Annotated in this window: 47 protein-coding genes and 2 pseudogenes (1 of these 49 running past the window's edge); 21 read left to right on the top strand and 28 right to left on the bottom strand. The window is 40.7% G+C overall.

Annotated elements, in window-relative coordinates; all coding sequences use genetic code 11:
• The 9 genes from FTT85_RS03490 to FTT85_RS03450 all read right to left on the bottom strand — a co-directional run.
• Positions 1 to 1,114, bottom strand: the 5' portion of a protein-coding gene (locus tag FTT85_RS03490; RefSeq protein ID WP_180182867.1) for a phosphomannomutase CpsG. Its footprint begins 257 nt before the window's first position; the window shows 1,114 of its 1,371 coding nt (coding positions 1-1,114); its start codon is at positions 1,112 to 1,114; its stop codon lies beyond the left edge, outside the window.
• Between the two features lie 56 nt (positions 1,115 to 1,170).
• The gene (glmS, locus tag FTT85_RS03485; protein ID WP_180182866.1) at positions 1,171 to 3,009 is read right to left on the bottom strand and encodes a glutamine--fructose-6-phosphate transaminase (isomerizing); all 1,839 of its coding nucleotides are present in this window, start codon (positions 3,007 to 3,009) and stop codon (positions 1,171 to 1,173) included.
• Between the two features lie 12 nt (positions 3,010 to 3,021).
• Complete coding sequence (gene glmU, locus FTT85_RS03480; RefSeq protein WP_180182865.1) at positions 3,022 to 4,386, bottom strand: bifunctional UDP-N-acetylglucosamine diphosphorylase/glucosamine-1-phosphate N-acetyltransferase GlmU; 1,365 nt, start codon at positions 4,384 to 4,386, stop codon at positions 3,022 to 3,024.
• Between the two features lie 21 nt (positions 4,387 to 4,407).
• A complete protein-coding gene (locus FTT85_RS03475; RefSeq protein WP_180055734.1) occupies positions 4,408 to 4,884 on the bottom strand; it encodes a phosphatidylglycerophosphatase A in 477 nt (158 codons plus the stop codon).
• 22 nt (positions 4,885 to 4,906) lie between these two features.
• Entirely contained in the window at positions 4,907 to 5,824 is a 918-nt protein-coding gene (thiL, locus tag FTT85_RS03470) for a thiamine-phosphate kinase (RefSeq protein ID WP_180182864.1), read from the bottom strand.
• A 20-nt stretch (positions 5,825 to 5,844) separates the two neighbouring features.
• The gene (gene nusB, locus FTT85_RS03465; protein ID WP_078191534.1) at positions 5,845 to 6,294 is read right to left on the bottom strand and encodes a transcription antitermination factor NusB; all 450 of its coding nucleotides are present in this window, start codon (positions 6,292 to 6,294) and stop codon (positions 5,845 to 5,847) included.
• 4 nt (positions 6,295 to 6,298) lie between these two features.
• Positions 6,299 to 6,769, bottom strand: a complete 471-nt coding sequence (gene ribE / locus FTT85_RS03460; protein WP_180073534.1) for a 6,7-dimethyl-8-ribityllumazine synthase — start codon at positions 6,767 to 6,769, stop codon at positions 6,299 to 6,301.
• A gap of 11 nt (positions 6,770 to 6,780) precedes the next feature.
• Positions 6,781 to 7,902, bottom strand: a complete 1,122-nt coding sequence (ribBA, locus tag FTT85_RS03455; protein ID WP_180182863.1) for a bifunctional 3,4-dihydroxy-2-butanone-4-phosphate synthase/GTP cyclohydrolase II — start codon at positions 7,900 to 7,902, stop codon at positions 6,781 to 6,783.
• Positions 7,903 to 8,216: 314 nt separating this feature from the next.
• Positions 8,217 to 8,789 (bottom strand): TetR/AcrR family transcriptional regulator, encoded by a 573-nt coding sequence (locus tag FTT85_RS03450; RefSeq protein WP_180173815.1) that lies wholly within the window; start codon positions 8,787 to 8,789, stop codon positions 8,217 to 8,219.
• Between the two features lie 131 nt (positions 8,790 to 8,920).
• Here FTT85_RS03450 and FTT85_RS03445 point away from each other — a divergent pair, with 131 nt between their 5' ends.
• Positions 8,921 to 9,670, top strand: coding sequence for an SDR family oxidoreductase (locus FTT85_RS03445; RefSeq protein ID WP_180173816.1), 750 nt, complete (start codon positions 8,921 to 8,923; stop codon positions 9,668 to 9,670).
• Positions 9,671 to 9,720: 50 nt separating this feature from the next.
• Positions 9,721 to 10,326: a 2-hydroxychromene-2-carboxylate isomerase gene (locus FTT85_RS03440; protein ID WP_180182862.1), complete on the top strand. Its 606-nt coding sequence runs from the start codon at positions 9,721 to 9,723 to the stop codon at positions 10,324 to 10,326.
• 191 nt (positions 10,327 to 10,517) lie between these two features.
• Here the strand turns inward: FTT85_RS03440 and FTT85_RS03435 are convergent, their stop codons facing one another.
• Positions 10,518 to 11,093 (bottom strand): hypothetical protein, encoded by a 576-nt coding sequence (locus FTT85_RS03435; protein WP_180022197.1) that lies wholly within the window; start codon positions 11,091 to 11,093, stop codon positions 10,518 to 10,520.
• Positions 11,094 to 11,246: 153 nt separating this feature from the next.
• The gene (locus FTT85_RS03430; protein WP_078194071.1) at positions 11,247 to 12,758 is read right to left on the bottom strand and encodes an aldehyde dehydrogenase family protein; all 1,512 of its coding nucleotides are present in this window, start codon (positions 12,756 to 12,758) and stop codon (positions 11,247 to 11,249) included.
• Between the two features lie 221 nt (positions 12,759 to 12,979).
• On the opposite strand from FTT85_RS03430, the gene FTT85_RS03425 reads away from it, so the two are divergent.
• Complete coding sequence (locus FTT85_RS03425) at positions 12,980 to 14,161, top strand: transcriptional regulator (protein WP_180041639.1); 1,182 nt, start codon at positions 12,980 to 12,982, stop codon at positions 14,159 to 14,161.
• A 21-nt stretch (positions 14,162 to 14,182) separates the two neighbouring features.
• Here FTT85_RS03425 and FTT85_RS03420 read toward each other — a convergent pair whose 3' ends face one another.
• Positions 14,183 to 15,145, bottom strand: a complete 963-nt coding sequence (locus FTT85_RS03420; protein ID WP_180182861.1) for an alpha/beta hydrolase — start codon at positions 15,143 to 15,145, stop codon at positions 14,183 to 14,185.
• A gap of 246 nt (positions 15,146 to 15,391) precedes the next feature.
• Positions 15,392 to 16,603, bottom strand: coding sequence for an iron-containing alcohol dehydrogenase (locus tag FTT85_RS03415; protein ID WP_078191526.1), 1,212 nt, complete (start codon positions 16,601 to 16,603; stop codon positions 15,392 to 15,394).
• Positions 16,604 to 17,003: 400 nt separating this feature from the next.
• On the opposite strand from FTT85_RS03415, the gene FTT85_RS03410 reads away from it, so the two are divergent.
• On the top strand, positions 17,004 to 18,704 hold the full coding sequence (locus FTT85_RS03410) for an NAD-dependent malic enzyme (protein WP_180182860.1): 1,701 nt from the start codon (positions 17,004 to 17,006) through the stop codon (positions 18,702 to 18,704).
• A 140-nt stretch (positions 18,705 to 18,844) separates the two neighbouring features.
• Here the strand turns inward: FTT85_RS03410 and FTT85_RS03405 are convergent, their stop codons facing one another.
• The 6 genes from FTT85_RS03405 to FTT85_RS03380 form a co-directional block, all read right to left on the bottom strand.
• Positions 18,845 to 19,504, bottom strand: a complete 660-nt coding sequence (locus tag FTT85_RS03405) for a methionine ABC transporter permease (RefSeq protein ID WP_078191524.1) — start codon at positions 19,502 to 19,504, stop codon at positions 18,845 to 18,847.
• Positions 19,485 to 20,555: a methionine ABC transporter ATP-binding protein gene (locus tag FTT85_RS03400; protein WP_180182859.1), complete on the bottom strand. Its 1,071-nt coding sequence runs from the start codon at positions 20,553 to 20,555 to the stop codon at positions 19,485 to 19,487. Before FTT85_RS03400 ends, FTT85_RS03405 begins: the two co-directional genes overlap by 20 nt.
• A gap of 10 nt (positions 20,556 to 20,565) precedes the next feature.
• Entirely contained in the window at positions 20,566 to 21,396 is an 831-nt protein-coding gene (locus tag FTT85_RS03395; RefSeq protein WP_180123837.1) for a MetQ/NlpA family ABC transporter substrate-binding protein, read from the bottom strand.
• A gap of 64 nt (positions 21,397 to 21,460) precedes the next feature.
• Positions 21,461 to 22,897: an LLM class flavin-dependent oxidoreductase gene (locus tag FTT85_RS03390; protein ID WP_180123838.1), complete on the bottom strand. Its 1,437-nt coding sequence runs from the start codon at positions 22,895 to 22,897 to the stop codon at positions 21,461 to 21,463.
• Positions 22,897 to 24,120: an SfnB family sulfur acquisition oxidoreductase gene (locus FTT85_RS03385; RefSeq protein ID WP_180182858.1), complete on the bottom strand. Its 1,224-nt coding sequence runs from the start codon at positions 24,118 to 24,120 to the stop codon at positions 22,897 to 22,899. Before FTT85_RS03385 ends, FTT85_RS03390 begins: the two co-directional genes overlap by 1 nt.
• An 11-nt stretch (positions 24,121 to 24,131) precedes the next feature.
• Complete coding sequence (locus FTT85_RS03380) at positions 24,132 to 25,358, bottom strand: SfnB family sulfur acquisition oxidoreductase (protein ID WP_218955421.1); 1,227 nt, start codon at positions 25,356 to 25,358, stop codon at positions 24,132 to 24,134.
• An 868-nt stretch (positions 25,359 to 26,226) separates the two neighbouring features.
• Here FTT85_RS03380 and FTT85_RS03375 point away from each other — a divergent pair.
• From FTT85_RS03375 to FTT85_RS03335, 9 genes are all read left to right on the top strand, one after another.
• Complete coding sequence (locus FTT85_RS03375) at positions 26,227 to 27,450, top strand: efflux RND transporter periplasmic adaptor subunit (protein ID WP_004974297.1); 1,224 nt, start codon at positions 26,227 to 26,229, stop codon at positions 27,448 to 27,450.
• A gap of 10 nt (positions 27,451 to 27,460) precedes the next feature.
• Positions 27,461 to 30,544 (top strand): efflux RND transporter permease subunit, encoded by a 3,084-nt coding sequence (locus FTT85_RS03370; RefSeq protein WP_004974298.1) that lies wholly within the window; start codon positions 27,461 to 27,463, stop codon positions 30,542 to 30,544.
• Complete coding sequence (locus FTT85_RS03365) at positions 30,537 to 30,860, top strand: DUF3240 family protein (protein WP_004974301.1); 324 nt, start codon at positions 30,537 to 30,539, stop codon at positions 30,858 to 30,860. The genes FTT85_RS03370 and FTT85_RS03365 overlap by 8 nt, the downstream gene beginning before the upstream one ends.
• Entirely contained in the window at positions 30,860 to 32,167 is a 1,308-nt protein-coding gene (locus tag FTT85_RS03360) for a TolC family protein (RefSeq protein WP_004974304.1), read from the top strand. The genes FTT85_RS03365 and FTT85_RS03360 overlap by 1 nt, the downstream gene beginning before the upstream one ends.
• Positions 32,168 to 32,239: 72 nt before the next feature.
• Positions 32,240 to 32,902 carry a response regulator gene (locus FTT85_RS03355; protein WP_154320134.1) on the top strand — a complete coding sequence of 221 codons (663 nt, stop codon included), beginning with the start codon at positions 32,240 to 32,242 and terminating at the stop codon, positions 32,900 to 32,902.
• Positions 32,903 to 34,267 carry an ATP-binding protein gene (locus tag FTT85_RS03350; protein WP_004974307.1) on the top strand — a complete coding sequence of 455 codons (1,365 nt, stop codon included), beginning with the start codon at positions 32,903 to 32,905 and terminating at the stop codon, positions 34,265 to 34,267.
• A gap of 368 nt (positions 34,268 to 34,635) precedes the next feature.
• Positions 34,636 to 36,312, top strand: a complete 1,677-nt coding sequence (locus tag FTT85_RS03345; RefSeq protein WP_180006176.1) for a phosphoethanolamine transferase — start codon at positions 34,636 to 34,638, stop codon at positions 36,310 to 36,312.
• Position 36,313: 1 nt separating this feature from the next.
• Complete coding sequence (locus tag FTT85_RS03340) at positions 36,314 to 36,985, top strand: response regulator transcription factor (protein ID WP_151203559.1); 672 nt, start codon at positions 36,314 to 36,316, stop codon at positions 36,983 to 36,985.
• A 3-nt stretch (positions 36,986 to 36,988) separates the two neighbouring features.
• Positions 36,989 to 38,305 carry an ATP-binding protein gene (locus FTT85_RS03335; RefSeq protein ID WP_151203561.1) on the top strand — a complete coding sequence of 439 codons (1,317 nt, stop codon included), beginning with the start codon at positions 36,989 to 36,991 and terminating at the stop codon, positions 38,303 to 38,305.
• A gap of 50 nt (positions 38,306 to 38,355) precedes the next feature.
• Here FTT85_RS03335 and FTT85_RS03330 read toward each other — a convergent pair whose 3' ends face one another.
• The 7 genes and pseudogenes from FTT85_RS03330 to FTT85_RS03300 form a co-directional block, all read right to left on the bottom strand.
• Entirely contained in the window at positions 38,356 to 39,042 is a 687-nt protein-coding gene (locus tag FTT85_RS03330) for a phosphatase PAP2 family protein (RefSeq protein WP_151203563.1), read from the bottom strand.
• 39 nt (positions 39,043 to 39,081) lie between these two features.
• On the bottom strand, positions 39,082 to 39,468 hold the full coding sequence (locus FTT85_RS03325) for a diacylglycerol kinase (RefSeq protein WP_151203565.1): 387 nt from the start codon (positions 39,466 to 39,468) through the stop codon (positions 39,082 to 39,084).
• Between the two features lie 206 nt (positions 39,469 to 39,674).
• Positions 39,675 to 39,936, bottom strand: a pseudogene (locus tag FTT85_RS03320) (helix-turn-helix domain-containing protein).
• Positions 39,937 to 40,215: 279 nt separating this feature from the next.
• The gene (locus tag FTT85_RS03315) at positions 40,216 to 40,584 is read right to left on the bottom strand and encodes an MbcA/ParS/Xre antitoxin family protein (protein ID WP_004974310.1); all 369 of its coding nucleotides are present in this window, start codon (positions 40,582 to 40,584) and stop codon (positions 40,216 to 40,218) included.
• 90 nt (positions 40,585 to 40,674) lie between these two features.
• Complete coding sequence (locus tag FTT85_RS03310) at positions 40,675 to 43,638, bottom strand: site-specific integrase (RefSeq protein WP_180182856.1); 2,964 nt, start codon at positions 43,636 to 43,638, stop codon at positions 40,675 to 40,677.
• Entirely contained in the window at positions 43,635 to 45,815 is a 2,181-nt protein-coding gene (locus FTT85_RS03305) for a hypothetical protein (RefSeq protein WP_180073541.1), read from the bottom strand. The genes FTT85_RS03310 and FTT85_RS03305 overlap by 4 nt, the downstream gene beginning before the upstream one ends.
• Positions 45,812 to 46,309: a hypothetical protein gene (locus tag FTT85_RS03300; protein ID WP_180073562.1), complete on the bottom strand. Its 498-nt coding sequence runs from the start codon at positions 46,307 to 46,309 to the stop codon at positions 45,812 to 45,814. Before FTT85_RS03300 ends, FTT85_RS03305 begins: the two co-directional genes overlap by 4 nt.
• A 309-nt stretch (positions 46,310 to 46,618) precedes the next feature.
• Between FTT85_RS03300 and FTT85_RS03295 the strand changes: the two genes are divergently transcribed.
• On the top strand, positions 46,619 to 46,882 hold the full coding sequence (locus tag FTT85_RS03295; RefSeq protein WP_168369839.1) for a hypothetical protein: 264 nt from the start codon (positions 46,619 to 46,621) through the stop codon (positions 46,880 to 46,882).
• Positions 46,883 to 46,951: 69 nt separating this feature from the next.
• Here FTT85_RS03295 and FTT85_RS03290 read toward each other — a convergent pair whose 3' ends face one another.
• Positions 46,952 to 47,266: a hypothetical protein gene (locus tag FTT85_RS03290; protein WP_180073542.1), complete on the bottom strand. Its 315-nt coding sequence runs from the start codon at positions 47,264 to 47,266 to the stop codon at positions 46,952 to 46,954.
• 100 nt (positions 47,267 to 47,366) lie between these two features.
• Complete coding sequence (locus tag FTT85_RS03285) at positions 47,367 to 47,696, bottom strand: DUF4236 domain-containing protein (protein ID WP_180073543.1); 330 nt, start codon at positions 47,694 to 47,696, stop codon at positions 47,367 to 47,369.
• 151 nt (positions 47,697 to 47,847) lie between these two features.
• On the opposite strand from FTT85_RS03285, the gene FTT85_RS03280 reads away from it, so the two are divergent.
• The 7 genes and pseudogenes from FTT85_RS03280 to FTT85_RS03250 form a co-directional block, all read left to right on the top strand.
• A complete protein-coding gene (locus FTT85_RS03280) occupies positions 47,848 to 48,438 on the top strand; it encodes a bifunctional 2-polyprenyl-6-hydroxyphenol methylase/3-demethylubiquinol 3-O-methyltransferase UbiG (RefSeq protein WP_004895771.1) in 591 nt (196 codons plus the stop codon).
• Positions 48,439 to 48,440: 2 nt separating this feature from the next.
• On the top strand, positions 48,441 to 49,502 hold the full coding sequence (locus FTT85_RS03275) for an HNH endonuclease (protein WP_180073544.1): 1,062 nt from the start codon (positions 48,441 to 48,443) through the stop codon (positions 49,500 to 49,502).
• Between the two features lie 317 nt (positions 49,503 to 49,819).
• The gene (locus FTT85_RS03270; protein WP_180073545.1) at positions 49,820 to 51,388 is read left to right on the top strand and encodes a type I restriction-modification system subunit M; all 1,569 of its coding nucleotides are present in this window, start codon (positions 49,820 to 49,822) and stop codon (positions 51,386 to 51,388) included.
• The gene (locus FTT85_RS03265; protein ID WP_180073546.1) at positions 51,388 to 52,650 is read left to right on the top strand and encodes a restriction endonuclease subunit S; all 1,263 of its coding nucleotides are present in this window, start codon (positions 51,388 to 51,390) and stop codon (positions 52,648 to 52,650) included. The genes FTT85_RS03270 and FTT85_RS03265 overlap by 1 nt, the downstream gene beginning before the upstream one ends.
• 9 nt (positions 52,651 to 52,659) lie before the next feature.
• Positions 52,660 to 54,312 carry an RNA-binding domain-containing protein gene (locus tag FTT85_RS03260; RefSeq protein WP_180073547.1) on the top strand — a complete coding sequence of 551 codons (1,653 nt, stop codon included), beginning with the start codon at positions 52,660 to 52,662 and terminating at the stop codon, positions 54,310 to 54,312.
• A gap of 93 nt (positions 54,313 to 54,405) precedes the next feature.
• The gene (locus FTT85_RS03255; RefSeq protein ID WP_180073548.1) at positions 54,406 to 57,282 is read left to right on the top strand and encodes a type I restriction endonuclease subunit R; all 2,877 of its coding nucleotides are present in this window, start codon (positions 54,406 to 54,408) and stop codon (positions 57,280 to 57,282) included.
• Positions 57,283 to 57,516: 234 nt separating this feature from the next.
• Positions 57,517 to 57,671, top strand: a pseudogene (locus tag FTT85_RS03250) (IS5/IS1182 family transposase); the annotation flags it as partial.

Here is a 57,671-nt window from a genome sequence, read left to right as displayed (position 1 = left end):
GGAACTTTTCAATCATACCTTCAACCAGTGAAGACAATGTTTGCTGGGTTTCTGAGAGTACAGAAATTGCCAATAACCAAGGAATCATACCACTGTCACAGTAAGCAAAATCACGGAAGTAATGATGTGCTGACATTTCACCGCCATACACTGCATTGTGCTCACGCATTTTTTCTTTAATGTATGAATGCCCTGATTTAGACTGAATCGCTTCACCTTGATATTGTTCAATCACATCAAAGGTATTCCAAACCAGACGAGGGTCATGCACAATTTTCTCACCAGATTGTTTCAGTAAGAACGCTTGTGCCAATAGACCGACAATATAATAGCCTTCAATGAATTGACCTTTTTCATCAAATAAGAAGCAGCGGTCAAAGTCACCATCCCACGCGATACCCATATCTGCATGATGGTCAATCACCGCATTACGGGTGCTGTCACGGTTTTCAACTAAAATCGGGTTGGGAATACCATTCGGGAAAGTACCATCAGCATCATTGTGAATTTTCACAAATTCAACAGGAATGTTAAGTTGTTTGAACTTTACTTCAATGGCATCGACCACATGACCAGCCGCGCCATTGCCCGCATTCATGACCAATTTAAGTGGGCGAATTTTGGCAGGATCAATATAAGACATTAAATGATCAATATATTCAGGAAGAATATTGTATTTTTCAGTTTTGCCTTTAGTGATAACTTCATTAAAGTTGCCTGATTCAGCCAATAAGCGAATTTCTTTTAACCCTGAATCGGCTCCAATCGGACGTGCATTTTCGCGGACCAATTTCATGCCGTTATAGTCCATCGGGTTGTGGCTTGCCGTGATTTCGATCCCACCTTGAACATCTAGATGAAAGGCACCGAAATAGACTTCTTCAGTCCCCGTCATACCTAAATCTAATACATCAACACCCGCATCATTCAGACCTTTGATGGTGGCTTGTTTTAAATCTTCACTGCTGAGACGGATGTCGCAGCCCACAACCACTGTTTTAGGTTGATAAATTTGCCCATAGGCACGGCCAATTTTATAGGCAATCTCTTCATTGAGTTCTGTACCAAGTTTGCCGCGAATGTCATAGGCTTTAAAACAAGTAAGCATTGTCATGTTATTTCCAAATATAGAAAAAAAGGCTGGAAATTCCAGCCCTTGATCAAAAATTATTATTCCACCGTCACAGACTTCGCCAAGTTACGTGGCTGATCGACATCTGTTCCACGCAGCACTGCAACATGATAAGAGAGTAATTGCACGGGTACGCTGTATACGATTGGTGACAAGATTTCATTCACACTTGGCACATAAACCACGTGTTGACGATCTTTGGCTTTAATACCGCTATTCTCATCTGCAAAGACAAACAACTCACCACCACGCGCTTGCACTTCTTCCATATTCGATTTGAGTTTATCCAACATGTCATCTTGTGGAGCAAGAATCACCACAGGCATATCATTGTCAACCAGTGCCAATGGACCATGTTTTAACTCACCAGCCGCATAGCCTTCAGCATGGATGTATGAAATCTCTTTGAGTTTCAAAGCACCTTCAAGAGCGATAGGGAACTCAGTTCCACGACCCAAGAATAGGCAGTGATTTTTTTCAACAAATAATTCTGATAGACGTAGAATCTCAGCATTATTTTGTAAAGTATCTAAAATCACCTTAGGCGTATGCCACAAGTCTGCAATAATTTCAGCAATTTGAGTTTCAGAAATGGTCTGCTTAATTTGCCCCATTTTTAGAACTAAAAGCATGAGTGCTGCAAGCTGCGTAGTAAATGCTTTGGTCGAAGCTACACCAATTTCAGGGCCTGCAAGAGTCAACAAGCTGTAGTTGGTTTCACGGACCATTGAAGACGTCGCAACGTTACAAATAGTCATGGTGGTAATGTCTAAGCCTTTAGCAGCAGCACGCTTTTGTGTATCACGCAGTGCAGCTAAAGTATCGGCTGTTTCACCTGATTGAGAAATACACACATAGAGGGTGTTATTCACAATCACAGGCGAACGATAACGGAATTCACTGGCAATTTCGACTTGGCAAGGCACATCAATCAGTTGTTCAAACCAATATTTGGCAATCATGCCGGCATGGTAGCTAGTACCACAAGCGATGATTTGCACTTGTTGAATTTGGCTGAAATCTTGAGCTGCATTGGCAAGGAAATCATCACGAAGCGCATTACCATTTAATGCTTGTGAAATCGTTTGCTTAATCGCTTCAGGCTGCTCATAAATTTCTTTGAGCATATAGTGTTTATATTCACCTTTTGAAGCATTGCTTACAGTCGCATCAAGCTCTTTGATTGGACGATTCACCAATTTACCATCGACGAATACTTCAATAGTATTACGTGTCAAACGTGCAATATCACCTTCTTCAAGGTAGATAAAACGGTTGGTAATTGGTAAAAGTGCCAATTGATCCGAGCTAATAAAGTTCTCGCCAATACCGACACCAATCACGAGAGGTGAACCTTCACGCACCGTGATTAATTCATCAGGATGGTCGGTATGTACGATACCCAGTGCATAAGCACCTTTGAGTTGAGGTACGACACTTTTAACCGCTTCTAAAAGACTCGGGGTGCTTTTTAAAGCGTCATTGACTAAATGTGCAACAACTTCTGTATCTGTTTGTGATGTAAAGACATAACCAAGCGCTTCAAGATCATCTTTAAGCTCTTGATAGTTTTCAATAATACCATTGTGAACAACAGCAACATTACCTGAAATATGCGGATGGGCATTATTTTCAGTCGGTTTACCATGGGTTGCCCAGCGCGTATGTGCAATACCGACCGAACCTGCGATATCTGCTTCTTCAACGGCTTGTTCAAGATTTGCAACTTTACCTACGCGACGTTCACGTAGAACATGGCCTTTATTAATCAGCGCTAAACCCGCAGAGTCATAGCCACGATATTCAAGACGCTTTAAGCCTTCAATTAAAATATTGGTAATACTACGTTCTGCAACGCCACCGACAATACCGCACATAATTTAATCCTCTTATTTCTTCAATTTTTGGGGACGTTGATAGTTTTCTTTGGCAAATTGCTTCGAACGTTCTACCGCAAGGCTATTGTCTGCCACGTCACGTGTAATGGTTGAGCCAGCACCCACTGTTGCACCATGACCAATGGTGACAGGAGCGACTAATGAGCTATTTGAGCCGATGAAGGCTGAGTCACCGATAATGGTTTTAAATTTGTTTGCGCCATCATAGTTGCAGGTAATGGTACCTGCGCCAATGTTTGAACCTGCGCCGACTTCTGCATCACCTAAATAGGTAAAGTGGTTGGCTTTTGAGCCTAACCCGACAGTGGTATTTTTAACTTCAACAAAGTTACCAATATGTACTTCTGCAGCTAATTTTGCGCCAGGGCGTAAACGTGCAAATGGACCGATTTGAGCGTCTTCACCAACAATGGCACTGTCAAAAACGCTATATGGTTGAACTTTAGTGCCTGCCGCAATCTTGGAGTTTTTAATGATACAACCTGCACCAATTTCAACGTTATCACCGAGTTCAACATCACCTTCAATAATCACGTTGATATCGATACGGACATCTTGACCAACAGTCAGTGTGCCACGTAAGTCGAAACGTGCAGGATCAATCAGGTGAACGCCTTGTTGCATCAGTTGTTTAGCTTGGAATGCTTGAAATTCACGCTCAAGGGCTGCCAATTGTACGCGGTCATTGACACCTTCCACTTCGAATGCACGCTCTGGTTCAACAGATGCAACTTCGAGACCGTCGGCAATCGCCATGGCAACGATATCGGTCAGGTAATATTCACCTTGCGCATTATTATTGCTTAATTTTGGTAACCATTCATGCAATTTGGCATTGCTTACTGCATAAATACCGGTATTAAATTCTTTGATTTTACGTTGTTCTTCAGAGGCATCTTTGTGTTCAACAATGGCTTGAATTTTGCCATTTTCACGAACAATACGCCCGTAACCTGTCGCATCATTAACCGTTAAGGTTACTAAACCTATACCTGTTTGAGCAGATGCATCTAATAGTTTTTGTAATGTTGCTTCAGTGATGCAAGGCACATCACCCGAGAGAATCAAAGAAATCCCAGTTTTTGCTAGGACAGGCAGAGTCACTTTGACTGCATGGCCTGTACCCAATTGTTCTGCTTGTTCAACCCATTTGACATTTTCATGTGCAAACGCGTTTTGTACCAATTCACCGCCATGCCCATAGATGGTAATTATTTCTTCTGCATTTAGTTTTTTCGCCGTGTTGATGACATGACCGAGCAGCGGTTGTCCTGCGAGGGATTGTAAAACTTTGGGTAAACGTGAACGCATACGTGTTCCTTTACCTGCAGCAAGAATAATAACGCTAGTAGACATGTTTAATCCTAGGTGTTTCTATTACATAGACACAATATAAAAATAAATACAGATGCAAAGTGCGGCCCAAAGACCCGCAATGATGTCGTCGAACATGATGCCAAAGCCACCACCGACTTGACGGTCAATGACACGAATAGGCCACGGTTTCCAGACATCAAATAAACGGAATAACGCAAAACCAATCAATGCCCAAGTCCAGCTCATTTGCCCAAGATATAAAATTGGGAGGAAGGTAATGGACTGACCGGCAAATTCATCCCATACGATGCGACCATCGTCATGAACACCCATGACTTTGGCGGTTTGACCACAAATATAGATCCCAATAATCGACATGATGATCATGACTATAATGGAGTTGAAAAAGCCGATTGCAAGCCAACCTGGAATAAACAACAAAGCAAAAGCAGAGCCAAAGGTGCCCGGTGCTTTGGGTGCAAGACCCGAACCAAATCCCACGCCACAAAAGGCGATGACTCGGTTAAACCAAGACATGGATTTAAAGTTAATGGCTGGCTTATGCAAAATGCTGGTATCCCTTAAATTTTATGACTTGGTCAACACCGTGGTTGTTATAACGGATTCCCAAATTAGGGGTGATTTGACCGATTTTACTAATGTTTGCATCTAATTCTAGTTGCAGAAGTTTTTTATAATTCTGCGGACTTATTGTAAAGCATAACTCGTAGTCATCTCCACCCGCGAGGGCGTATTGCCACTGCTTTTCTTGTTGTAATTGTTTTACATCGTGATCGATAGGAAGTTGATCTAATTCAATTTCTGCACCGACGTTTGAAGCGGCGAGGATATGTCCTAAATCTTGTGCGAGCCCATCAGAGACATCAATCATACTGTTGGCTAAGCCTTTGAGCTGTTGGCCCAGTAAGCAACGGGGTGTGGGATAATCTAAACGGTGCTGTAAGCGATGACCTAAATGGTTTAAGCCAAATGCTGCGTCACCGACTTGTCCGCTGACGCAGATATAATCACCGATTTGGGCACCTGAACGCGGGACGGCTTGTCCCGATTCAACCCAGCCGAGGGCTGTGACTGAAATCGTCAGATGAGGACTTTGTGTGGTATCACCACCAATTAAACTCACACCAAATTGATCGCAACAATCATATAAACCCTGACTAAAGCCTTTGAGCCAGTCATGATCAATTTGGGGTAGGCTCAATGCCAATAAAATACTGTGTGGTTTGGCACCCATTGCAGCAATGTCAGAGAGGTTGACAGCAACAGATTTCCAGCCGATGGCATGTGGTTTTGTGTCGAGAGGGAAGTGACGTCCAGCAACCAGTGTATCAGCACAGATGACCAATTGTTGCTGTGGAGGAGGGGTGAGCAAGGCTGAGTCATCACCGACCCCTAAATCGACAGAATTAATATTCTGACGATTAAAATAGGTATCAATGATCGAGAACTCAGCCATACAACGTACTACTTAAAAAATTAATTAGCTTGTTGTTTTTCTGCTGCACGCAATGTAGTCGCTAAACGATCCAATACACCATTGATGTATTTATGGCTGTCTGCACCGCCAAAATGTTTAGCTAACTCGATCGCTTCATCTAACACGACGCGATATGGAATCTCAAGATGTTCTTTGAGTTCATATGCACCAAGACGAAGTGTTGCAAGTTCAACACCATCTAAAGCGTCTACTTCACGATCGAGTACAGGGATTAAAAGCGCATCCAATGCTTCATGATTGGCAACAACCTCGGTCAATAACTCGTGGTAATAGCCGAGGTCGACCTTGTGCATGGCATTATCCACACGTGTACGTGCTTCAATCTCATGGACAGGATTGCGGCTCATTTGCCATTCATAAATTCCTTGTACAGCAAAGCGACGTGCTTTACGTTTTGCTGCATAAGTTGCTTGAAGTGTTTGCGACATAGCGTTAAATAGCCTTTAACAAGTTAACCATTTCAATAGCAGTCAAGGCAGCTTCACTACCTTTATTGCCTGCTTTTGTACCTGAGCGTTCAATCGCTTGTTCAATACTATCCGTAGTCAATACACCATTAATTACTGGTAAGCCAGTGTCTAGACCAACAACGCCTAAACCTTTGGCACATTCGCCAGCAACAAAATCGAAGTGAGGCGTGCTACCACGAATCACTGCGCCAAGCGCGATGATGGCATCGAAACGACCTGAAGCTGCAAGTTTCTTCGCAACCACAGGAAGTTCCCAAGCACCCGGTGCATGAACAACAGTGATATTATCCTCTGATACGCCATGACGTTTCAATGTATCAACGGCACCTTCTAGCAAATGTTCAACAACAAAGCTATTAAAACGACCAACTAAAATCGCATAACGGTCTTCGTTCGCGAGATGTAACATACCTTCAATACGGCGAACTGCCATAGCAACCTCGATTATTTCTCTGATGTTTGATTTGCGGTGATGTATTCCACCACTTCTAAGTTAAAACCTGATAATGCATTAAAGCGTAATGGCGAGCTAAGAAGCTTCATTTTTTCCACGCCTAAATCACGTAAAATTTGTGCACCCACACCAATGGTTTGATACTGCTGAGACAGTGCCGCATTGGATTTAACATTTTTCGGTGCAGTTAAATTTTCTAAAGCAGGGCCTAAGTCCTGTAAATGACGCTGACCAATCCATACTAAAACACCACGATCGCTGGATGCGATTTCTTTGAGTGCTTTATCGAGATTCCACGCCGGAGCACCATCTTGTTTATTGAGTTTTAATAAGTCACGAACTGGGCTGAAACCATGTACACGGACTGTGGTTACGCCATCTTTAGGCTGGCCTTTCACCAGTGCCAAATGAATGTCCGGGTTGCCGATTTCACGATAACGATAGAGATCAAACACACCGTATTCAGTATCTATAGTTTGCTGGTCAATACGCTCAACCGTTTGCTCATTGGTCATACGGTAATGGATCAGATCAGCAATGGTGCCAATTTTCAGACCATGCTTTTCAGCAAACACTTCAAGGTCTGGGCGACGTGCCATAGTGCCGTCTTCATTGATGATTTCACAAATCACAGATGCGGGTTCTAGGCCAGCTAAACGAGATAAGTCACAACCGGCTTCAGTATGACCGGCACGGTGTAGGACACCACCAGGCTGTGCCATCAGCGGGAAAATATGGCCTGGCTGTACGATGTCAGCCGGTTTAGCATGTGCTGCCACCGCCGTTTGAATGGTATGTGCACGTTCAGCAGGTGAGATGCCTGTTGAAATGCCATTTGCTGCTTCAATCGACAAGGTAAAGTTGGTGCCGTGCTGTGCACCATTGGCATCTACCATGAGTGGTAGATTTAACTGTTGGCAACGCTCTTTGCTGAGCGTTAAGCATACAAGACCACGCGCATGCGTAATCATGAAGTTGATATCTTCAGGGCGTACGTGGGTCGCAGCGATAACAAGGTCGCCTTCATTTTCACGATCTTCATCATCCATCAGGATGACCATTTTTCCTGCACGAATATCAGCTACGAGCTCTTCAACAGTATTGAGCGGCATCAATCTTCACCTTTTTGTTTGTCTCGAATGACATTTACTTGCATTGATTGTTGCATAGTCTAACGTTTTTTTGCGTTCTTTGCCTATGCTTATCATTTTCCTTTAATGGCTCATTGTTATACACAGTCGTCAGAACCTTGAAAAGAGGACTTTATTTGAATTGTGCCATTTATGCCCAATCTTTAAGCGATTGAAAAGCATAAAAATTGGCAACCTTATACGGATATTGAATAATTAAGCCAAAGGGAGCTGACAGTTTATCGGAAGCGTTTAATCGCATAACTACATGAAGGATCACATAAAATAATCGTCATTTATGCAGCTGAGTGTGCAGCTAAATAATCTTGAATGATCATTTTATTGGCCTGCAAAATGCTTTTTTGTAATTCGGGATCATGCATTGCCCGTGCAATTAAAACCGCACCGACCAGTTGGGACATTATGGCCCAAGCTTTTTCTTCACTCGCCAAATGTGCGCTAAATAAAGCATGACCGCGCAGTAATTCCTTTTCATAGGCCTGTTTAATCGTGTCATCTGCGCGAGCTACTTCGGTCGCAAGTGTCGGCAAAACACAGCCTTGTTCAGGATGTTCAAGGTGGGAAGGGGTTAAGTAACGGTCTAATTCAAAATTAATCCAGTCGGCTGCATTATGATGCGGGTTGCTTTGCCACATGTTAAAGCTTTGCTGCAATTCATATTCAACCAATGCTCTGAGTAAATCCTGTTTTGACGAAAAATGTGAATAGAATGCGCCACTAGTTACACCTGCAGCTTTCATTAAGCCGTCAACACCTGTTGCAGCAAAGCCATTTTTTTTCGCAATTTGCCCCGTAATGTTGAGCAATTCTTGTCGTTTTTGTTGTTTGTATTCGGGTTTATAGCGCATGTACATGACCCTAAAAAATTATGATTGACGATAAATTCATCATAACATAGTATTCGTTATAGTAACGATCGTTATTCAATAAAATTGTTCGCAAATGGAATATAAAAACTATCCAGCACGAGGAGATCGTCATGGAAAATAATCATATATCTAAGCCTGTCAAAGGTGTGGCATTGATCATTGGTGCAGGAGATGCCACCGGCGGTGAAATTGCCAAACGCTTTGCTCGTGGTGGTTATACCGCATGTATGACGCGGCGTAATGTCGACAAATTACAGCCCTTAATTGCTGAAATTCAAGCGCAGGGAGGGACTGCTTTTGGCTTTGGTTCAGATGCTCGAAAAGAAGAGCAAGTGATTGAACTCATCGAGCACATTGAATCAAACATTGGCCCGATTGAGGTCATGGTCTTTAATATTGGTGCCAATGTGCCATGTAGTATTTTGGAAGAAACTGCACGTAAATATTTCAAAATATGGGAAATGGCATGTTTCTCGGCATTTTTAACGGGTCGGGAAGTGGCGAAGCGCATGGTGAGCCGTGAATCTGGCACAATTATTTTTACGGGTGCGACGGCTGGGGTTCGTGGTGCCGCAGGCTTTGCCGCTTTTGCTGGCGCAAAACATGCGCTTCGTGCCTTGGCACAAAGCATGGCGCGTGAACTTGGGCCTAGAAATATTCATGTGGCGCATGTGGTGGTTGATGGGGCGATTGATACCGACTTTATTAAAGAGACTTTTCCCGATTTGTACGCAAAAAAAGCGCAAGATGGTATTTTAAATCCAGTACATATTGCAGAAAATTATTGGCATCTCTCACAGCAACCACGAGATGCATGGACGCATGAATTAGATCTGCGACCGTGGATGGAACGCTGGTAAGCACTGATTTAAAAATATTAGGACAAACAAGCAAAAAAAGGACGAAAAAAATGAAAGTCATTGAATTTTATTTTGATGTCGGCAGCCCATATAGCTACATTGGATTTCACCGTATTCAGCACATTGCTGAGCAATATCAGGCAGAGATTATCTGGAAACCGATGTTATTGGGTGGAGTGTTTAAAGCTACTGGCAACAGTAGTCCGATGGCTGTGCCTGCCAAGGCACGTTATTCCATGATCGATCTTCAACGTTGGGGAAAGTTATGGCAGATACCAGTACAGATGAATCCGTATTTTCCAATCAATACTTTGCAGTTGATGCGTTTGATAACCGCAGTCCAATTATTTCAGCCTGAAGTATTTCTCAATGTACTGACGGGTATTTTTAACGCAATGTTTGGTCAGCCACGCAATTTAAATGATCTCAATGAATTAATTCAATTGATGCAAGAGCTTGGATTGGAGGTAGCGCAGGTTAAATCATGGCTTGAAGATGAAAAAGTAAAGTCTGAGCTTAAAGTTATTACCGAAGAAGCCATTGCACGTGGTGTGTTTGGGGCGCCAAGTTGGTTTGTCGATGATGAGTTATATTGGGGTGTTGATCATTTACATTTTGTTGAGGCGGCTTTACAGGCTTCATCACGATCAGCCTAATTGGACGAATACTTGAGTGAATGCTACTGAATATGAACACCAGTTTTAGGACGGGAATGCAGAAGTTATTGTAGATGTAAGTAAAATTATAGAATGGATCATGGCTGATTGTCTTACTTACATCTACTTTTACTCAGCTTTCATTTGTATTGAGTCTTATTTTTGGCGTACTAACTTAAAAAACTTAAGCTTTATTCCGTATATAAATAATGCTGACATTTGGTGCAATTTACGGTGCATGAATCGCTTGCATAAATACCTTTACGAAAGAATCGTTTATTGCCGCAAAAGATACAGATAAATTCATCTTTATGATTTTTAGCGCTTGGTAGCTCTTGGTAAACGAGTCTTAATCCATTGTCTTTATAACGATAATTTCGACCATAAATTTGTTTAGCAAGCCAATAGTCCAAACTTGTAAATTTTATGGCAATACAACTGATGATACAAAAAGGAAATAGCCATATAGATTCAAATGCTTTGGAAACAGACGCCCAACCTGAAAATACACTTGTGAAAGTAAAAAACATGACCGCGAAAGCACCAAAGAAGAAAAGATAGAATACTTTGCTTTGGAAAGAGCTTAATTTGTTTAAGTATTTGAGATGATGTTCATAGGTCGAAATATCATCTTGGTTGGGCACAAATGCTGGATAACGTGCTTGCTTAGGTTTGTCTGACACTTGATCACCAAATGAATGACCACAGGCACTACAAAAGTGATGTTGTACTAATGCTTTTTCTCCACAGGAGACACAATATTTCATAGCTATTTAAATATTTTTAATTAATAAAGTTATTTGTTTAGCAAGCATAAGAAAATTTGCAGCTTTTTAAAAGAAATTTTAATGAATTCTTTGAAGAGGCTTCTAACAAAAAAAGCGAACCGAAGTTCGCTTTTTGTTTTTCAATATTCAGACTTAGAAGAAGCCCATTGGCTTGGTGTCATAGCTCACCAACAAGTTTTTGGTTTGTTGATAATGATCAAGCATCATTTTGTGGTTTTCACGGCCAATCCCTGATTTTTTGTAGCCACCGAATGCTGCGTGTGCAGGGTAGATATGATAACAGTTGGTCCATACACGACCTGCCTGAATAGCACGACCCGCACGATAAGAAGTATGCGCTGAACGTGACCAAACCCCTGCACCTAGACCATAAATGGTGTCATTGGCAATTTTAATGGCATCATCAAAGTCTTTAAAGGTTGCTACTGAAAGCACAGGGCCGAAGATTTCTTCTTGGAAAATCTTCATGTCATTGGTGCCTTTAAAAATGGTTGGTTCAATATAAAAACCTGTACCGACTTCATTACGTGGATCACCACCAGTAATGAGCTGTGCGCCTTCATTTTTACCTGTAGCGATACAGCCCAAGATTTTATCTTGCTGCTCTTGCGATGCTTGTGCGCCAATCATAGTGTCGGTATCTAAAGGATGACCAGTCTTAATACGTTTGACACGCTCGACAGCCATTTCCAAGAATCGATCAGCAATGCTTTCCTGTACCAAAGCACGTGAAGGACAGGTACAGATTTCACCTTGGTTCAGCGCAAACATGGCAAAACCTTCGAGCGTTTTATCTAAGAACTCATCGTCTTTGTCCATGATGTCTTCAAAGAAGATATTTGGTGATTTTCCGCCAAGTTCTAAAGTCACAGGAATGATATTTTCAGTCGCATATTGCATGATCATTTGACCCACAGCGGTTGAACCGGTGAAGGCGATTTTTGAGATGCGTGGATTGGTCGCCAATGGACGACCGACTTCAACACCATAACCATTCACAATATTCAGCACGCCCGGTGGGAGTAGATCTTGAATGAGTTCAGCCAAGACCAAGATGCTGACAGGCGTTTGCTCCGCAGGTTTCAACACGATGCAGTTACCCGCAGCCAATGCTGGAGCAAGTTTCCAAGCCGCCATCAAGATTGGGAAATTCCACGGAATAATTTGACCGACCACACCAAGTGGTTCATGGAAATGGTAAGCAATAGTATTTTCATCAATTTCAGAAATGCCGCCTTCTTGGGCACGGATACAGCCGGCAAAATAACGGAAGTGATCGATACAAAGTGGAATATCAGCGGCTAAGGTTTCACGAATCGGTTTACCGTTGTCCCATGTTTCTGCAACTGCAAGGAGCTCTAGGTTTTCTTCAAGTCGATCGGCAATTTTTAATAAAATATTTGAGCGTGTCGTTGGGGAAGAGGCGTTCCATTGGGCTTTGGCTTTATGCGCTGCATCCAAAGCCAATTCGATATCTTCAGCAGAAGAACGTGGCACTTTGGTAAAAACTTTACCGTCTACAGGGGAGATATTTTCAAAGTATTCACCTTTCACTGGCGCGACCCATTGGCCACCAATCAGGTTTTCATACTGAGCTTTAAACTGAACTTTTGAACCGGGTTGATTAGGATCGACATAACGCATATGAATTTTCCTTTGCTTGTTTATTATGATCTTGTTGGGCTGCCCATCTGTGGCAATCTACAGCTTTGGTATAAGGTACTTTTGTACATTATTTGATTAGCATAGCCTGTATAAGGTTGGAAAAAGGTTGGAGACAAGAAGGTTTACAATATTTTTTTTCAGTCTTAAAAACAAAAGCTGGGAAACGGATTTTTAGTCATGAATTGTTGTGAGAATAATGAATGATGATACAGAAGGATTTATCTGAAAAACGACAGAATGTCGAACGGTTAAGGCAGGGCATGAGTCTGTCAAAGCAGCAAAGCTCGCAATTGAATGAGAGCATTGCGAGTTCTTGGCAGCGATCGGCGCAGGCGGAAATTCCGGAAAACCGGAGTGCTGCGCCTTTGGTGAATTTAAGTCCTCAGAGTCAACAGCAGTCGGCATTGCATCACGCGTTGCAACATTGTGCCGAAGATTTAAAACACATTGCCGAACAATCGTCGATGGTACTTGCCGTAGGCGATGTGGGGAGCACGATTATTTGGAGTGCGTCGAGTCGGCAAATGCAAAGTGCTGCGGAAAGTGTGCATTTTATTGCAGGTGGGCAATGGCGCGAAGAATTGGTCGGCACCAATGCATTAGCGTTGTCTTTAAAAACCCAACAGTCGAGTTGTGTGTTTTCAAATGAACATTACATGCCATCAGTACATGAATGGGTCTGCTATGCAGCACCGATTATCGATCCACATACGCAGCAAATTTTGGGCGTGGTTGATTTATCCACCGTGTGGAAAAACCACAATAGTTTAGGGCTACTTGCGGCTGAACGCTGCGCTTCGATTATTCAATCGGCTTTACTCGATTTTCAAAAACAGCATTTGTATATTCGGGCCTTTGCTGTGCCGCAAGTGTTATTTAATGGCAAAGTGATGGTGCTGACCCCGCGGCAAATAGAAATTTTGACCATCTTGGCGCTATGTCCGCAAGGCATGACCTTAGATACTTTGCATCAAGCCTTATATGGTGAACGTAAGGTGAGTGTTGGGACTTTAAAAGCGGAAATGTCGCAGCTACGCGATATTTTGGGTGGCATGTTAGGCTCAAGACCCTATCGCTTATTGGCGCAAGTCGAAGCCGACTTTTTACAAGCCGAGCAAGCTTTAGATGCAGGTTATCTCGATTCTGCATTAAAACTGTGTTCAGGGGTTTTCTTGGCCAAAACCGAAAGTCCTTTTTTAGGGGCATGGCGTGATTGTCTTGAGTCACGATTAAGCCAAGCGATTTTTAATGCCAAAGAAACGGATGTTCTACTCAAACATGTCGCGCGTTTCCCTGAAGCTATCGATGCGGTTGAACGCCTGATCGAGCTGATGCCCAGATCACATCCCGTACATCAGACTTTGTTGAAACTAAAACAGTAATTTGCAATGTGATTCAGGCTATTAAAGGCCTTTATTGGCCAGCCATTGAAAGAGCTTGGTATAGACTTGTTCTCGCGCGGTTTTTTCCGAAAGTACTAAATCATGCAAGCCATTGTGAATGCTTTGAATGGTGACATCGCCTTGAATTTTCTTGGCATATTTTTGGATATCTTTTACACCCAAAATCACATCACTGGTCTGCGCTGCTTTACCCCATTTTTTGGGATTTTTAGTTTGATGCGAGTGCATGACCAAGACAGGTACATCTAGGCTGACACCTCGGTGGATCTCCTTTTGAGCCTCATAAATTGTCCGTACAAAACTTAAATACACCATTGGGTAGCGGGTCTTTTTCCAGTCTAAATTGAAGTCCCATTCACCCTTGAGTTCACGGTGTAAGCTGGCGGTGTACCATTTATTCAGTTCACTTGGAAATTTTAAATTGGGAAAGGTTTTTGCCAATTTACTGAGCTGTGGAATACCCAGTGCGCGTTTCACTGGATTCATGTTGAAATCATAAAATGGGCTATTGACCCAAAGGGCTTGAATTAAAGGATGATTTTGATGATGCGCCGCATACAAGGTGGTAGTTAAGCCTCCCGTTGAATGACCACAGAGCAGTAAGGCATCATGACCTTCATCAGCAATGATCGCTAAGGCTTGATCTATTTCGGCATCATATTCAGACAGTGCATGCACATTATAGTATTTTTGATGCGGGCGGATTGAGCGGCCATATTTTCTTAAATCTAAGGCATAAAAGTCGAAACCGTGCCGATTAAAGCGTTCGGCCATTTCGGTTTGGAAAAAATAATCGATAAAGCCATGGATATAGAGCACCGCTTTGGAGGTGGGGGCCGCTGCTTTTTTGCGAACCAGTGTGGCAACCACAGGGCCTTCATAATCATCAGGGAAGGTCAGCGTGGCTTGTTCATAGCCTGCGCCCAAAATGTCAGGCTGATACTGAATTGGTGAATGGCTCATTATTATACTCATCAATATTATTGGACATTATGCTTTATCCTTGATGAGCCATGAGCTTTTGTCAAATGAATAATCGATGCTGATTTACGAACTAAAAAAAGAGTGACCTCAGTATGAAAGCGACCAATCTATAGTCGCTTTCCTGAAATAAAAGGTGAAATGGATTCAGTTGAGCCTACATCACCAGACTCAAAGGGTAATGTAGGCACTTGGGTCACTTAAACATGAAGACTTTTTGGGCTTAACTTAAACTGCTGCTTTGAAGTCGACGACAGAAGCATTGGCTTTAAGCGCTGCCTTGAAAATATCAACCACTTGAGCATGATTCGCTTTACGTGGATTGGTCAGCATGCAGGCATCTTTTTGCGCATTTTCAGACATGATGCTGAGGTCTTGTTCTTTCACACCGAGTTCGGAAAGACTCGATGGAATGCCAATCGAAGCAGACAGTTCACGGATTGCTGCAATCGCTGCATAAGCCGCTTCAGTTACGGTTAAACCATCGGTTGGCACACCCATGAGCTGCGCGATACGTGCATAGCGGTCAGGGCAGGCGATCAGGTTGAATTCGCAAACATGTGGTAACAGCACGGCATTACATACGCCATGTGGCAAGTTGTAGAAGCCGCCGAGTTGGTGGGCCATCGCGTGGACATAACCTAAAGAGGCATTGTTAAAAGCCATTCCTGCTAAGTACTGTGCATAGCTCATCGCATCACGTGCTTCTAGGTTTTCGCCATTGGCTACGGCAGGGCTGAGCCATTCACTGATCATTGCAATGGCCTTTTCAGCACAAGCATCGGTAATGGGATTGGCTGCTGTAGACACATAAGCTTCGACCGCATGCGTTAAGGCATCCATACCGGTTGCTGCAGTGAGCGCCGCAGGTTTCGCAATCATCAGCTTCGGGTCATCAATGGCGATAAGAGGGGTACAACGCCAATCGACAATCGCCATTTTAACGTGGGTGTCAGTATTGGTAATGATACAGAAACGGGTCATTTCTGATGCCGTACCTGCGGTGGTATTAATCGCAATGAGTGGAGTCATTGGGACTGTACTTTTATCGATGCCTTCATAGTCACGAATATGACCACCACCCGCAGTGACTAAGCCAATGCCTTTGGCACAGTCATGAGAAGAGCCGCCACCGAGAGAGACAATAAAATCACAGCCATTGTCATTATAGGCATCTACACCGCTATGCACGTTGGTGTCAGTTGGGTTGGGTTCTGCGCCCGGGAAGATGTGACTTTCTACGCCAGCTTCAGTTAAATATGCGGCAATGGTGTCTGCCACACCAAATTTGTATAGACCGGCATCGGTCACGATAAGCGCTTTCTTTGCGCCAAGATTTTGCGCTTTTGCACCAATTTCTTTAGCACAGCCGGGGCCAAAAAGTGAAACACAAGGGATGTAAAAACCGTTTGTTTGATCTGCAATATTTTTAAAAGCCATGGTGCGATTCCTTCTACCATTCATTGTCATTTGTTATGGGTGATACTCACCTAAACTGAGTATTGCGAGGGATGTTTTAAATTCACACCTACCAAAGACCTACCAAATTTAGGGCTTTGTATTGAGTTTATTTAATTGACTGAAATTTAATCATTAATTATTTTTGCTATTTTCTAAAATTCGCTAAAAGTCGTATATGTTTAAGCCAAAATAGGCGTTGCGATGATTGGATGCATGATCGAGTTATCAGATTATAAAATCTAACTAAAACTACTATCAATTTACTAAATGCCCCAAAGCGCTCGAATCAGGATAGGCTATAACAAATAACGAGATAGTCACTTTTGTGCATTTCGCTTTTTGCAGTGCGAAACAAAAGATTAATTAAACGAGTTAAATAATGCCTAGTGAAAATTTGAAAACGAAACGTCCTTTATATATTCCTTATGCCGGAAATACACTTTTAGAACTCCCACTTTTAAATAAAGGCTCTGCGTTTAATGAAGATGAACGTAAGAGCTTTAATTTGCACGGTTTAATTCCACACGTCACAGAAAGCATTGAGGAGCAAAGTCAGCGTTCTTATCAGCAATATTGTGCATTTAATAGTGATATCAATAAGCATATTTACCTGCGTAATATTCAAGACACCAACGAGACGCTGTTCTATCACTTAATTGAAAACCACCTCAGTGAGATGATGCCGATCATCTATACACCAACAGTGGGTGAAGCTTGTCAGCGCTTTTCAGATATTTACCGTCGTCATCGTGGGATCTTTATTTCATATCCTGACCGTGATCATATTGACCAAATTATTCATAACGTGAATAAAAAGAACGTGAAAGTGATCGTGATTACGGATGGTGAACGTATTCTTGGATTAGGTGACCAAGGCATTGGGGGGATGGGGATTCCAATTGGTAAGTTGTCGCTCTACACCGCATGTGGTGGGATCAGTCCAGCTTATACATTGCCGATTACTTTAGATGTCGGAACCAATAACCAACAGCTGTTGAATGACCCGATTTATATGGGATGGAGTCAGCCTCGTATCAGCGGTGAAGAATATTATCAATTTGTCGATGACGTGATTAAAGCCATACAACAACGTTGGCCTAAAGCGCTGATTCAATTTGAAGACTTTGCACAAAAAAATGCGATGCCTTTACTGGAAAAATATCGCGATAAAATTTGCTGCTTCAATGACGATATTCAAGGGACAGCAGCAGTGTCTGTCGGAAGTTTAATAGCAGCATCACGCGCAGCAGGTAAACAGCTCAAAGATCAAATCGTCACCTTCTTAGGGGCGGGTTCAGCAGGTTGTGGGATTGCAGAACAGATCATCAAGCAAATGGTGGCGGAAGGTTTAACCGATGCTCAAGCGCGTGCGCGGGTGTTTATGGTCGATCGCTTTGGTTTAATTACTGAAAATCAGCCGAATCTTTTAGATTTCCAACGCAAACTTGCACAAGCACCAGATAACGTTGCTCATTGGGCAAATGCAGATTCGGTTATTTCACTCTTGGATGTAGTTACACATGCCAAACCGACTGTATTGATTGGGGTTTCGGGACAACCGGGACTGTTTAGCCAAGAGGTCATTGAAACGATGGCTGCGAATTGTGAACAGCCTATTGTGTTGCCACTGTCTAATCCAACATCGCGTGTCGAAGCGGTGCCTGCAGATATTATCGAGTGGACCAAAGGTAAGGCTCTGATTGCGACTGGTAGTCCATTTGCACCAGTGAATTATCACGGCAAGATTCATCATATTTCACAGTGCAATAACTCCTATATTTTCCCGGGGATTGGACTGGGTGTGATTGCATCTGGGGCGAAACGTGTGACGGAAAATATGCTGATGGCATCTAGTACGGCGTTGGCAGACTGTTCACCAAAATTGGCAGATCCAAATGCCGATTTATTGCCAAGTTTGGATTATTTACAGGATATTTCGAAGAAAATCGCATTGAAAGTGGCATTAGCTGCGATTGCTGATGGTGTTGCGCCAAATGTCAGCATTGAAGTACTAGAACAGGCCATTGAAGAGAATTTCTGGAAACCTGAATATCGTGATTATGTCCGTGTGACCTATTAATTCGGTCTAAAGATCCTGTTTGAACAGAATCGATTTTGCATCGGATCGAAAAAATACCCTAATCCAGATTAGGGTATTTTTTTATGTGTAGCGGCATATTATTTTTCTAAGAAATACGAAAAATAATCGTGAGGGTCGTTTTAAATTTTGCGTTTATCGAGCTGGTTGGAAATGTGATCTCCACAGGCTTGAACCAGCATCACGATCGCGACCAAGACCACTATCACTGCCAGCATGATTTGCATATCAAAGCGTTGATAACCGTAACGGTAAGCAATATCCCCCAAACCACCTGCACCGATAGCTCCTGCAATGGCAGAAGAATTAATCATGGTCACCAAAGTCACAGTAAAGCCCGCGACGATGCCAGGAAGCGCTTCAGGGAGCAGCACATGCCAAATGATTTGTTTGCGATTACAGCCGATGGCTTGAGCGGCCTCAATCAGACCTTGATCGACTTCACGTAAACTCACTTCTGCAATGCGTGCAAAAAAAGGCGTGGCCGCAAGGGTTAAAGGCACGACGGCAGCCCAAACGCCATAACTGGTGCCCACAATAAAGCGCGTGAGCGGAATGAGCGCCACCATTAAAATAAGAAAAGGCACCGAACGGGTAATATTGACCAACCAACCTAGGGTGTGGTTTAGGCTTTTTGAAGGATAAATCCCGTGTTCAGCACTACACACCAATACGACTGCTAAAGGCAGGCCGATCAGAAAGGCCACAAAAGCTGAAACGCCGACCATCAGTAAAGTATCAATGGTTCCACTAATCAGTAAATCAATGAGTTGGTCGTGCATAGCCAAGTACCTCAATCTGTGCGATATGGTGTTTAAGTTGTTCAGATAAGGCGTTGATCTCTAAATGGCTGTGGTCTACAGCAACAATCAACGAGCCAATTAAATGCCCTTGAATACTATCGATATGACTTTGATACAGATGTACTGGCGCCTGAAATTGATCAAAAATAAACTTTAAGTCAGGCGACTGTTGTAGTGTCGATTCATAGCGTAATTTTAAAATGATTTGATCATTTGAATCTGACGGTTGTGGCTGAATGTCGCTTGGTAAATCAAGTTGTTCAAGGTTGAGTAACTCTTGTGCGATCTGCTGCTGAGGCGTAGAAAACACTTTCCAAACCTGTCCTGCTTCTACAATTTCGCCTTGATCGATCACTACAACCTGATCGCAAATCTCTCGAATGACCTGCATTTCATGGGTAATCAACACAATGGTGATACCGAGCTTTTGATTAATTTCTTTAAGCAAAGACAGCACAACAGAAGTACTTTCTGGATCGAGTGCAGAAGTCGCTTCATCACAGAGTAAAATTTCTGGATGATGAACTAACGCTCGTGCAATCCCAACACGTTGTTTTTGCCCGCCCGAAAGTTGAGAAGGGTAGTGCGCTGCTTTATTTTCAAGACCTACCAACTTCAGCACTTCATTCACTCGCTGAGCGATATCGGCTTGACTGAAATTGGCGATTTTAAGGGGCAGCGCGATATTGTCATACACGGTTTTGGCAGACATCAAATTAAAATGCTGAAAAATCATGCCAATGCGTTGACGCAGAGCAATCAACTCTGCGTGATTTAAGCTTGATAATTCCTGTTGATGGATGTGAATACTGCCATCACTGATTTGTTCTAAGCCATTCAGCGTTCGAATCAGTGAGGATTTACCCGCGCCACTTTTCCCAATAATGCCGAATATTTTGCCTTGTGGAATATTCAGATTGATATCTTTTAAGGCATGAACCTGCTGTCCTTGCACATCATAAAATTTATTTAAATTTTTGATTTGGATATGCGGAACGGCAAATTCAACCGATGAACCGAAACTCACCATGAGCGACTCCTTATTTCCAACCAGGGAACCACAGTTTTGCACCAAAATCTGCGTCCAATGCCTGTTTAACTTTAGGTGAGTTTTGATAAATATCGACAAATTTACGCAGTTTATCGTCACGATCTACATAGTCATCACGAACGGCAAATAAGATGGCAAAACGCTTGTCGGTATTGGAGTCAAATAACAATGCATTTTCAGGATCGGCAGTTTTTGCTAAACGTAAATAATGTGGATAGCCAAAAGCCAGATCGACATCATCAATTGCACGTGCCGTTTGAGGGCCTTCCACCTCAATAAATTGAAGCTGTTTAGGATTCGCTGCAATGTCATTTAAAGTCGATAAAAAGTTATCTGGCTGTTTCAGTTCAATGAGCTTGGCTTGCTGTAGCAGTTGTAAGGCACGGCCCTGATTGACCGGATCATTCGGAATCACCACTTTGGCTTTATGGGGTAAATCAGCAAAGTTTTTATACTTTTTTGAATACAGTCCGACATGGGTAGCAGCACCGACATCAAAGGCTTTGATTTTAAAATCCGTTTCTTTTTTTGCATTGTCTAGAAACGGCTGATGTTGGAAAAAGTTCGCGTCAATATCGCCGTGGTTTAGGGTGATATTCGGGGTATTCCAGTCCGAAAATTCCACCAATTTCACGTTCAGTCCTTGCTGCTTGGCTTCATCTGCGGCGACTTGTAAGGGTTTAGCAAAAGATGGGCTAATCCCAATCACCAATTCACTTTGATGATTTTTCTTTTGTTGATTCCAAATAACTAAGCCAATCACCAAGATGGCCACGATCACACCAATCAGTGTGAATTTAGATTTTGCTGTTTGTGCCATGGCACACCTCTATTTTTTGAAATAATTAAATTTTTTGACTAAAATTTTATTTTTTAAGTGCAGCTTATGCTGTCTCAACGTTTTTAATTGCTGCCTGAGATCCCGCGTCGGAAGTGCGACATCGGTAGCGATGAGCAGGATGTGTCGTGGCTAAATGGTCACCTTGTTGAAACAGTTTTTGCCGCAAACTACCGGTGTCATATGCAGTTTTATAGCGACCACGTTGCTGTAATTCAGGAATGACCAAACGAATAAAATCTTGATGTGACTCAGGTGCAACGGTGCGAGTCAGATTAAATCCATCGATGCCAGTTTCATCCAAATAATCAATTAACTGTTCTGCAACATTGGCACCACTCCCAACAAAGAGCGGATAACGCCCACCTAGAACGTGCTGAGCACGCAAATCTTGGCGCGTAATTTTCTGCTCTTTAAATTTTTGATTGACCGATGCGATGCTATTGGTCTGCTGATACGGAATGGCTTCATCTTCTGCAAAGTTGGCGAGGTTCATCCCAATCGAGCTGGAAAAGTGTGCCAGTCCCGCTTCAGGATTGGCATAGCGAATGTATTCAGCCAATTTCTCTTGGGCGAGTTCATCGGTCTCTGCGGTCACTACCGTAATGCCGACAAAGAGTTTTACGGCTTGTGGGTCACGACCTTGCGCTGCGGTTTGACTGCGAATTTTCTGTACCTGATTTTTGACTTTTTCAGCGCTGTCTGCACCGATAAACATGCCTTCCGCATGTTGTGTGGCAAAAGCTAAGCCACGTGGTGAAGCACCGGCCTGATACAACACAGGGGTGCGCTGTATCGACGGGGAAACTTGAAATACCCCTTGGCTTTGATAGAACTTGCCTTGGTGTTGAATGGCATGTACTTTTTTTGGGTCACTAAAGATTCGATGTACTTTATCTTTTTGAACCGCATCATTTTCCCAAGAGCCTTCCCAAAACTTATAGCAAAGTTGCAAAAATTCTTCGGCTTGTTCATAGCGTAGATCATGATCTTTCAAGCCTTTTTGCCCAATGAGGCGTTCTGCACTGTCTAAATATCCAGTCACGATATTCCAGCCGATTCGACCTTGGGTCAGATGGTCTAGGCTGGCGAATCGACGTGCAAATTGATAAGGCGTTTCATAGCTCAAATTGACTGTTACACCAAAACCTAAGTTTTCAGTGACCGCAGCCATTGCAGAAATCAGGGTGCTGGGGTCATGGCTCGGCAGTTGGATCGATTCTTTAAGTGTGAGATCGATATTGCCTTCATAAACATCATAGACCCCTGTGATATCCGCTATAAATAGCCCATCAAACAGCCCTTTCTCCAAGGTTTTGGCAAGACCCGTCCAATAGCTCAGTTCATTAAAGCGGTGTGACTCATCGCGTGGATGGGTCCATAAGCCATGATTGATATGGCCGACACAGTTCATGTCGAAGGCATTCAGTAAAATTTTCTTGGCTGGATGTGATTGGGTATCTGCTGTGGTGATTTCGCTCATTACAAGGTCCCTCGACGTGGGGGCAATACGCCATTTAGGAGGTAATTGGCAATGAAGAAATATTTCCAACGCCCTGCATCATGCAAGGTGTGGACACGTGCATTACGCCAAAATCGATCTAAGCCATCTTCACGCTGACTGCCACGGCTGCCTGCAAGCTCAATCAATTTTGAAGCCGCTTTCAGTGCAGTTTCAGTACTATGCGCACGCACTTTCGCTACATCTAATGAGGCTTTTGCGATGTTTTCGGCATTGGGCTGTGGGCGAGCAGCATCGATGGCACGAGCGGCTTGTTTCAGTAAGACCTCACTGGCGCGAACATCTGCGGCAATGCGACCGAGTTCGTATTTGGTTAAAGGATCTTCGCTTGCAAGATCAAGACCTGAATCAATCCATGGTCGAGCTTGGTGTACGCGGCTCAAACTTTCTTCAAAGGCTGCGCGGGCTATACCGACTTCAATCGCAGCATGCATAATTTGCGCAAATGGCCCAACCAATGTCGGCTCCGTAAATGCCCGATCAAAGGGAATGACATCTATGGCAGGAACTGCAACTTGGTGAAATTTTACAGAGCCGCTACCCGTGGTGCGCTGTCCAAACCCTGTCCAATCATCGATCAGCTCTAAACCTGTACTTTCACGTGCAATAAAGGCTAAATATTCACGACCATCTTGGTCTTTGACCAATGTGGGAATACGATGGGCAAATAAACTGCCGGTGCAATAAAACTTTTCACCATTCACCACAAAACCATTGTCATGAGGGCGAATCGACGTTTGTTTTTGCGCAGCGGTCTTGGTTTTAAACTCGGCTAAGGCATTGCCAAAACGAGTGCCAGCAAGCACTTCGGCATAAAGCTTTTGCTTTTGTTCAGTTGTGCCGGTGTTTCGTAATACTTCCAATGCATAAAAATGGTTTTGTGGAATTTGCCCAATTGAGCCATCTACACCACTCATAAGCGCAATCACTTGCGCCACGGTATAACTTGAAACTTCGGCACCGCCAAATGCCTTGGGAACCGTGATTGCCCAGAGACCAGATTGACTATAGGCCTCGATTTCATCAAACGGCAGTATGCGTTCGGCATCACGTTGCACGGCATTTTTTCTAAATTGTTCGGCTAATTGTTTTGCAATTTCAAGTGCTTCTGCATCGGACTGAATAATATGCGCAGGTGTTGTTGATATGGCCTGTAGCGAATTAATATTTGGAAATGAGGTCATCAGAATTCTCCTTAAATCCACGCATGGCGTGCAGGTAATTTATGATTTAAGTAATAGTCGCCTAAGGTATGCAGCTTCCAGCGCACAGGATCATGTAAGGTGTGTACTCTGGCATTGCGCCAGTGTTGATCAAGATTATGGGCACTCAAACTTGCACGGCTGCCGCCTAATTCAAGGAGTTTTTCAGAGATCTGTAAGGCTGCATCATTGGCATAGATTTTGGCTTCTGCGACACGAATCGAAGCCAGAGCAGCTTGTTGTTCACTCACCTGATCAAGCTGATCTAATTCATCGAGGTAATCTGCGGCTTCATCTAAAAGTAAAATCGCAGCATCCAATAAAACTGCAGATTTACCCACCTCTTGTAGGGTGTAGGGCTCAAAACTGGCTTTCTCAACTTGTGCATCCACAATCGGACGGGCTTTTTGTACCGCAGAAAGGGTGTCTGCAAAGGCAGCTTCCGCAATCCCGACATCGATCGCGATTTGCATCAATTGTGAAAAGGCACCTCGATACGTTGGCCCTGCAGAAAGCTTACGTTCATCAAAAATTAATAGGGGGTCTACTGCCACATGGTTTAGTTTGACGGTGCCACTAGACGTTGTGCGCTGACCAAAACCATTCCAGTTATCAATCACTTCTACGCCTGTAGCGTGTCGATCAATGATGGTCAGGACAACATGACCTTCAGGGTGAACGGCTTTAATCGCCAACCAATCTGCAAAACTACTGCCGGTTGAATAGAACTTTTCACCATTAACAACATACTTTCCATTTTCAATGCGCAGCGTTGTGTTTAAGGTTTTAGTGTCTTTGGTGTTGCGCTCTGGCCCACCATTAGCTAAACGTTTTCCCTGTAAAATTTCATTAAAAATAAAGGCTTTTTGCTCATCTGTTCCCATGAGGTCAATCATATACAGCAAGGCAATTTGGTTTTGTGGAATTTGGCCCACGCTAGAATCTGCTTTATTGATAATGCGAAAAACCTGCGCCAGTGTCTTGTTGGACACGTAGGCACCGCCAAATTTTTTGGGAATACGAATGCCACCTAAACCTTTTTGACTGAATAAGTCGGTTTCTGCAAATGGGAGTAGGCGGTTCTGATCACGTTCATTTCGACCTTCCAAAGCAAAATCGGCAACGTGATAAGCTGCATGAATCGCTTCTAAGTCATTTTCAATAACATGAATATTTTCAGAGATTAAATGAGACATAATGACACCTTTAATAGATATCAAAACGCTACTCGTAAATCCGTGATTCTTTAAATGATGGATTATTCTTAACTTAGCAAAATGTCTGTTTAGCATTTAATCTGCATAAAAAATATGCAAATTTGATAAAATAAGTGTTTGATTTAAAACAATAGATGTAGGAAAAACAACAAGAGGATTGATGATGAAAATCTGGTGTTAGCAACTTTGTAGATATTCAACTTTAAAAATAATATATCTAAGACAGAGGCTTAGCTGTTTTTTTTAATACTTTTTATTAATGGTGGTCAATCAGCTTGAACTCCAATAGATGCTCAATATCATAGAGCTATGCAAAGATTAAAAAAGGGCTATAAATTGATTCAAATGTTTTTCAATCTGCAATAAAAAAGCCCCCATCTTTCGATGAGGGCTTTTTGAATTTGGAGCGGGAAAGGAGACTCGAACTCCCGACCCCAACCTTGGCAAGGTCACCGAGATTTATTCCATTAAATGACCTTAATTATAAGTATATGATTTGATTACTGGTATATAGTTTTTGGTGGAGTAAAATTTTGATCAATTTAGATCATTTAATGTGGTTTTGGTCACTTCATTTTAGACATTTTAGTTTATAAAAGTCACCTATGTTTTGATGCTGATTTTCGTGAGAAATAATAACAATATATAGTTTAATATAATGATTATTAATAATTTATAAATCGACTACAACATGTAGTAGCGAAGATGCTCAAAATGCACTTACTACGTAACATCAGTTAAATAAAAGTCTCCCACAAACCCAATACGGTTCACTTGGGCCTATGCAGTCTGAAATAGGTTTATAAACTTAATCTGATCTTAAGAACTTAATCTTAGCTTTGTAGAGAAAATCTCTTGAAGGATGAAACGAGTGGATCAGCGAGTAGATGTACTAAATTTTAAAAAACTATTATATCTAATGAGCGTCTTGATCTTGATTAGCCTTGGGCTATGGTGGGGAAGTAAGCTGCTCTCGAATAAAAATATAGAGGCTAAAGTAGAGAGACAGGTTTCAGAGGCTGAGAGGAGTCCTGAAGTCTCAGAGCAACAAATCTTAATTTCTTCAAAACAAATTGAGCAAGTTGGGATCAAATTACACACATTAGGTGCTTCTTCTACTAACATACAAAAACAAATTATTTTACAAGGGCAAGTACAGTGGTCACCAGAAAGCAAAGTTGTACTGACTAGTCCTGTTTCAGGAATGGTGCAGCAAGTTTTGGTACAACCCTTGGCAGAAGTTACCCGGAATCATCATGTACTTGCTGTACATAGTCCAGATTTAATTCAGATTCAAAATGAAATATTGCAGCTTCGTGCTCAACAACAATTAGCCCAGCAAAATTTAACACGTGAACGTAGCTTATATGCTGAAGGCATTATTGCCGAGAAGCGTGTGCAAGAGGCACAGAATCAAGTACAGCGTCTTAATATTAACTTAGGTGCAAAACAGCGAATGCTGCAATTTATGGGAGGAGGGCAGGTAAATAGTCTAAATTCCATTGTCTATGTTAAAAGCCCAACAAGTGGTTATATAGAAAACTTACAGGTTTCTACAGGTCAGTATGTTGAGGCTGGTACAGTATTAGGTCAACTTGTAAACGCTGATTCACCGTTACAATTGTTATTACAAGCTAATTTAGCTGACAGTAAATATGTGCATATTGGGGATGTTGTTCAGGTTGAAGGTTGTGATATTACAGGGCATATACAAAATATCGCTCCAGCACTTGTAGGGAATACACAAACTCAAAATATCATCGTACAAATGGATACCAAACATAATTGTTTGCGGGTGCAACAATTTGTCAAAGTTCATGTTCAAAGTAAGCAGCCAACAGTAATTGCAGCATGGCCAGTACCAAGTACTGCCATAACCTCACAAGATGGTAAACACATTATTTTTGTTAAAAATCAGAAGGGGTTTGAAGCTGTAACGGTTGAAGTTCTATCAGCTGATCAGCAGCAAAGTTATATTACAGCTGAAAAATTAAAACCCAAAATGCAACTTGCTATCAGTGGTGTAGAGCGTCTCAAGGCGGTGTGGTCTGGCTTTGGTGCAGAGCAAGCACCTATTAGCACTACAGAACGTTGAGGTGAGACATATGTTAAAACGTCTTATCGCCTTTTCACTTAGTCAGCGCATTTTAATATTATTGCTCACATTGGCGATCAGTGTGGCAGGCTACATTGCTTTTACGAAACTACCAATTGATGCTTTTCCTGATGTGTCAAGTACGCAAGTACAAATTGTGATGAAATCGCCCGGCATGACGCCCGAAGAGGTGGAAAGCCGTATTGTTGTACCCATTGAACAAGAAATGTTGGGAATATCTCATCAGACAGTAATGCGTTCGCAATCTAAATACGCGATTGCGATTATCACATTAGACTTTGCTGAAGGCACTGACCCTTATTGGGCTAGACAACAGGTGAATGAACGTTTAAGTAATGTGATGTCTGCATTACCAAGTAGTACGTCAGGTGGAATTGCACCCATGACGACCCCATTAGGTGAATCTTTTATGTTTACCTTACATGGGCCACTCAGTGATATGGAAAAACGAACTCTACTTGATCGGGTGGTTCGTCCACAACTTCGTAAAATTGAAGGGGTCGCCGATGTTAACGCTTTGGGGGGACTTGTTCGTACATTTGAAGTGACCCCTAATTTAGAGGCCCTGGCGGCACGAGGCTTATCTTTAACACAGCTACAACAGGCAATCGAGCTAAATAATGCCAGTGATGGTGCTGGGCGGCTTAATGAAAATGGAGAGTCATTACTGATCCGAAGCGATAGCCGCGTCAGAAACCTTGAAGAGTTAGGCGATATTATTGTTTCTAGCCATCAAGGAACATTGGTGCGGGTTAAAGATGTTGCACAGGTACATACTGGAGCACTCACACGCTATGGTGCAGTGACTGAAAATGGCCAAGGTGAGGCTGTCCAAGGTATTGTATTAACTTTAAAAGGTGCGAATGCACGTCAAGTCGTTCAACATGTTCGTGAGCATTTGTCCGACATTGAAAAAACTCTGCCACAGGGTACAACGATTGAACCATTTTATGATCGTGGTGAGTTGGTAAACCGAGCCATTCATACCGTAAGTAAAACGTTATTAGAAGCTATTGTCTTAGTCTTGATTTTACTTTTATTGTTCTTAGGAAACCTAAGGTCTGCTTTAGTGGTTGCGGCAGTTTTACCATTATCTGCACTAAGTACTTTTTTGATGATGCACCATTTTGGTTTAAGTGCCAATTTAATGTCTTTAGGTGGTTTGACGATTGCGATTGGTTTATTAGTGGATGCTGCAGTTGTAGTGGTTGAAAATATTGAAATGCAACTTGCTGAAGCAAAAGAGTCACCGCAACGTTCTTTTTTACCGCCATTAAATATGATTTACCGCGCAGTGTCTGAGGTTGCAGTACCAGTCACAGCAGGCATGATCATTATTATGTTAGTGTTTATTCCATTGGTCACGCTTGAAGGATTGGAAGGGAAGCTCTTTTCACCTGTGGCTTTAACAATTGTATTTGCTTTATCAAGTTCACTAATTTTTTCTTTGACAGTGATTCCTGTACTGTGTTCATTCTTTCTAAAACCGAAAGCACATCACACACCCTTTTTAGTAGCTAAATTAGAAACTGGTTACCGAAAACTTTTGAATCTGAGTTTAGCCCATCCTAAACAGATTTATGTCTTAGCAGGTGGTACCTTACTTCTGGCTGCATTGATTTTCCCATTCATTGGAAAGTCATTTATGCCAACCATGGATGAGGGAGATACTATTTTACAGTTAGAAAAAATCCCTTCGATTAGCTTACAAAACTCAATTGCATTAGATCTGGATATTCAAAAACGTATTTTGGAACAAGTGCCTGAAGTTGAAAGAATTGTGGCACGTACAGGTTCTGATGAATTGGGATTAGACCCTATGGGGTTAAATGAAACAGATAGTTTCATTGTGCTAAAACCACAAACGCAATGGCAAGTCAAAAATAAAGAGCAAATTTTAGAAAAAATTCGTCTTGTACTTCAAGATGTTCCTGGCGTGAACTTAACATTTAGTCAACCCATAGAGATGCGCACTTCAGAAATGTTGTCTGGAGTACGAGGAGATTTGGCTGTCAAAATTTTTGGAAGTGATTTAGACCAGCTTAATGATTTATCAAAGCAAATTGCAATAGTTCTACAAGGCATTGAAGGCAATGAAGATGTCATGACACTCGAAAATTCGGGAGTACAGTATCAAGAGCTGCGAATCCATCGTGATATGGCTATACGAAATCAATTGGACAGTCAAAATGTTCAAGCCCAACTCAAGATGCTCGTGGAAGGCAAAGAAATAGGTTCCATTATTGAACAGGGGCGCCCTGTTCCATTAATGATGAAAGGGGATCCACGTTTGGGAGAGTCGAGTTTTGAATTTTCCAATATTGCCTTGCCAATTGAGAATGCAGCTGCAGTGCCATTGTTATCTTTAGCAGAAGTGGTTAAGACTGAGGGTGTCGTAAAAATTGATCGTGAAAATGCATCACGAATGTCAGTGGTACGTGCCAACGTACGTGATCGTGATTTAGTTAGTTTTGTAGATGAAGCAAAACAATTGGTTGCAGAGAAAGTCAAGTTACCAACCGGCTACTCACTCAAATGGGGGGGGCAATTTGAAAACCAACAACGTGCGGCTGCTCGCTTAATGCTTGTTGTACCTGCTGCATTAACAATGATCTTCTTTTTACTATTTACGACTTTGGGTTCGGTGCGTCAAGCCGTATTGGTTTTCGTCAATATTCCCTTTGCGTTAGTCGGTGGAGTATTTGCATTAGCATTAACAGGTGAGTATTTATCTGTTCCTGCATCAGTTGGTTTTATTGCCTTGATGGGGATTGCTGTACTGAATGGTTTAGTGATGATTAGTTATTTTAATCAACTGATTTCTCGTGGTGTTGCAATTGAGGAAGTTGTTCGTGAAGGTGCTATGCGCCGTTTACGTCCAGTCATGATGACCGCGAGTATTGCAGCTTTAGGTTTGATCCCATTGTTATTTACTACTGGCCCTGGTGCCGAGATTCAACGTCCATTGGCGATAGTTGTGATTGGAGGGCTTATTTCTTGTACTTTGCTGACTCTGATTTTACTTCCTAACTTGTTTAAAAAATTTGGTTTAGCGCGAGATCATCATGTCTGAAATATGCCAACTCTCTATTAACGTGTCCTCTGATATTGCTGAAGAACTTATGGAGCATTTGTGGTTAATTCCTGAGTTGATTTCAGGGTGTACTTGTGTCAACGCACAAGGGTTTGGTAATCGCCAACATTATCGTAATGTTCAGGAAAAAATTCGCGGAGCAACTGAACGGAATCTTATATTGCTGATTGTACAACACGAATCTGTATCATTGGTTTTGGCGCATATTCAGCAAAAATTTAAATCAAGTGATTGTTTTTATTGGGTCATACCTACATTAATTTCTGGTTATATGAGCCAAGGAGCACTTGACTAATGACATTAAATATCAAATTTAAATCAACACTTCTAGGCCAAATTTGGTATCTGTTTGGGTTGGGCTATTGTTTTACAGTGGCTTCGACAGCAATTGCAAAACCTCAACTTGAAGCTGCTTTGCCACCACTTGAAGCAGTACAACAGAGTCTAGTAGAACATCCGAATGTGCGTGCTGCAATATCAGAGCAAGATTATGCAGACTTTGCCCGACAAGGATTAAAAGTAGGGCAAAATCCGTGGACTGTTACAGCCGGTATGCAAGTACGTAAGACGGATACACAACTAGAGCGAAAACAAGCCAATAGTTATGAACCTAGTTTGGGGATAGAAAAACAAATACGTTTGCCTAATAAATACCGGCTAGATCAAGATCTAGCACAACGTATTTCAAGTATTGCAGAACTGAAGTATGAGAATGCTCAACATCAAGCATCTAAAATGTTGTTAAATAGTTGGTTTGCTTATATGCGAAGCACATTGCATTTGAAGCGACTGCAAGAACAGCTGGATCAAATTCAGCAATTTATCCAAGTGACTGAACAACGTATTCGAGCAGGAGATGCACCACGACTTGAGCTAATGCTCTTGAAGAATGAGTACCAACAACTTGAGGAACAATATATGCAAGCTAAAGCTGCATATATTCAAGCTCAGCAATTGTTGGCCCGCGATTATAGAGGAAAGATCCCTGAACAGTGGAGCAGCGATGTTATACAGCCTAGCCCTATACAGTATAGTCAAGCAGAGTGGGTACAGAAAATTTTGTCAGTTAATCATGAGTTAGCACTCGTAAGGATGCAAGCTACACAGCAATACGCAGTATTAAAAAGAGAGCAGCTTAATAGACTGCCAGATCCTACGATTGGTTTTGGTTACAGTAGGGAGCAATCGGGAGAGGAGAATTTATTAGGGGTTAGTGTTTCAATTCCTTTGACTGCGCGACAAGTCGGTATTGCTTCAGGAATGGCAGCGGCAGAAGCAAAAAAAGCGGATTTGGAGGTATTGCGTGTAGAAAAACGTCTGCGTCAAGAAATACAGGGGTGGGTGATTCAAATGGAGTCAGCGACTGTACGGAATACGAAGGCGCAAGAAAACTTACAACTGTTGCAACAACAACATCACTTGATGCAAAAAGCGTATAAATTAGGTGAGTTGAATCTCAATGAGCTTTTGTTGCATTCGCAGCAATTGATTGAAGCACGTAGCCGAGTCGATCAAGCTAAAGTAGATTATGCAGAAAGTATGAGTTCCTTATTACTTGATTCTCATCAATTGTGGCCTTTACATGAGATGGATAGAATTTAACAGTAATATTTACGAGCATAGTAGGGATTATAAATTTGCGCTGTAGTTTGGTAAGCAAGAGAAAAAGGTGTTATGAGAGTTCTATTGGTAGAAGATGATAGCTTGTTGGCAAAAGCAACTGCACGTGGTCTAGATCAAATGGGCTTTGTAGTTGACATTGCGAGCACAGCAGAGCAAGCGTACCATTTTTTAGTGAGTTATCATTATCACTTTATTCTACTAGACTTAGGTTTGCCTGATCGAAATGGGATTGAAATTTTAAAATCACTACGTCGCAAAAAGAATCAAGTTGGAATTATTATTCTGACTGCTCAAGATCAAGTTGATGATCGTATTACAGGTCTAGAGGCAGGAGCTGATGATTTTGTTGTTAAACCTTATGATTTACATGAGGTCGTAGCAAGGATTCATGCTGTATTACGCCGAATTTCAGGAGAGGTAGGGGACCTAATTCAGGTTGGAAATATTAGTATTAACAAAGCGAGTAAACAAGTACTGTTAAATCAAGTCGAAATTGAGTTGACACATAAAGAGTTTCATTTATTGGAGTTATTTACTCTCAATCGTGGTCGTGTAATTTCGCGTGAAAATATAGAAAATTCATTTTATGCTTATGACGTTGATGTGAGTAGTAATGTTGTACAAGTCCATATTCATAACTTGCGTCGGAAATTAGGTAAAAATATTATCCGTACAGTACAAGGTTTTGGATATATCATGGATGAACAGCATTAAATGGCTGATCCAATTCGCAGCTATTCATTAACCCAGCGCTTATCTATAATTTTACTGGCAATTACCACTAGCGTTTGGTTGGGTAGTTTAGGAAGTATTTATTGGGGAATGCAAAACACTGCCAATAATATTTTTGATAAGTCATTAGCAGAAACTGCTCATGCTTTATTGTCTACGACTCTAAGTACCCTAGATGGAAAAGTACCGCAGCATACAGTGATTGAAAAAGCTAAGGGTGAGCATTATGACCAAATTGTATTTCAAATTTGGCATCGTGATGGACAATTAATTTATCGTTCTATTGGTGTGGAAACACAGCCATTTGTTCAGCAAGATAATTTTGGTTGGATTAAACTGAATAATAATACTTATCGTAGTTATTCTGTTTGGGATAGTACGCATACAATACAGGTACAAATTGCGCAGGTTTGGACAATTCGAAAAGATATTCAGCAAGATATGTTGCTGTTTTTGATTTTGGTTTCAATCATATTTTTGCCATTATTATTATGGTTGATTATTTGCACGATCCGTCGTCATTTATTGGCTGTATATAGCATTAGTCAAAACTTAGAAAAACAATCCATTGAACATTTAAATCCAATTAAGCCAGTTGTACCGAAAGAAATAGAACCTTTAGTGAGCTCTTTAAATACCTTACTTAGTGAGATTGCTGAAAGTATGCAACGTGAAAAACGTTTTACCTCAAATGCCGCTCATGAACTCCGTACACCATTAGCTGCTATACGCTTACATGCCCAAGTACTTCAAAATGCACGTTCCAATGAGGAGTCTAAGGAAGCTGCACAGGACATTATTACAGGAGTAGACAAAGCATCAAGAATGATTACTCAGTTGCTTACATTAGCGAGGCTTGAACCGAATGCCACACAAAACAAAAGCAATATTGATTTGGTAGATATTGTTAAAGGTACAGTTGAAATGATGGGTATTCAGTTCAGAAAAGCAGGTGTAGACTTACAATTGCATCTCACCTCAGTGTGCGTTTGGGGGCAGTCAGATCAGTTGGAAATTATGTTGAGAAATATACTCGAAAATGCCATTCTTTATCGTAGTTCAATACATAAACCTATTATTAAAGTCAGTTGTGGAAGTATTGGAAATGGTAGTTTTATACAGGTTGAAGATAACGGCATAGGTCTAGATGAAGCACAAATCCCATTTATATTTCAGCGTTTTTATAGAATAAATCAAGCCAGTTCTGTAGTAGGAAGTGGTCTGGGATTATCTATTGTGAAGCAGATTATTGACTCTCATTTAGGCAAGATTACTTTACAACGTGCAAATGCAGTTGGAGGATTGATTGTCAGAATTGAATTTTTCAAAAAATTGAATATTTATTAAAACGATAGTCAAAAAAATAGATTTTATCATATTGATTTATAAATTTAATTTAAATGCTGGCGTATATCGTTGTCCACTCATAATGTTCTCTCCTATGCAAAAAGAATAGACGAAATTTGTCTAGGAGAATGGTGGCAGTCCAGGGCCTGGTTCAAGCATGACTTGAGTAATACTCGGGCTGTGCTCATGATTTGCTTGAGCATTACTTGCGGATTTTCCCCAACGTGCTTGGGCTGCATTTTTGGTTTTATCAGATTTGATTTGAAATCAAAATATGTATAAGTTTTTGTAGCTCTCAGATTATTTTAAGTCATTTTTAAGATTCAAATTTTAGGCTAAAGCATATTAAAGTCTTTGAACTAAAAAAAATGCTTAAGCTGCCTTCTTTTCCCGGTCTACGCCAGATCAAACCCCTCAGCCTTGCACGCTTCAACCTGTTACTCGCCATTTGGCTGGGACTGGTCTTAAACTTTGCTTTCTATCAGAAAATCCATCAACTGACGCCTTATACCAACCTCAAGGCAGACGCATTATTGGCGGCTACAGTCTTGGTAGTTATCGGCTTGTACAATCTGGTCTTGCAGTGGCTGAACTGGAAATGGAATGCCAAGATACTGGCCAGTGTGCTGATCATTCTGGGCGGTTTTAGTGCTTATTTTGTCAATAGTCTGGGGGTTGTTATTACGCCGGACCAGATCCAGAATATGCTGCAGACCGATGCCCGGGAAGTCCGTGATCTCTGGTCAATACGGCTGGTGATCTGGACGCTGGTCTTTGTGATTTTTCCTTTGTGTATCGTCTGGATGCTGAACATTCAGCCTGCATCTTTCGGGCGTCAATTGTTGCATAAAAGCCTGAGCAGTCTGCTTTCGGCCGTATTGATTCTAGGACTGTTATTCTGTTTTTATGTCGATTATGCAGCCATCTTCCGCGAGCACCGCGATCTGAAGGGCATGATTTCCCCGCAAAATAGTATTGCATCCACCGTATCCTACTATAAAAAGAAAGCACCTAAAGCCAATTTGCCTTTGATTCCTTATGGTGAAGATGCCCATCTGCTGCAGCAGGCTCAAATACAGAAACAACCCAAATTGATGGTGCTGGTGGTTGGGGAGACTGCACGTGCCGAGAGTTTTGCTTTAAATGGTTATGCACGCAATACCAATCCTGAACTGAGCAAGTTACCGATAATTAATTTCAATCAAGTCAGTTCTTGCGGAACTGCCACAGCTGTTTCAGTACCGTGTATGTTTTCAGGGATGACACGTCAAAACTATAATGAACAGTTGGCTAGCCACCGAGAAGGTTTGCTGGATATTGCTCAGCGGGCCGGTTATCAGGTGACCTGGATTGATAATAATTCGGGCTGTAAAGGTGCCTGTGACCGCGTACAAAAATACCAGATTCCAGCCCAACTGAAACAGAGATGGTGTGATGCTGGTGGTGAATGTTTTGATGAAATCCTGGTGGATAGCCTGAAAGATTATCTGGCGCATCTGGATAAAAACAACTCGAAACCGCAGTTAATTGTACTGCATCAGATGGGCAGTCATGGCCCCGCATATTTCAAGCGCTCCAAAGCACCATATCAGCCATTTCAACCGACCTGTAATACCAATGCCATTCAGGGCTGCAGTACAGAAGAATTAAAGAATAGCTATGATAATTCGATTGTATATACAGACCATGTTCTTGCCGAGATCATTGAAACTTTAAAGCAACAGACTCAATATCAAACCGGTTTCTGGTATCTGTCTGATCATGGAGAATCTACCGGAGAGCACGGTTTATACCTGCATGGTGCTCCTTATAGCATGGCGCCCACGCAGCAAACCCATATCCCAATGCTGATGTGGTTTTCTGATACCTGGCAACAGTATAATGCCCTGCAGCTAAACTGTTTAAAAACACAGACCGGACAGGCACGCAGTCACGATCATCTTTTCCCCAGCTTATTAAGTATGCTGGATATAAAAACGCAAGTGATTGAAGCTAAAAATGATATGCTTGCACAATGCTCATCATCATTAAAAAACAGAGCTTGAAATGCATAAAATACTGATTATTGAAGATGACTTTATGATTGCCGAGTCGACTGAAACATTGCTTAAACTGCATCAGTTTGAGGTGTACTGGGTCAATAATGGGATTGAGGGTTTAAAACAATTACAGCAGCAGGTCTACGATATTGTGCTGCTCGATTTAGGTTTGCCAATGATGGATGGCATGTTGGTGCTAAAAAATATCCGGCAGAAGTTTCCGAATTTACCGGTATTGATTATCTCTGCCCGGGATCAATTACAAAACCGGGTAGATGGGCTGAATCAGGGAGCTGATGACTACTTGATTAAACCCTATGAGTTTGACGAACTGCTGGCCCGTATTCATGCCTTAATCCGACGTGCCGGCTTAAAAAATACTGTGACAGATATGAATAAGAAATTATCACACAGTGGGCTGGAACTGGACCTGGAACAGCACATCGTATGCTTTAATGGTGAACCGATCGAGTTGTCTAATCGGGAATGGTCTATTCTCACTGCACTCCTCATGCATCCTAGCAAAATTTTTTCTAAAAACGATTTAGAAGACAAACTTTATGATTTCGATAGTGATGTAAGTAGTAATACTGTGGAAGTCTATATTCATCATCTGCGCGCCAAATTAGGAAAAGACTTTATACGGACGATCCGTGGTCTAGGATATCGCTTAGGATAGAGCATGAAGCCAAAACGTTATTCCTTACAAAAACGTCTAATTATTTATATTTCATTGTTTAGCGTGGTATTGGGCTGTGTACTAATCTTTGCAGCATACCGGATTGCACTTGAAGAAATTAATGAAGTCTTGGACAAACAGATGCAAAGTCTCGCAGAGCGCATTGCAGAAAATCGTCCAGAACCGCTACAAAGCAAGATCGATTTAGAAAAACAGTATAGTGAGGAAGATTTATTTGTAGATATCTGGTCTTATACACATACTACATTACATCCACAGGATGTTTTGGTTGCATCGGTCAAGAAAGCAGGATTCTATACGCATCAGACCCCTTACGGGACTTGGCTAACTTATATTATTCCTGGAGACCAATTGCAGATCCAAGTGAGCCAGCAAAAAAATGTCCGGCAAGAATTAGCATTGGAACTCGCAGCGAACATGTTTCTCCCTTATGTACTATTTCTTCCTTTTGCTATATTCGGTTTAAGCTGGGTAATTCGGAGAAATTTTCAGCCTCTTAATGATTTTAAAACAGAATTGGCCAGCCGTAAGGCTCAAGAATTAAAGCCGATCGCAATGAAAGATTATCCCTTGGAGCTGGAACCGACCATTCAGGAAATGAATTACCTGTTTGGCCGTATTTCCCTATCACAACAAGAGCAGCGCCAATTTGTAGCAGACTCTGCACATGAACTACGTACACCACTGACAGCTTTGAATTTACAGTTGCAGATATTATTACAGCAATTTCCACAAAGTGATGCCTTGCACAACTTGAGTCAGGGCGTCTTGAGGATGCAACATCTGGTAAATCAGCTATTAAGTCTGGCCAAACAGGAAGTCACAGATGGTTTAACTGAGCCTGTACAATCCCTGTCTCTGAATCAAATGACAGTCGCCTGCATTGAGCAATTGATCCAACTGGCACTACAGAAAGAAATTGATTTAGGGGTGGAGCAGCAACAGGAACTGTTGATTCACGGCCAAGCTTCGGCCTTGCATTCAATTATTTATAACCTGATCGATAATGCGATTAAATATAGTCCGAAGGATGGCGTAATTAACGTATCGATTTTCCAGCAAGGCCAGCAGGCAGTTTTACAGATCGAAGATAGCGGAACCGGGATTGATACTGCTCAATTCAATCAGATTCGGCAACGCTTCTACCGGATACATAATTATGCAGAAATTGGCAGTGGTTTGGGTTTGTCCATTGTAGATAAAGCCACCGAACGCTTGGGTGGAACACTAGAATTTTCCCGAAGTCTCAATCTGGGTGGCCTTTGTGTACAGGTCAAATTTCCTTTAGCCAAAGCCTAAGGGGATAGGCTTAGGGCTATTTGGGCGTTGAGGCTGCTTGATTAAACGCGCTAAGGAACAGTTTTTTCTATCTCTAATTTGTGACTAAATAGCGCATAGCCGATAACATTCAGACACCAGATAATCCAGCCAGTCCAAAGGTTATGACTCAGGAAATGCGCTCCACGCATCATTTGTGCCCAGCCCATGGCTAACCCTAAAATTACCGCAGCGATCAGAAAGAAATAAGCCCGCTTGGGGTTAGACATGCGATAAACAAAATAGCCAGCCATTAAGGAAAAACCGCTAGAGGCATGCCCTCCAGGAAAACAGTGGCCAGCAGTAGCACTAAAATCCCATAAAATACCATCATAAGTAGGAATAACCATATTCCAGGGACAGGCATGGGCTGACTGGGATTTTAAAATTCCGATCGAGGCTGTGGTCACTGCTACCATGCTAAAGAAATAGCCAAATTCCCAGCGCCGCGTATGCCAGTTCTGCCATTTTAGTGAGACCTGCCAGCCTAGAAATAATAGGATATACACCAGAATCAGCATGTCTTTAACATAACGATGATTAAGTTCTGCCAGCGCCCAATTTTGCCGAAGGGGAAATTGTCCCTGACCATCGATAAAGGGATAGATAAGCTGTAAATCAAGCACTCCTCCAATATCAAAGAAGTTCAAAAGAACCAAAAAACTGAAACTCAGTAGTAATATTTGATTTAGTAAAAAACGAGATCGCTCTGACAACATTTTAAATATTCCATTCTTGTCGTTGTAGCAAAAATGAGGTCACAATGAATGACCGATTAAAATGATGCCCCAAGTTACGGTAATTAAACTGAGTGCGACAAACTGAGCGGCACTGCCCATATCCTTAGCATTTTTGGATAACTCATGCTGTTCTATGGAAATACGATCCACTACTGCCTCAATTGCTGAGTTAATCAGTTCAACAATCAGTGCTAGCAGGCACACAGCCACCATGAGTGCTTGCTCAGCTAGACTCTCGGATATCCAAAAACTAAGAGGAATCAAAATCAGGTTAATTAGCACGATCTGCCGAAAGGCAGCTTCAGTTCGGAAGGCTGTTTTAAGACCGGCCGCGGAATAACGGGTAGCATTGAAAATACGTTGTATTCCGGAAGTGCCTTTATAGAGTGAACGATCAGGGGACATAGAAGTGATTCAGTTAAGACGAGATTTGATTAATTTAAGTTCTTAACCTTAAAACTCTCTTAAAAATGGATGTCGATTTGATCCGCATTTATCTAATCAGATTTATGATCTAGATGTGTATTTCAATCAGCTTTCATATAAAAAATTAATTTGAATGGATTGGGGAGAATTCACCTTTTGAATGTTTGTGTAAAAAAGCTGTTTATTTATTTGTCATATTCTGAAAATATTTCTTCAATTTCATCCCACTGTGGCAATTTACAATTTTTTTTATTCACTTCGAATTGTAAACCAACACCATCAAGCACACGTTCAAATATGTCAAATGAACCTGTAAAACGGCCATTTTCCATCTCTGAAATTGTTGTTTTATTGACTTTAGTTTTTTTCTGCAAGACTTTTCTGTGTGTGGCCCAATCCTTTTCTGGCCAAACGTATTTTTTTACCTATTTCACCTCGTGTAGCCATTTTTTGCTCCCCAAATTTGTTAGCTATATAGCAAACTTTTAACTAATAATAGTTAATGTTCGCTATATAGCAAACTTTTATAATGATTCTTGAATGGCTAAATTGAACTTATAAGATTCAATTTAGCCTCGAATTAAGTTAATAGAATCCATATATGTATGGCAGTTATCAATAATGAGGCAGTTGTATACCTCTTGAGAAGAGGAACTTCTTATACCTTAAATTTAAATTATTAGACAAACAATGACTTTTTTTGTGTGTAATAAGGCCTTGTATATCTTAATATTTACCCTGAAGCCGAAGCCCTTCGACTACGTTTAATATAGTAATTAATCCCTGAGTAGTCTGAATCTGTTCTATTGGAATGCCTTTGGTTAACTTATTTGGTGCCTTCATAAAATGCTGCATCCATTTAGCCTCTCCACCTGTTAAAGCATCTAGTGATATTGCAATACGAATTAAAATAATTGCGAGCTCTCCCTGACTTGAATCAGGATCTAACTCAAGCGAATTTAAAGTTTCTATTGAATCTAAATTGAGAATGATAGCAAGCTGGCCCTGTGTCAAACCAAGTTGATTTGCAGATGATAAAACAGCTTTAGCTAATACCTTTTTTTGTTTTGCAATTTTTTCTGGTGTTTTATGCATGACTGATCTCTGTTTCAGACGTTGCTGATATCTAGAGTTTATACTATTTGATTACCATTTCTCATAGTTCAAATTTTTATTACAAACAGCTTAAAGATGAGAAACTATCATGAGATACATCAGTAATTTGAATACCCCAAGTGCTTTTGCCTCTTTACCTTTGAAGCAGAATTTAATTCGCCTTTCATTTTCATTCAGGCTGAAGTTTTCTGCCCGTAATGTTAAATCCTGTAATGTCTTTTTGAGCTCTGTCTTGCTCTGCTGAGAGAGTTCTAAATGAAGATATTTTTTGGGAAATAAGCTATGAATAAAAGAAAGAAGTTTCTTCAGTTGCCGTTTTTCATTCAGTTCAAAAATTAACTGGGCTGAATTTGGCTGAACTTTTTCAAGATAAATTGAGTAGATCATATGAAGCTGTTTTTTATATTTACTTTGTACATTTGCATAACGCTCCTGGACATGGTGAATGACCTTTTTCTCCTCCTGATTGGTTGGCAACATGGTAACTAATGCAGCAGGAGTTTTCCTTAAAAAATCTGTGGTAAATAACCTCGATGATTTTTTTTGGTTTACACAGGAGGTTTTCAAATGCAGGGCTCTGGCACGTAATTTTTGTGCGATTTGCAAAGGAATGCCTTCAGGTAACAGAAGATCTTGCTCTTTTTCTACTGCAAGAATGTGATGCAATAATTCAAAAGTCATCTCTGAGTCATGAGCTCCTAGCATCAGTGAATCAGGCGATTTCTGTTGCCTTTGTTGATATTGATGATCATGTTGCCTGTAACGGTCTTTAGTGAGTTGATCAAATAAAAACTGTTTGATCGCCCGCTGCTGAACAGGATATTTAATAGAATCATCATGTTTCAGAATATTAAAATAGGCTTCTTTAGGAAGCGGGCTGTGCATTTGATTCAGCTGGTAGCTAATTGCCAGATGCATTAAATGCAGATAGCTTGAACAAGTGGTTTCAGGCGTTAGGTGCCCGGCAAAATGAGAGAGTGCATACCAGGTTTGCTGACTATTTCTGTTTCGCAACAATGCATAACGGATACGTAATTGCTCATGTGGGCTATAGTCAGTAAATGCATCTGCAAGTGTTGAGTTTTTTAAAATCAGGTAAAGATGATTAAATGCAGAATGGCGCAGACTATGGTAAGTAAAATTGTGTTCTCCAAAAACTGGTTGGATCAATTGTTTAAATAGGGAATTCACTTCATTTTCATGAGTTTCCTCTAAGGACTGTTTTAAAAATAGCGGTTGTGCAACTGATTTTCCTTGTTTTTTTAGCAGACGTTTTCTATTCTGACTATATGTTTTAAATGCATGTAATTCGTCGGCTTTAAGTAGATGATGCAGGGGAATTTTGCGGTAAGCTGAGTAGCTTTTTTGATTTTTATTGCGATTGTTGCGAATGGTGAGTATCACTGCATCTTCACTAATAAATAGATCACGTACGAAGATATTTAATGTTTCATTGATCCGTAGTCCGACTCTGAACCCTAGAATAAAAATCAGTTTAAATATATTTTTATCCTGAATCGAAATATCTTGAGTATTTTCGAGCTGCTCTAGCACGTGGTGAAAAATATGGGGCGAGATCAATGCTGTTCTGCAGATTTTTACCTGGATTAAATTATCTAGATCGATAGTAGGTGCTTTAAAAAATAAGGTCTGTTTGTGATGAAACTCCTGTAGACGTTTTTGTAAAGTCGCTCTAGTTGTTTCTTTCTTTAATAAAAGCATTTCTCCATACAGATCTTCAAAATCAGCATCTGAAAATGATGAAATATCTTTGTCTTGCGTTGCCTGCAGCCAATGGACTGCAAACTGTGAAAACATGGTATTTAGAGAACTCTGCTTAATTGGCTGAAAATCTGCTTGTATAAGCTTACGTTTAAATCGTTGCAACTGTTGGATAATTTGATTAAGGCAGTCAAGTTGTGCCTCTGTTAATTTTGAGCGCAGAATAGTCCATAGCAGTAAACGCTCCAAGGCTGGAGGTTGTTCCTTGGCATATAATTCTATGAGTCGATCGCTATAGTTTTTTGCACGAATAGCTTGACGTATTTCTACTAAAGCATCAGCTATATCCATTGAAATATTGGTTATAGAGGGAGCCTGATGGTTTTCACAAGTATTCTCAATCTTATTGTTATTAGGATGAGCTTGTTCAACCTGAACAAAATAAGCTGCTAATTGTTTTTCGAGAGGACTGGAACTGTAAATTTCATTTTTTAAGATACAAATGGACATTTGATCCAGCCCGCTGTTTTTCAGGAACTGTGTATAGTAAAAACCGTATTTTAACAGGTCTTTACAACGCACCTTTTCCTCAGGGAAGCATTCAATAATACAAGCGTTAATCAGATGTTCTGCATCTTCAATATCCGAAAATAAATCAAATTTTTGATGTTTTAGTCTGTAGATCCAGCATTTCACAATATCGTGTAGCACAAACGTTTTGGTATAGCTGACTGAAAAATCAGGGTTATTTATACGCTGATTACCGAAATTCCGGTTCGGGATATCAAGTGAAACAATATGATTCAGGTTTAAAAAACTTTGAAATTTCTTTGTTTTTAAAATGATTTTTAAAAACTTTTGCAGTTCGGCATGGTTATAAATGCCATTAAATAATATTGAACTGATCAAGCAGAAGCCAAGTGATTGGGTTGGACTGAAGTCATTATGTCGTGTCCAGTAAGCAATCATATTTTTGGCAAATTGATTAACTTTTTTACCATGTTTTAAGGTTTCAATATTTTGTAGTGGCAGAGACCTTTCGTGCCTCACGGGGGCAGCAGGCACCGGATAGTGGTGATCCGATGAAAGATTAAAGCGCTTGATATATTTAGCAAATTCTATACGTGCTATTTGGTAGCTTCGGATATTGGATTTACAGCGCTCTAAAAGCCGGTCATCAATTTGTCGATAAACTTCAGGATAATTTTCAAGTGTCATCTCTGAGCATTTTTCGCTAAATAATTGCAGAAGAAACGCTTTTCTCTCTCTATGTTTCTTTAATCGTTTGAGCGAGTGAGGATGTTTGCTCATGTAATCATTATTCCTGTGAAATTTGACATGCTTTTAAGTTCTAAAATTTCGACCAGCTTGTCTTGTGCTGCTCTAATTTGATCGTAATCTGTTGTCTCAAAACCTGAATAGCGGTTAAACAGTTCCTGCATAGCTTCGTCATGACCAAAGATGCCTTTTATTAGATCTTCATTGCAGTATTGGGCAAAAAAATAGCGAGCGAAGTGGCGGGTCCAATTGCGCTGTAATGCTATTTCAGTACAGTATTTTTGAATATCAGAAAGTTCCAGATTTCGGACATATCCTTTCGAATCGTAAAATAAGAGCAAGAGATGTTCACCATCGAAGACCTCTTGGATTGCTTGTACTTGTTCTTGCGACAGATAGGCTTTAGTGAGGTGCAGAAAATGTTTCAAATACTTTAGGTAATGCTGTATTTCATCACGGAGAAAATTATTAAAAGGTAAATAGCGTCCAATGGTACTCGAATAACGCTGCTCTTTATCTGCAACTGCCATCAATTGGTTGTCAAGGTCAATATAATCTAGATTGGGTGGGAAGGACTCACTCGGCCGTGCTGAAGTTGTCAGCATGCAAATATGCCAAAGCCAGATTGAATAATGATTTAAAGTCTGAAAGGGATTGGGATTATTCCGAACTTGGTGGTCAAGCTGGTAAAAAAAAGACTGGACGAATGGGAGATCCGGTACTTGCTGACTGCCAAACGTAATAGGGGATTTAAATTCCTCAATATATCCAGTGTCAAGCTGAGGACCAACCAGATCAAGTGTTTGAATATAAATATCTAAGATATCAATAATTTTTGTTGAAAAATAATGGCATGGAGTGTAGTTGTTAACATTCTCCCCAGCGAATAATTTACTTTCTAACTCATATCCTAGTTCATTCAATGTAATATCACTGATTAAACGAGGAAGATTTTGAGCTGTTAAAGGGAAAGTAATATCATCGCTGATTCTACGTAGATACTCTTGCACATCAGAAGCAATATCAGCTTTATCCCAATTTTTTAACTGAAAGATTTGATCTAAATAAACTTTGGGTAAGGGTATTGTAAAAGAATTACCAATGTTGAGCATATATTCTTTTAATAATGCATCTTTAAATTTAGAGTTATCAATACTTTGCTTGAAAAAACAGTTTCCATGAGTAAAACGGATTTCTTTACTTTTTGAGCTTAGAAAGAAACGAGTTCTGAATACCAGTAGCTCTTCATAATGCGTGAAACTAAATACTGAGAATAAAAGCAATGCATGAATTGGAGAGTTTTCTGCCTGTTCTAATAAAATTTGCATAATGTACTGTGCAGTAGGCAAATCGAAGACATGAGGATTTGCCTTGCTCATTAATTCATTCTTGTTTTGATGCAGAATTTTGTTTTTGAGATTATTGATCTGAGCTGTAATAGAACATTGCTCTAGTGAATTGAATTCAAAATTATGGTCTTCAACTTTTTCTATAGTTTTATCCTCACGTGGTTGTTTTGCTATACCGCGTTCAAAATGAGTCTGATGAGTTTGCTCATAATCGAGAGTTATTTTTGATGTCTTCCTAACATCGGTTTGAGGAGGCTCTTGGACGCTTGGATTATTTTGTCGGTGTCTTTTTAGACGATCTGATTGAGTATACGCATACGTATAAATAACGCGGATATTTGCCAGTTGTCCAATTTGTTTTGCTGTTAATTTTGGAGTAGAACGTTCAAGTAAATCTTTATTCTCTACTTCAGTTTCATTTAAAAACTCAAGCAGATCCTCCAAATCCATAGGAAGAGCTGGTAAGAAGCTATAAAGCCAATGGTATTCCCGCTTTGTGCTGGCTAAACGAAAACGCATACAAAGATTAGCTACAGTGGAGGCATGTTCTTGGCTATCAAGCGATTCAATACATTGAGTATTGAAAATGGCCCATTTCAGTGCATTAGCTTGATAGGCTGAAGGGGTGTTGATCACTGCAACAAGGTAATGAACCAAAGGATATTCACTGATTGATTTGTCTGCAAGTTGTTGATTTATAATATTGTTGATTTCAACGATTTCAGTAGGTTTAATGAAGTCATTGAGTTTGATTGAATCCTGATAATTTTCCAGCTTTGCTTTTGCTAATTTTTTATAGAAGTCTCGAAATGGCTCAAGCTGTAATGCCTGAGTATCTACTAAATAACTATATCCGTTCATGATGAAATTCCCGCCAGAATTTTTTCTAATGACAATGGACCTGTATAATTTGAAATAGAACTTACCGGACTTTTGGATTTAGACAGCCCTGATAGTTCTCGTAGATGATTGACAGTTAAGGCTTCCTGACCGAAAACTTCCTGAAGATGTGCAGCTAAGTATTGTTCATTTAGCCAATGTGCGATGATATCTAAGCCATGAATTGAGTGATGTAATCCGGAACACAGTAAGCCCCTTACTTCGCTTAAAGCCTGGATGGTGAATTCGTAGGAATTATTTTTCTCATAAGCTCTGAACTTCAATTCAGTTTTGTTTTTATGGTGAAAATGAGCATAGATCCAGCTGAAATGACTACTAAAAAAATAGAGATCCGGTTTATTAGTTGTAAGGAGTGGGATGTCGACATGCTGTTTAAAAGTAAAATCCAAATGATAGTTTTGCTGTTTTTCATTAAGCTGGAAAAATAAGGCGATCCAAACTTGGTAGGCGTGCATACTGTTTGGATAGCATATTAATTGCAGATTTTTTGTGGGTACGCGGTAATAGGATATGCTTTTCTTTTTTACAGACATACAGTGATACTTCCCCATATTTGTGCCAAATGGCTGAAAATAAAACAATAATATTCATATAATTTTCAATAGTGGGACAATGGCTAAAAATACCATATATTGTGTTTTTATATTATTTAAATAACTATATATAGTTATTTGTTGTTTGTAAAAGTGTGATTTAAATCAAAAATAAATAAGTTTTTTCTAAGCAGGGGACAAATTTAACTTGATTGATACCGGGAGCCGTATATGGAAATTAAACAACTGAAACAGGTAGAAGTCGTTACCGATGTTTTATGTGATGTATGCAACCAATCAACGAAATTGGAGTTTGGAACTTTATCGGCACATTGGGGCTATGGCTCCAGGCATGACGGGGAAAGATATGAGTTGCAGTTATGTGAGAAATGTTTTTTTTATGCCTTGGCGACATTAAAAAAAGAGCGAGCAGATGAGTTTATGTTTGATGAAAATTTTGACCCTTCGACCCTAGATGGGTTTGGGTTGAAGTGAACCTATCATCGTGACAGGTTCTAAGAATCCAGAAAATACTGACTCAGATTCAAGCCAGCAACTTCATTTTTAATGGCGAGTAAGGGATTCAGGAAAAATATTGCTCTTTGCTTCGATGTCACTGAGTTCAGAAAAGGCTTGAATACCGCCTGCGGCTTTAATTGCATCTAAAGCGACAGATAGAGCTTCCTGATCTGACAGGAACGTTTCATCCCATACGGTAGAAGTACCACTTTGGCTCACCACTTCCAGTGTCCAGTCACTATCAGGTAATCGATAAATTAGAATTTTAATTTGCTCATTATCCTCTTGTAAAACATGAGATAAGGGAGAGTCGATTAAATCATTTTCATCATAATCCAGAGTACTGTCATTATCAGACATCAGCGGCAGCCTTTATTGTATTTAACATCCGTCCATAGTAATGAATGAATGAAATTTTGCCTAGCGGAATGAATATTATGGGTACAAAGCGCAGCTAATTCTAAAAAATAATAGCCCCGACAATAAAACAAAATAATCCAAAAAATACCCAAATCCAGACATTCGATTTGGGTTGCTCGGTATCTGATGTATAGACAGATTGTTGTTCCTGAGCAGGATTTTTTTGGTTGCCAGCTCTGTTCGTATAAGGTCGATGCTTTGAATAAGATAAGCCTGTGCCTGGAATACCAACGCTGGTTCGGGTGCCTTTTTTGCCAATATTTAAAGAAGCACCAGGTTTGCCAATGCTTGCACTGCTGATGCCTTTATGCGTCAGATTGATTTTTAATCCAGGTAATATTTTAATACTCTTACGAAATCTGAAGCCCATATTTTTTCCATTTACAAGAACCAGTTTGGTTTCTATCTCAGTTGTCCGGATACAGTGAAATAAGAGTTTGATTCATTCATAGGACTGATCATTTGACTTATCTAGTGAAATATCAGTATGTTCTTTAACATAAGATATTGGCTTTTAGACAATGAATCAAACATCAAATTATTACAATCAACATGCTCAAGCATTTTTTGAAAATACCTATCAGGTTGAAATGGAAAGTCTTTATGCACCATTTCTAAGATATTTGCCGGAACAGGCATTGATCCTGGATTTGGGCTGTGGCTCGGGGCGGGATACTTTGGCATTTAAGAAAAAAGGCTATCAAGTTGAGGCAATTGATTATTCTACCGAGCTGGTTGAAAAGGCGAGAGAGCTGACAGGCATCGAGGTACGTCAGCAAAGTTTTTATGAGCTGAATGAAGTAGCTAAGTATGATGGGATTTGGGCCTGTGCTTCTCTTTTACACTGTGAAAGAGATCGCCTGACTGAAGTGCTGGCGCGCATATTTAAAGCATTAAAGCCAAATGGTGTGTGTTATATGTCTTTTAAATATGGAAATACAGATCGTGAGAAAGAGGGGCGTAGCTTTACTGATCTAAATGAGCAGCAAGCTCATGACTTACTCAAACAAATCGACCAGGCTTTACTTTTACAGCAATGGATTACAGTAGATAAACGTCCAGACCGTACAGAAGAGTGGTTAAATATCCTGATTAGAAAAATGCAGGCTTAGCCATGTTGTTTAGTACAGCTGAAATACCAACACCTCAAGAACAGCTGAAATTTTTGAAGCATATTCAGCAGATATTGCAGTCAGGGACTTTTACTTCGACATATAAGTTTGCTTTGCTGATAAGTATCACGCGTCTGGCGATTGAACAGGGTCAAGATACTGGTGCTGCCTTGCATTTGGAATATCAAGATATTGCTGAAAAGTTTATTGACCTGTACTGGAAACAGTCACTGCCGTTTCAGTTTAACCAGTATGAGCCTTTTACTATTCATCAAAGCACTGGTAAGCAGGCAAAGATCATCAGTGAAATTCAGAATGCACAGCAACAATTCAAAACGCTGGCTGCGTTAAGAAAAGACCAGTTTCACTGGAATCAGCTCAGAAAAGTGGTTGCAGCGACCGTCAAGCAAATGCCGGTGGTGTATTTGCAGAATCTGAATGGTCAAACCGTAGAGTTTCTCTATCATCTGCAGGATTGCAAACAGTCACTTAAGCTGTTGCCCAAGGTGATGTATTGCTTAAGACAATTCAGTGAAATTATTGAAGAGCTGTGCCAGAAGCGCTGGATTGATTTTGTCCGACTGAACAAGCAGAACCTAGTTGTACTTGATGGCTTGCCTGACCTAGATGAATTCATGTTTGCTCCAAGTCGTAATCAATTGGGGCAGGTCGCGGACTTCTTAATCGACTTACAGCAATGCCAGTGTTTTTACTGTGGCAAAAGCCTGAAAAACTCAAAATATGCTGTGGATCATTTTATTCCTTGGTCTCTATATCCTGCCGATACCGGGCATAACTTTGTTCTGGCGGACGACAAATGTAATTCACAGAAAAGCAATTATTTGGCATCCGGGCAATTCTTGGAGCAATGGATGGAACGTAATCATCTGCATGATCAGGCGATTAGTCGGGAGATTTCGCAACTCGGTTTTTTGACTGATCTGCAGCGTTCACATCGGGTTGCAGACTGGGCCTATCAGCAGGCGATTGAGCATGAGTATTTAGTTTGGTTGGGGGGCAAAGATAAACAGATATTGGCTCATCCTATATCTGGTGTCTTTTGAGACCGTTATTCTTTGCAGAGATTCTGTTATCCCAAGACCAATATTTTCAAGAACAAATTGAATATTCAGCAAGATAGTATTCTATAGACAGCTGAATTAGAGCTTTCAGCCCTTACAGACTTTTAACTGGAGGCCTTCATTCTCACAATATGCTGCTACAAAATTTAGAATATTCACCTGTTTGGAGATTGAATTGACAGATCACTTGGCTTGAGCACGGAAATTTATGTCCTTTTCCATCTTTTTACTGCTACATGATTTAGAATTTTAGGTAAAATCATTTGATTAATGATTCACTTAATTGGACTTCTATAACAATGACCCAGGTGCAACTGCAACAATTACAAAAACAACTTTGGAATATTGCCAATACTTTGCGCGGCACCATGGGCGCCGATGAATTCCGTGATTACATTCTGGGTTTTATTTTCTTTAAATATTTATCAGAAAAGTCGGTGAAATTTGCCAATGAATTGCTCGATGGCGAAGACCTCAGCTTTTTAGAATTAGATGAAAATAATCCTGAGCATGTGCCGTACATCGAAGAAATTAAAAAGAATGCCATTGCCGAAGTCGGTTATGCGCTCACACCAAAACAACTATTCCATACCTTAGCCGAGCGTGGTCGTCAGGGCGAATTCATTTTGGATGATTTAACTGCAACCTTAAAATCGATTGAACAAAGCACTTTAGGCACCGACTCTGCCGATGACTTTGCCAACCTGTTTGAAGATTTGGATCTAAACTCGACCAAGCTTGGCAATAATGCCAGTGACCGTAATGCACTGGTGGCGAAAGTCCTGAGTCATTTAGATGATATTGATTTTGATATTAGTAATACTGAAGCCGATGTACTGGGTGATGCTTACGAGTACCTGATTGGTGAGTTTGCCTCAGGCGCGGGCAAAAAAGCGGGGGAATTTTATACACCGCAAACCGTATCGACTTTACTGGCGAAGATTGTCACCCAAGGCAAAGACCGTTTACGTTCAGTCTATGATCCGACTTGTGGTTCGGGTTCGTTGTTACTACGGGTAAAACGTGAAGTTAAAGATGTCGATATGATTTACGGTCAGGAAATGAACCGTACTACCTACAACTTGGCACGCATGAACATGATTCTGCATGATGTGCATTTTGCCAAGTTCGACATCAAGCAGGAAAATACTTTAACCCGTCCGCAGCATTTAGATAAAAAGTTTGATGCGGTGGTGGCGAATCCGCCATTTTCTGCAAAATGGTCTGCCGATCCGTTATTTTTACAAGATGAACGCTTTGCCGCGTATGGCAAATTGGCGCCAAGTTCCAAAGCCGATATGGCTTTTGTACAGCACATGCTGTATCAACTGGATGACAATGGCACTATGGCGGTGGTGTTACCGCATGGCGTATTGTTCCGTGGTTCGAGTGAGGGCGTGATTCGTCAGTATTTGATTGAGCAGATGAACGTGGTGGATGCCATTATTGGTCTACCCGCCAATATTTTCTATGGTACTTCAATTCCGACCTGTATTTTGGTGTTGAAGAAAAACCGTGAGCATAGCGGCAATATTTTGTTTATTGATGCCAGCAATGAGTTTGAAAAGCAGAAGAATCAAAACAAGTTATTGCCTGAGCATTTGGATAAGATTGTTGCGGCATTTGAACAGCGTGAAAATATTGAAAAGTATGCGCATGTGGCGACCTTGCAAGAAGTCAAAGATAACGATTACAACCTGAATATTCCGCGTTATGTAGATACCTTTGAAGCGGAAGCCGAGATTGATTTAGATGCGATTGCAAAACAGCTTCAAGCTTTGGAAGTTGAGAGCCAAAAGACCGATGCCATCATTGCAGATTTTTGTAAAGAGCTAGGCATTGTTTCACCGTTTGCGGAGGTGAAGTAATGGCTGCGCCAAAGTTAAGATTTAAAGAGTTTGATGGGGACTGGAACAAAAATACTATTGGTAATTTTGTATTAAATTACAAAGGTGGTGCATCTCTAACACCAGCAGATTTTGTAGAATATTCAGATTGCGAAGTTATTCCTAAAAAAGCTATATCTTCTGGTGGATTACTTCAATTGGATAAAGTTGTTCCAACTTTTTGCACTCTTGAATTTTTTAATTCAAATCAAAATTATATTGTAGATAGTGAATATTTAATTACAACTCTACGAGATCTTGTGCCTAGTGGTCCAAGTATTGGTTATATCGTTAAATATGAAAGTAATAAAAAATATATTTTAGCTCAAGGTGTTTATGGATTCAGAATAAAAAATGATCTTAATAGAGATTTTTTAATCCAGTTCTCAAATACTTCTAAATTTAGACTACATATGCAATCTATCATGGTTGGCAGTACCCAAGTGCATATTAGAAATCAAGATTACTTTTCTACTGAGCTTTATACTCCGTCGTTACTTGAACAAACCAAAATTGCTTCTTTTCTTTCCGCAGTGGATGAAAAGATTAGCCAACTCACCCAAAAACATGAACTGCTCAGCCAATATAAACAAGGCATGATGCAAAAGCTGTTTAGTCAGCAGATTCGTTTTAAAGCGGATGATGGGAGTGAATTTGGGGAGTGGGATTTTATTGAACTAGGTACAGCTACTGATGTGACCAAATTAGCAGGCTATGAGTTTACCAAACATATTGTTTATAAAGACTCAGGTAATTTAATTGCTTTACGTGGTCTTAATGTTAAAAATAATAAATTAGATTTATCAGATGTAAAGTATATTGATGATAGTGATTTGAAAATGTTAGGTCGAAGTAAATTATATATTGATGATCTAATATTCACATATGTAGGAACGATTGGTGATGTCGCATTAATCCAAGAAAATGAAAAATTTTATTTAGCTCCTAATGTTGCTCGGATACGAGCTAATAAAGAGTTATTGAATCCTGTATATTTATTGCAATATTTTAATGAAACAAGTTTTAGGCGTAATGAAATCGAGAAATTTATTGCAACGAGTTCCCAGCCAGCTCTGTCAATGACAAATATTAGAAAATTTCACATAGCTAAACCTTGCCTAGATGAACAAACCAAAATCGCTAATTTCTTATCTGCAATTGACCAAAAAATTGAAGTCGTGGCACAGCAAATTGAACAAGCCAAACAGTGGAAAAAAGGCTTGTTGCAGCAGATGTTTGTGTAGGGGGAAAAGATGACCGATTACTTTCAAAATCTTGTATTGCAATTGCTCCAAGAACCCAGTGAGCAAGAATGGTTAGAGTTTAAAGAAAACTACCATAGTGCCGAAGAAATTGGAGAGCGTATTTCTGCCCTATCCAACGGTGCATGCATACGCAACAAGCGGTACGGTTATTTGATTTTTGGAGTGAAAGACCATGATCACAGTATTGTTGGTACTCATTTTAATCCCAAAAAACAAAAAGCCAAAGGCAATGAGGATTTAGAGTTTTGGTTACTGACACGCTTAAACCCACGCATTGACTTTAAAATTCATGAACTCGACATTGATGGTAAGCATCTTGTTGTATTTGAGATTCCAGCAACTAGCTATGCACCTGTGAGTTTTTTGCATGAAGCCTATATTCGTATTGGGAGTTATACCAAGAAACTCAAAGACTATCCTGAAAAAGAAAAGCAAATTTGGCAAAGCATGTCTTCGGATTGGAGTGCAGAGATTTGCCAAGATGCGACACTTGAAGATTTAGACCCGATCGCCATTGCTACAGCTAGACAGTTATTCATTCGGAAAAACCCACGATTAGCTGAAGATGTCCCAACTTGGGATGACCTCACCTTTTTAAACAAAGCCAGAGTCACAATTAAAGGGAAAATTACACATACCGCTATCGTATTGCTCGGCTTGCCTGAATCAGCACATTTTATTAATCCTGCGGTAGCACAAATAACGTGGATTTTAAAAAGTGCTGACGGTGTAGAAAAAGACTATCAACACTTTTACACGCCATTATTGTTAGCTGTAGATGAGGTCTATCAGAAAATTCGTAACCTAAAATATCGGTATTTGATGGATGGGACGCTTTTCCCCGAAGAAGTCGACCAATATGATCCTTATATTATTCGAGAAGCATTAAGTAATGCGATTGCCCATCAAGATTATCGTATGCGTGGGCGAATTACGATTGTAGAAAAAGAAGATTCAACTTTAACTTTTCAAAACTACGGTAGTTTTTTACCCAAATCTATTGAAAACGTAATCTTAAACGATACACCTGAACAGCAGTACCGTAATACCTTCTTGGTCAATGCCATGATGCAATTAAATCTAATTGATACCATCGGCAGTGGTATCCGCAGAATGTTCATCAAACAACGAGAAAAGTTTTTCCCTATGCCTGATTATGATTTCGCAAATAATCGCGTACAGGTCAAAATTACAGGTAAAGTTTTAAATATAGATTACGCAAGGAAACTTGCCGAACTTCCTGAATTATCTTTAGACAATATTATTGCCCTTGATCAAGTACAGAAGAATCATTTAATTAATGATGAAGATGCCTACGACCTTCGTAAAAAAGGGCTTATTGAGGGGAGAAAACCAAATTATTGTATTTCGGCAGATGTTGCACAGCATACGGATCAACAAGCTGAATATTTGGATATGCGTGGGTTAGATGATCAGCATTATGAAGGCTTGATTTTGGAATATTTAAAAAAATTTGGACAAGCAAAACGCTCAGAATTAGAAAAGTTATTGTTAGATAAACTTCCTCAGGTTTTAGATGAACCTAAAAAAATAAATAGAATCAGAAATTTAATGCAGAAAATGAGACGTAACGGCTTAATTAAAACTGAAGGAAAAACATGGAAAATAGCTAAGAAATAACTAAAAAATAACTAAACTTAGCTAAAATAGCTAAGTTTAGTTATTTTTATACATAAGTAATTGTTAAGTATTAAATTAATTCAAAGGAATAAAATGACATTCCAAAGCGAATACCAACTTGAAAATGAACTGATTAGCCAGCTCAAGCAATTGGGATATGCTGCGGTGACCATCAAGGATGAGAGTCAACTACTGTCTAACCTCAAAACCCAGATTGAACGTGCCAATGGACTAGCGCCACTATCTGATACAGAGTGGAAGCAGGTCATTAGTTTTCTGAATACCGGCACGGTATTTGAACGGGCCAAGAATCTGCGTGATCTGTTTCCAGTCAAATTTGACGATGGAACTAGCAAGCACATCTTTTTTCTGTCGGATGATCCAAGCAAGAACATCTATCAGGTCACCAACCAGATCACCATTGACCACCGCGACTATAATGGCAGAACCAGCCGTTTTGATGTGACTTTACTGGTCAATGGTTTGCCTTTGGTACAGATCGAGCTGAAAAAGCGCGGTATGGAAATCGCCGAAGCCTTTAATCAAACCCAACGCTATATTCGTGAAGCGTATTGGGCTGGGCAAGGGCTATTTGGCTTTATCCAGTTGTTTGTGATTAGTAATGGTGCCAATACCCGTTATTACTCCAACGGCACCACAGGCATCGAGTTTGCCTTTCCATGGGCGGATGTCGATAACAAACACATCAATGAAATTGTCGACTTTGCCGAAGCTTTTTTCAATCAGCAGCATCTGACCCAAATGCTGACTCAGTACATGGTGCTGCTAGAAACCACCAAAAGCTTGATGGTGCTGCGTCCCTATCAGATTTATGCAGTACAGAAAATTGTGGAGCATGTGCAAAACTCCGATCAGAACGGCTATATCTGGCACACTACAGGTTCAGGCAAAACCCTGACCTCATTTAAAGCCAGTCAGATCATCATGCAAATGCCCGATGTTGAAAAGGTCTTGTTTGTGGTCGATCGTAACGACCTCGATACGCAAACCTCACGCGAATTTAATGCTTTTAAAGCCGACAGCGTCGACAGCACCGATAACACATCGACCTTGGTAAAACAGCTCGATCAACGTCATGACAAACTGATTGTGACCACCATCCAAAAACTCAATCGAGCCATCAGTACTGACCGATATTTAGAATCGATTGATTATCTTAAAAATAAAAAAGTGGTCTTTATTTTTGATGAATGTCATCGCAGTCAATTTGGTGAGACCCATCAGAACATAAAAAAATTCTTCAGCAATGCACAAATGTTTGGTTTTACCGGTACGCCTATTTTTGAAAAGAATAGCCAAAGCAAAGCAGGTTTAAAACTCACCACAGACTACCTGTTTAATGCGTGTTTGCATAAATACGTGATTGTAGATGCGATCCGCGACCGTAACGTCTTGCAGTTCCAGATTGATTATCGTGGCAAATACACCGCCAAAGGCATGGCGACGAATGAAAGTTATGAGGAAGACGTAGAAGGCATCGATACCAAAGAACTGTATGACAACCCACAACGCCTAGAAATGATTGCCCGCTACATTGTCAATATTCACGATACCAAAACCCGTAATCGTGAATTTACCGCAATGTTCTGTGTCAGTTCGGTCGAAACACTGACCCAATATTACGACCTCTTTGAAAAGGTGCAGGCTGAAAAGCAAATTGAAGATGAAGCACAAGGTCGGATATTTAAACCGTTGACCATTGCCACCATCTTTTCGTATGCGGCAAATGAGGCTGTACCGACTGATGACTTAACTGGCTTGATTCATGAAGAAGCCGCAGATATTCCAACTCAGGTCAACTCATCCAGTCGGGATAAGCTAGATCGCTACATTGCCAATTACAACCGACAGTTCAAAACTAACTACAATTCTGGTGATCAATTTTATGCGTACTACCGCGACATTGCACAGCGCGTAAAAAACAGACAGATTGATATTCTAATCGTGGTCAATATGTTCCTCACGGGCTTTGACTCTAAGCCGCTAAATACCTTGTATGTCGATAAAAACCTAAAATATCATGGCTTGATTCAAGCATTCTCTCGTACCAACCGTGTCTATAACGATAAAAAACCATTTGGCAATATCATCTGTTTCCGCAACCTAAAACGTGCAACGGATGAAGCGCTGGCACTATTTTCCAATAAAGAAACCACCAAGATCGTCCTTGTTCCAAGCTATGCGGAAATCGAACAGGATTACCAAGCAGCGGTGAGCAAATTGTTTGCCTTAACGCCCAATTACCAATCAGTCGATGATCTTGTTACTGAAGAACAGCAACTGGAATTTATTAAAGCTTTCCGTGAAGTGATGCGCTACAACGCGCAATTACAAACTTTTATTGAGTACGATCAAGACCAAACACAACTGGATAAACAGCACTTTGCGAATTTCGCCTCTAAGTATGCTGACCTATGCCGTGCCGTTAGAAAGACGACCAAGAAAGAAAAAGTATCGGTATTGGATGATGTCGATTTTCAGCTGGATTTACTGCACAGTGACCGCATTAATGTTGGCTATATTATCAATCTACTACAGCTTGTTGTTGATACGGACTCAGAGGACAAGCGTCAGAAGTACCAAGCGCAAATTTACGATTTAATCAGTAGCGATATTAGTTTGCACGATAAGCAAGACCTCATTCAAAAATTCATTGAAGAAAACATGCCGAAGATGATCAATGGACAGAGCGTCCAAACGGCTTTTGCTGCATTCTGGGATGCTGAAAAAGAACAGGCCTATCAGCATCTTTGTAAAGAAGAAAATCTGAAACCAGAAGCGATGAAGCAGGTTCTGGAGCATTATGAGTTCACCAAACGCCTACCACGTAAAGAAGAGTTGAAGGACTTACCAAACTATAAGGTTAAGCTGTTTGAGCGGGAGAACGTGTTTAGCAATTTGCTGGCCAAGACCCGGAAACTGATTGAAAAGTTTTATGTGGGGTTTTAAATTGTCAAAGAAGTAAAGCACCTTAGTGGTGCTTTACTTCTTTAGGTGTATGCATTTGTTCCACCCTTTCTAAGACAGTGGCAGAGAACGGTGTCAACGGCATTCTAAAATTGACCCCTTTGACCTCGTATTAAGTTTCAACCTGTGGCTGAATCCCTATTCTTTTTTTATCCTTCAAACGGCTTTGTTGCACAAACCTATCTGTAAAGGCTTTTTCAGCGATATAATTTTCAAATGAAGAAGCCTACACACAAAATCTATTGCACAACCAATTGGCCCGCATATAACCGAGCACTCATGAGTCGCGGAAATATTGCCATTTGGTTTGATCCTGCTACGCAATGGTATGCTCCATCAAAAGGCAAACAAGGGCGAAATCAAACCTACTC

It is taken from the genome of Acinetobacter sp. YH01020 (assembly GCF_013420275.1).
Lineage (GTDB): Bacteria > Pseudomonadota > Gammaproteobacteria > Pseudomonadales > Moraxellaceae > Acinetobacter > Acinetobacter amyesii.
Note: the sequence above shows the minus strand (reverse complement) of the source record. Positions and strands in the feature narration are given on the sequence as shown.

Excerpts from the sequence above, each read along its gene's own strand:
- glmS (WP_180182866.1), bottom strand. The coding sequence starts at position 3,009 with ATGTGCGGTATTGTCGGTGGCGTTGCAGAACGTAGTATTACCAATATT.
- glmU (WP_180182865.1), bottom strand. The coding sequence starts at position 4,386 with ATGTCTACTAGCGTTATTATTCTTGCTGCAGGTAAAGGAACACGTATG.
- FTT85_RS03475 (WP_180055734.1), bottom strand. The coding sequence starts at position 4,884 with ATGTCTTGGTTTAACCGAGTCATCGCCTTTTGTGGCGTGGGATTTGGT.
- thiL (WP_180182864.1), bottom strand. The coding sequence starts at position 5,824 with ATGGCTGAGTTCTCGATCATTGATACCTATTTTAATCGTCAGAATATT.
- nusB (WP_078191534.1), bottom strand. The coding sequence starts at position 6,294 with ATGTCGCAAACACTTCAAGCAACTTATGCAGCAAAACGTAAAGCACGT.
- ribE (WP_180073534.1), bottom strand. The coding sequence starts at position 6,769 with ATGGCAGTTCGCCGTATTGAAGGTATGTTACATCTCGCGAACGAAGAC.
- ribBA (WP_180182863.1), bottom strand. The coding sequence starts at position 7,902 with ATGCCGCTCAATACTGTTGAAGAGCTCGTAGCTGATATTCGTGCAGGA.
- FTT85_RS03450 (WP_180173815.1), bottom strand. The coding sequence starts at position 8,789 with ATGCGCTATAAACCCGAATACAAACAACAAAAACGACAAGAATTGCTC.
- FTT85_RS03445 (WP_180173816.1), top strand. The coding sequence starts at position 8,921 with ATGGAAAATAATCATATATCTAAGCCTGTCAAAGGTGTGGCATTGATC.
- FTT85_RS03440 (WP_180182862.1), top strand. The coding sequence starts at position 9,721 with ATGAAAGTCATTGAATTTTATTTTGATGTCGGCAGCCCATATAGCTAC.
- FTT85_RS03435 (WP_180022197.1), bottom strand. The coding sequence starts at position 11,093 with ATGAAATATTGTGTCTCCTGTGGAGAAAAAGCATTAGTACAACATCAC.
- FTT85_RS03430 (WP_078194071.1), bottom strand. The coding sequence starts at position 12,758 with ATGCGTTATGTCGATCCTAATCAACCCGGTTCAAAAGTTCAGTTTAAA.
- FTT85_RS03425 (WP_180041639.1), top strand. The coding sequence starts at position 12,980 with ATGATGATACAGAAGGATTTATCTGAAAAACGACAGAATGTCGAACGG.
- FTT85_RS03420 (WP_180182861.1), bottom strand. The coding sequence starts at position 15,145 with ATGAGCCATTCACCAATTCAGTATCAGCCTGACATTTTGGGCGCAGGC.
- FTT85_RS03415 (WP_078191526.1), bottom strand. The coding sequence starts at position 16,603 with ATGGCTTTTAAAAATATTGCAGATCAAACAAACGGTTTTTACATCCCT.
- FTT85_RS03410 (WP_180182860.1), top strand. The coding sequence starts at position 17,004 with ATGCCTAGTGAAAATTTGAAAACGAAACGTCCTTTATATATTCCTTAT.
- FTT85_RS03405 (WP_078191524.1), bottom strand. The coding sequence starts at position 19,504 with ATGCACGACCAACTCATTGATTTACTGATTAGTGGAACCATTGATACT.
- FTT85_RS03400 (WP_180182859.1), bottom strand. The coding sequence starts at position 20,555 with ATGGTGAGTTTCGGTTCATCGGTTGAATTTGCCGTTCCGCATATCCAA.
- FTT85_RS03395 (WP_180123837.1), bottom strand. The coding sequence starts at position 21,396 with ATGGCACAAACAGCAAAATCTAAATTCACACTGATTGGTGTGATCGTG.
- FTT85_RS03390 (WP_180123838.1), bottom strand. The coding sequence starts at position 22,897 with ATGAGCGAAATCACCACAGCAGATACCCAATCACATCCAGCCAAGAAA.
- FTT85_RS03385 (WP_180182858.1), bottom strand. The coding sequence starts at position 24,120 with ATGACCTCATTTCCAAATATTAATTCGCTACAGGCCATATCAACAACA.
- FTT85_RS03370 (WP_004974298.1), top strand. The coding sequence starts at position 27,461 with ATGTTAAAACGTCTTATCGCCTTTTCACTTAGTCAGCGCATTTTAATA.
- FTT85_RS03365 (WP_004974301.1), top strand. The coding sequence starts at position 30,537 with ATGTCTGAAATATGCCAACTCTCTATTAACGTGTCCTCTGATATTGCT.
- FTT85_RS03360 (WP_004974304.1), top strand. The coding sequence starts at position 30,860 with ATGACATTAAATATCAAATTTAAATCAACACTTCTAGGCCAAATTTGG.
- FTT85_RS03355 (WP_154320134.1), top strand. The coding sequence starts at position 32,240 with ATGAGAGTTCTATTGGTAGAAGATGATAGCTTGTTGGCAAAAGCAACT.
- FTT85_RS03350 (WP_004974307.1), top strand. The coding sequence starts at position 32,903 with ATGGCTGATCCAATTCGCAGCTATTCATTAACCCAGCGCTTATCTATA.
- FTT85_RS03345 (WP_180006176.1), top strand. The coding sequence starts at position 34,636 with ATGCTTAAGCTGCCTTCTTTTCCCGGTCTACGCCAGATCAAACCCCTC.
- FTT85_RS03340 (WP_151203559.1), top strand. The coding sequence starts at position 36,314 with ATGCATAAAATACTGATTATTGAAGATGACTTTATGATTGCCGAGTCG.
- FTT85_RS03335 (WP_151203561.1), top strand. The coding sequence starts at position 36,989 with ATGAAGCCAAAACGTTATTCCTTACAAAAACGTCTAATTATTTATATT.
- FTT85_RS03330 (WP_151203563.1), bottom strand. The coding sequence starts at position 39,042 with ATGTTGTCAGAGCGATCTCGTTTTTTACTAAATCAAATATTACTACTG.
- FTT85_RS03325 (WP_151203565.1), bottom strand. The coding sequence starts at position 39,468 with ATGTCCCCTGATCGTTCACTCTATAAAGGCACTTCCGGAATACAACGT.
- FTT85_RS03315 (WP_004974310.1), bottom strand. The coding sequence starts at position 40,584 with ATGCATAAAACACCAGAAAAAATTGCAAAACAAAAAAAGGTATTAGCT.
- FTT85_RS03310 (WP_180182856.1), bottom strand. The coding sequence starts at position 43,638 with ATGAGCAAACATCCTCACTCGCTCAAACGATTAAAGAAACATAGAGAG.
- FTT85_RS03305 (WP_180073541.1), bottom strand. The coding sequence starts at position 45,815 with ATGAACGGATATAGTTATTTAGTAGATACTCAGGCATTACAGCTTGAG.
- FTT85_RS03300 (WP_180073562.1), bottom strand. The coding sequence starts at position 46,309 with ATGCACGCCTACCAAGTTTGGATCGCCTTATTTTTCCAGCTTAATGAA.
- FTT85_RS03295 (WP_168369839.1), top strand. The coding sequence starts at position 46,619 with ATGGAAATTAAACAACTGAAACAGGTAGAAGTCGTTACCGATGTTTTA.
- FTT85_RS03290 (WP_180073542.1), bottom strand. The coding sequence starts at position 47,266 with ATGTCTGATAATGACAGTACTCTGGATTATGATGAAAATGATTTAATC.
- FTT85_RS03285 (WP_180073543.1), bottom strand. The coding sequence starts at position 47,696 with ATGGGCTTCAGATTTCGTAAGAGTATTAAAATATTACCTGGATTAAAA.
- FTT85_RS03280 (WP_004895771.1), top strand. The coding sequence starts at position 47,848 with ATGAATCAAACATCAAATTATTACAATCAACATGCTCAAGCATTTTTT.
- FTT85_RS03275 (WP_180073544.1), top strand. The coding sequence starts at position 48,441 with ATGTTGTTTAGTACAGCTGAAATACCAACACCTCAAGAACAGCTGAAA.
- FTT85_RS03270 (WP_180073545.1), top strand. The coding sequence starts at position 49,820 with ATGACCCAGGTGCAACTGCAACAATTACAAAAACAACTTTGGAATATT.
- FTT85_RS03265 (WP_180073546.1), top strand. The coding sequence starts at position 51,388 with ATGGCTGCGCCAAAGTTAAGATTTAAAGAGTTTGATGGGGACTGGAAC.
- FTT85_RS03260 (WP_180073547.1), top strand. The coding sequence starts at position 52,660 with ATGACCGATTACTTTCAAAATCTTGTATTGCAATTGCTCCAAGAACCC.
- FTT85_RS03255 (WP_180073548.1), top strand. The coding sequence starts at position 54,406 with ATGACATTCCAAAGCGAATACCAACTTGAAAATGAACTGATTAGCCAG.